The following is a 57,465-nucleotide window of genomic DNA, read 5'->3' as shown; positions in this document are numbered from 1 at the left end:
CGCCGGCGTGTCCCCGGGATGGCCCTGGCATGAGGCCCGTCGTCCGCTCCGGCGCTGCCGCCGACACAGGAGCCCTTCTCACCCTCATCGGCCCGCTCAGGTCCTGGCCCGCCGAGTTCATCACCGTCGCCACCTGGCAGGACCCGCCGTACTCACCCCTCTACAACATCGCGAGCCGAGGAGACACAGATGGCATCGGTACTGGTCACCGGAGGAACGGGATTCATCGGCAGCTGGTGTGTCCTGACCCTGCTCGATGCCGGACACACCGTTCGCACCACGGTCCGCGACCTGCGGCGTGAACGGGCCCTGCGCTCCTGGCTCCACGCGGCCGGGCCGTCCGACGACGACCGCCTCACGGTCGTACGCGCCGACCTCGAACACTCCGAGGGCTGGGACGCCGCCGTCGCCGACTGCGACTACGTCCTGCACGTCGCCTCCCCGACCCTGCGGCACACCCCGGCCAACGACGACGACCTGGTCGTCCCGGCAGGGGAGGGCGTCGTACGCGTGCTGCACGCCGCCCGTGACGCCAAAGTCCGCCGGGTGGTCCTCACGAGCGCTTTCGGCGCCATCGGGGTCGGGCATCCCCCGCGTTCGACCCCGTTCACCGAGGAGGACTGGACCGACCTCGACAGCGACATCCCGCCCTACCAGCGCTCCAAGACCCTGGCCGAGCGTGCCGCCTGGCGGTTCGTCGAGGAGGAAGGTGATGGTCTGGAGATGGCAGCGGTGCATCCCGTGGGTGTCTTCGGTCCCCTGCTCGGCCCCGACGACCCGCCGTCCCTGCGTCTGGTGCGCAGAATGCTCGAGGGACGGGTTCCGGCGTGCCCGCCCTTCGCGATGGGCTACGTGGACGTTCGCGATGTCGCCGACCTGCACGTGCGCGCGATGACCGATCCGGCAGCCGCCGGAGAACGCTTCCTTGCCGTCGCCGGACACAGCCTCCGCGTCGTCGAGATAGCCCGCATACTGCGTGACCGCCTGGGTGAGCGCGCCGCGAAGGCCCCCACCCGCGAACTGCCCCTCTGGCTCGCCCGCGCGCTGGGCGTCGTGAACCCGGAACTGCGACTGCTCAGGCACCAGCTCGGCCGCGATCTCAACGCCACTGGCGCCAAGGCCGAGCGACTCCTGGGATGGCGGGCCCGTCCGATCGAGGACACCATCGCCGAGACCGCCGAGAGTCTCCTTGCGCACGGCATCGGCCGATGACCCGGACGGCGGCCGGCTTCCATGGATGCGCAGCGCCCGGGAAGAACAGACCTGCCCACAACGGCCATTGACGTTCCCGGCCCGAGCACCGGGATCTGTTGAGCAGGTGCGTGACTCCTGACCGGACGATCGCCTTCCAGCGCACCGTGGGCAGCGCGGCGGTGAACCGGATGGTCGCCGAGAACGCGGCGAGTGGGGCGACAGTCCACCACGCGGGGGCCGGCGACCACACGTGGCACGTCGATCTCCCCAGCTGACAACCCGGCAGTATCTCCGCCCACTCATCTGTGTGAACCACTTCGGATCGGAGCAACTACCTTGCAGGAGTGAGGTACGTGGGGGAGGGGCTGTGGCCGACGGAGTCTCGGACGGTTTCCGGTACAACATCACGCACACCTATGTCACGGGCCAGGCCGGTGACAGCACGCGGACAGCGACCCTGGTCGGCACAGGGGGCAGTCTGGAGCGCTTCGCCGACCGGGTGAACGAGCGAAGCGAGCTCTGCGGGCACTGCGACGCGCGCCTGCGGGTGGTGCTGCGATCCACGGCCGGGGTCACCACGGTGACGGCGCCTTCCGTGCCGGGCGCGGCCGTGGCACGGGCGAGCAGCGCGGCGTTGTCGGGCGGCGGGCACCCAGGCCGTCGGCCAGCTTGCGCAGCGCGGCCGCGAGCGAGGGCTGAGGCAAGGGGAAGTCCGCGGGGAGCAGCCCGGCCTGGTGGGTGTGGTCCTCGCCATGGAAGTCCAGGGACCAGCCCTCCCAGCCCGGCAGCGGCCAGTGGTGGATGCCGGCGACGGTCTGCACCACCCACAGCGAGACGGTGCGCGCCGGCGGGTGCACGCCGCCGCTCGGCATGTCGGTGAGCGCGGGAGTGGGCGGCGCCTCAGCGAGCAGATCGATCACGGCGGGGCCGCCGGCGAGGTTCTCCAGGCTTCCCAGTCGCTGCCCCACGCGCGGACGCTTCCGTCGGCGAGACGCAAGGAGGCGACGGAGCAGGGATCGGTGTCCTCGCCGGCAGCGAACCGGGACGGCTCGAAGGTTTCGAACCAGCCCTGCGCACGGGTCAGGTCCCTGCCCAGGCCCAGGTGGTGGGTCAGGTCAGCCACGCCGTCGTGCGCGAAGCGCACGTCCCAGCCGGGCCAGGTCCGGGTCAGTACGGCGCGGGCGGCGCTGTGCTCGGCCCAGCCTTCGGTGAAGGCGAACCACAGCAGGACGCGGCGGTCGTGGTCGACGGGTGCGGCGCCCTCGCACCACACGTCGTCCAGCGTGCTGTGGCGCCGGATATCCGCGAAAGATACGGACAGGGCGGTGCACGGGCGGCGCGACCCCCGTCCGCTCGGCCCATGCACCGCATCGGCGGCGAGGCGAGGCGGGGCCGGCTCGCTCAGCAGGCCGGCGCCTCACCGTACTCGCATGGTCAGTAGGACCCGGTCGATCCCGTCCAGACCTGCGCGCCGCCGTCGTACCCGCCCTTCGCGAGCGACTTCACATCGATGTCGTTGACCATCTTGGTGTAGCAACTCGTCGAGCCATTGGGCACGGTGCAGGGGTACTCCTTGCCGTCGCTGGTGCGATGGACGATCGCCCAGGGCTTGGACTGGTCCTGCGGAACATAGGGCGCGCGGGAGATGCGTGCCCAGGCCGCGCGGCAGCTCGGGCTGTAGCGCAGTTCCAGATAGGCGGGACCGAGCCAGTGAGCTCCGTTGGACGGCGTGATGGCGTCGCTCTGGCAGTACGCGGCCGGGTCCTTGCCCTCGCAGGTGGATCCGTAGCACCCCGCGGCGTTCGCGGGCGTGGCGAGCGCCGTACCCGACGCGGCGAGGACCAGGACGGTCACCGAAGCGGCCCAGTTGCGAACCTTCATTGACTGACTCCTCGTCACGGTCTGTGTCGCGTGTGGCAGTTGGCCCGGCCGTCTGTGCGACGACCGTTAATGTGAGGATCTGGACGGCGTCTTGCGAAAACCTTGTGACGGAGGATTGTTGAAGCTCCTTGTGCTCGGCCCATTGGAACTGCGCCTCGAGCGGGAGGCGCTGGACCTGGGGCAGCCCCGGCGGCGAGCGGTCCTCGCCGCGCTCGCGGCGGACTGCGGGCGCCCGGTGTCCATGGAGACTCTGGTCGACCGCCTGTGGGACGGCGATCCGCCCGACGGTGCGCGTTCGGTCGTCTACTCGCACATCAGCCGCTTACGCAGGCTCCTGGAGGAAGCCGCGGCCGGTGAGGACGGCGGGGCGGCGGGGCAGCCGTCGATCCGCCTGGGCAAGGTGTCCGGCGGGTACGTCCTGGAGGCGGACGACGACGCGGTCGACCTGACGCGGTTCCGCTCCCTCGTCGCGCGCGGGCGTGGGCCGGCCTGCCCGGACGCCGAGCGAACCGGACTGCTGGAAGAGGCGCTGCGGCTGTGGAGGGGCGTTCCGCTGGAGGGTCTGTCCGGCGCCTGGGCCGAACGGATACGTACCGGCTGGGACCAGGAGCGTATCGAAGCGACACTGGCCTGGGCACGGGCCTGTCTGCGTCGGCGCAGCCCGGAGAGGGTGCCTGAACTGGTGCGGCCCCTGCTGGCCGACCATCCCCTGAACGAGCAACTGGCCGCGCTCCTGATGAGATCGCTGACGGACGTCGGCTCGGCCGCCGAGGCCCTGCACGTCTACACCGGGATCCGGGAACACCTGGCCGACGAGCTCAACCTGCAGCCCGGGCCCGAACTCCGCTCTCTGTATGAGGAGTTGTCCAGCGGCGCCGCGCTGCCACCGCGGCAACGGCCCGCCCCTCAGCAGACCGCGCCGCCCGTTCCCGCCCAACTCCCGATGAATGTCCGGCCCTTCATCGGGCGGGACGACCAGCTCGCCGACCTGACCCGGGCCCTGATGCCGGCCGACGGCGGCGAAGGGGCCACGGCGGCGGTCGTCTCCGCGGTCTCCGGCACCGCGGGAGTCGGCAAGACCGCGCTCGCCGTGCACTGGGCACACCAGTCCAGAGGGGAATTTCCCGACGGACAGTTGTACGTCGACCTCAGGGGCTACGACCCGCAGTCCCCGCTGTCCGCGGCCCAGGCCCTGGTCGGCTTCCTCACCGCCCTCGGTGTGCCCTTGCAGGAGATCCCGCTGCGTCTGGAGGACCGCGCAGCGCGCTATCGGACGGCTCTCGACGGCCGACGGCTTCTGGTGATCCTGGACAACGCCGCGTCCGCAGCGCAGGTAAGACCGCTGCTGCCGGGCAGCCCGAACTGCCGGGTGCTGATCACGAGCAGGGACTCGCTGAGCGCGCTCGTCGCCGTGCATGGCGCGCACCGCGTGGTGCTCGACGCGCTGGACCTGACCGACTCCCTCGCCCTGCTGCGCGCGCTGATCGGCGAGCGCGTCGACGCGGAGCGCGCCTGCGCCGAGGATCTGGCACAGCAGTGCGCGCGCCTGCCCCTGGCCCTGCGGGTGGCGGCGGAGCTGGTGCTGTCCCGTCCTGCCGATCCGCTCGCCGACCTGGTGGCCGAACTCCACGACCACCAGCGGCGGCTGGACCTGCTGGAGTCGGGCGACGATCCCCGGGCCGCCGTACGGGCCGTGTTCTCCTGGTCCTACGCCCGACTCGCCGACCTGCCGGCCCGGCTGTTCAGACTGCTGGGTCTGCACCCCGGGCCCGACGCCGACCTCCACGACCTGGCCGCGCTGGCCGGTGAGTCCGTGAACGCCGTACGACGGGCCCTCGACGGACTCGTCCGCGCCCACCTGGTGAACCGCATCATCGGCGGTCGGTACGGAATGCACGACCTGCTGCGGGTGTACGCGGCGGAACTGGCCGCCCTGCACGATCCGGAAACCGAGCGGGACGCCGCCCTGACCCGGCTGCTCGACCACTGCCTGGCGGCGTCCGCGGCGGCCATGGACGTCCTCTATCCCGCGGAACGCCACTTGCGTCCGGACGTCGAGCGACCCGCCAGCGGTCTGCCGCCGCTGCGGACCGCGGAGGAGGCCCGAGCCTGGCTCGCCGCCGCGCAGCCCACTCTGGTCGCGCTGTGCTCGCGCGCCGAGGAACCCGGCCCGTCCCGCCACACCGTGCGCATCGCGACCACACTGCACCGCCATTACGAACGCACCGGCCACTACACGGACGCGCTGACCGTGCACACCCATGCGCTACGGGCCGCACGGTCGGTGGGGGACCCCCGGGAGGAGGCCGATGTCCTGGCCTGCCTCGGCGCCGTCCATCGGCGGATCGGCGAGTACGACAGCGCCCAGCACCTGCACGACACCGCGCTCGCGCTGTGCCGCCGTACCGGTTACGCGGCGGGCGAGGCACGTCATCTGACGAACGTGGGAGTCCTCCTCGAACTGCGCGGCCGCTACCGCGAGGCCGCCGAGCAGCACGAGCGGGCTGTCGTGCTCTTCCGCTCGGTCGGCGATGCGCAGGGTGAGGCCGACGTGCTGAACAACCTCGGTATCGTGCTGGAGTTGGTGGAGGACTTCACCGCCGCCGTCGAACGTTACGAGTGTGCCCTGGCGTTGTACCGGTCCATGGACCACCCCCTCGGAGAGGCGAGTGCCCTCGGCAACCTCGGCATCCTGCTCGTGCGGCTGGGCGACCACACGGCGGCAGCGGGGCACCTGGAGCGTGCCCTGACCGTGTTCCGACGGCTGGGGAACACCTCGGGAACAGGGCACGCGCTGTCCAACCTCGGAAACACGCTCAGCGGCCTGGGCCGCTACGCGGAAGCGGCCGGGCATCAGCGCGAGGCCCTGGAGCTGTTCCGCCGGATCGGCGAGCGTTACGGCGAGACCGGCGCCCTCAACGGCCTGGGCGAGGCCCTCCACGGCCTCGGACGCCCCGCCGAGGCCCTCGACGCCCACGCACAGGCTCTCGAGGTGGCACGCGAGATCGAGGAGCAGGAAGAACAGGCCCGCGCCCATGTCGGTACGGCCGCCGTGCTGCGAGCCGGTGAGGACGTGGCCGGAGAAGTCACCCACCTCCGCGAAGCCCTGACGCTCTATACGGCGCTCGACTCCCCACGGGCACAGGAGGTCGCCAAGCTCCTCGGCGGCCACTGACACAGCCTCGGTGCGGCGACATGGTGTCGTCCCGGCCTGGCTGTTCACCAGGCCGGGACAACTGGCGCTTCGGCTTGTGCGTGCTGCGCGGAATCGCCCCGTGGGGTCAGTCGATCGGTTCCAGCTCGCAGGGGGACGCCTTGCCCTTGAGGAAGGTGTAGGCGGCTCCGTGCGGGGTGTTGTCGATCCGTACCGTGTCGCCACGGCGCAGGGTGTGGTGCCACGGCTCGGACTTCTGCGTGTCCTTCGGCGCGCCGGGACCGGGGTCGGCCCTGATGATCTGGTTGCCGGCCAACTCGCTCACGGGCGTCGCACAGCGCTTGCCCGAGGGCACTTGGTTGACCTGCGCGTACACGCCCGCCTTGGTCAACTCCCGAACCAGGTCGCGCTGTTGGGGTCCGCTGAGCGTGATGTCCTCCAGGGTCAGGGTGACGGTGCCGTCGGGGTGCGTGTCGACCGCGTAGGCCGGTGCGGTCCCCGATCCGGGCAGGGCCACGGCGACGGCCACCGCCGCGCCGCAGGCCGCCAGCGCCAAAGCGGCACGGCGCGGGGTCACCACGCGGCGGTGCGCGGTGGCCGCGGAGTCGGCCGTGGCCGCCCGCAGCACCACCTCACGCTTGAGTTCGTCCAACAGCCGGTCCTCGAATATGGCGTTCATGCGTTTCCCCTGAGGTACGAAAGTGTTGTGGTGTCCGAGCCGGATGTACCGTCCGGCTGCTGGGCGCGCTTGGCGGCGGCGCGCAGCGTCTTGCGGGCGCGGTGCAGCCGTACGCGTACCGCGACCGGGCCTATGCCGAGGGCCGTGGCGGCTTCTCCCGTGGTCAGCTGGTCGACGACGACGAGTTCGATGACCGCCCGCTCGCCCTCCGGGAGTCCGGCCAACGCCTCACGGTGTTCGCGCGCGGCCGCTTCGGCGTCGATGCGCTCCTCCAGCCGGCTGACGTCGTCCGGCTCCAGCAGGCGGCGCCCCGCGATGCGGCTGGTGGCCTGCGACTCGCGGGCCGCCCGCCGCCACTCGACGGACACCACGTTGCGTGCGATGCCGTAGAGCCAGGCCGTCTCGCTGCCGCGGCCCGGTCGGTAGGAGTCCGCCGAGTCGAGGACGGCCAGGAAGATGTCGCCCGTGAGGTCCGCGACCAGGTGTGGATCGGTGATGCGCCGTGCCACGAACCGGGTCACACCGTCTATGTGGCGCCGGTAGAACTCCTCGAACGCGGCAGGATCTCTCGCTGCGTGCACGCGACCGCCCTTCTTGACTCATCGAACACAGACCGGGCGGTCGTTCCGCCCGGCGGCCTACACCCATTACTTGTCGAGGGGCGGATGAGTGTTACGAGGCGGATGGGCAGACGGCCCGGAGTGGCGACCTGGTTCCTTGCGGGTCCCCTTGAGGGGGGCGAAGAAGGTGCGGTACGCGGTCTCGGCGTCCCTCAGGGACTGCGGCTGAAGGACGCGCTGGAAACCAGGGGCGGGCACGGTTGGCGTATGGGTCAGCGTGGCCCTTCGCTGCCGCCGAGCACCGCCGCCACCAGCTCCCGCCGGCTGCGGACACCGAACTTGTCGAAGGTCGCGGTGAGGTGTTCCTGGACGGTGTTGGCGGAGATGTGCAGTTCGGCGACGATCTCTCGGGTGGAACGGCCTCTGAGGATGAGGGCGGCGACACGTAGCTGAGCCGTGGTGAGGCCGTGGGCGCTGAGCAGCATGGACCCGAGTTCGACCGGAGGGACGGCCTGGATCACGATGACGATGCGGGGGCCGGCGGGGTCGGGCAGGCAGGTTGCGTGTAGGGAGAGCCATTGTCCGGAGCGACCGCGCAGGCGTACGGACGACGGCGGCGGGGACTGCCACGGTTCTGCCTGCTCGACGATGGACAAGTGGGCGGCGACCGAGTGGACGGGTATCGGCAGCTCACGCGCACTGGGCCAGAGCCGGGTGGGGAAGTCGGCGAGCCATTGCTCGGCCTCGGCGCTCCTCGACACCAGGGCGAGGCTGCTGTCGAGGACCAGAATTCCGGGCGCCGTGCTTTCGGCGGACGGAAAGGACTGGGCCGTAGCAACGGCGCCGCCGGTGAGGGCTTCGCGCAGCCCTTCGGCGAGATGCGGGACGAGGCGGTGGAGCAGGCGCAGCTCGTCGGCGCTGAATCCGGTGGGCGACTTCTCGCGGTGCAGGCACAGCACGCCCCAGCAACGGTTCCGGACGACCAGAGCGGCACGCAGTTCGTCGCCCAGCCCGAGGGGGGCCATCACGTCGCGGTAGCGCGGACTGGCAGCGCGGTGTCCGCCGGTGGCCCGGTCCAGGGAGGAGACCGGATCAGCGGCCTCGGCCAGTACGGCGAACTTGTTCACGTCCGGGCGTCCGAACTCGTTGTCGAGGAACTGAGGTGTGGCGGAGCCGAGGGGGTCCTCCGCCACCGCGGAGGTGAACAGCAGCGTCTGCGGGTCGACGGTGGCGAAGAACGCCGCGTCCACCGGCACGATCCTGCGAAGGCGGGACAGGACGCCGGCACGGAAGGCGTCCGCGTCGAGGCCGGCCCGGCACAGGGCCACGATGCCCGACACCTGGCGCTCCTGCCGCGCCGCCGCGGCCGCAGCCCCTGCCATGGCTTCCACGTCGGGGTGAGTCCCAGTTGCCGCAGGAGGCCCAGTTCGTCGAGCCTGCCCCACCGCTCGACGAGGTGTCCGTCCTGGACCCTGAAGATGTTGATTCCGCGCAAGGTCACGGTGCGGCCCTCGGCGGGGGCCGGCACTCCGAACAGCGAACCGCGCTGTGTGCCGGTCGCGGTGAAGTGCTCGACGACCAGGTCCGCTTCGGCGATCATCAGGTGGGGTTCGCTGTGCCAGTCCGGGCAGCCGTCGCGGAACAGCGTGCCGGCGATGCGCATGCCCTCACGGTCGGCGGACGCGCCGAAGGGAGGATCGTGGTTGACGAAGTCGTCGGCGAGGTAGTCGTCGACCGCGCCGAGGTCGCCCTTGGTGAACAGCGCGTCGATGAACGCGCGAACGATGTCCTTGTTCTTGCTGAGTGTGGTTTCCGAGGTGTTCATGACCTCAGTCTTCAACCGCGGAAAAGGTCGGGGTACCCCAGAAATCTGGGGTTTTGCGCCCCGGGCTCATCGGTAAGACCGCCCGCCCCGGCTTCACACCGTTTCCGTACCCGAGCCGGTCCCCCTTCCGACCTCCGGCAATACACTACAAAGTGTAAGGTCAGCCTTCGTCCCCGTACCCTTCTCCGCCTCCAAGGTGATCGGCCACCATGACCTCACAACTGTCGGCCCCGATACCCACGCGTCCCTCCGGCGCGAAACGCACACCGGGCACCGAGCCGAGCCGGCTGCGCCGCCGGGCCGCAGACGCCACCGTCTGGTACCTGCGGCTGATCGCCGTACTGAACATAGCGGCGGTGATGTCCCTGCCGTTCCGGCAGGAGGTCAACGAGCACAACAACGGCCGTATCACCCTCCATCTGCACCGGCAGCACGCCCATCACTCCGGGCAGTTCTTCACGCCGTACCTGGCCACCGCGGGCCTGGTCTCGGCGGCCCTGGCGATCTTCTTCGTGCTGGTGATGCGCCGCCGCAAGCGGGCCGCCTGGGTGGTCAATCTCGTCCTGTCCGCCCCCCTGTTCGCCCTGTACGTCCTCGCGCTCACGCAGCACGAGTACCGCGCCCACGCCTTCAACTGGCTCTCCGCCGCCCTGACCGGTCTGTTCGTCGCCGCACTGCTGATCAGCCGCCGTGAGTTCAACGCGGTGGGGGACCCCTCCAACCCGAAGCTGGCACTGGCCGTCGGCGTGGGCGGCCTGGCGGTCACCGGCGGCCTGGGCACTCTCCTCGTCCACGCGACGAACAAGCTCCCCGGCGCCACCCTCGCCGACGAGGCCGCCTACGCCCTCCTGCGCGGCGTCAGCGTCGGCCCCCTCGCCGACACGGTCACCGCGGTCCGCGCCCCCCGCTGGACCGACATCATCATCAACATCCTGCTCGCGGCGGCCTTCTGCCTGGTCCTGTACGCCCTTTTCCGTTCCCCGCGCGGCCGCCGGCTGCTCGGCCCCGAGGACGAGGATCGGCTCCACGTCCTGCTGGACAAGCACGGCGCCCGCGACTCCCTCGGCTACTTCGCCCTGCGCCGCGACAAGGCGGCGATCTTCTCCCCGACCGGCAAGGCGGCCATCACCTATCGCGTCGTCGGCGGCGTCAGCCTGGCGTCCGGTGACCCGATCGGCGATCCGGAGGCCTGGCCCGGCGCGATCGACGCGTGGCTGACCGAAGCGCGCCAACACGCCTGGACGCCCGCGGTGATGGGCGCGAGCGAGGAGGCGGGCACCATCTACGCCCGCCACGGTCTGGACGCCCTGGAGCTCGGCGACGAGGCGATCGTCGACATCGCCGACTTCACCCTCGAAGGCCGCGCCATGCGCGTCGTACGGCAGGCGCACAACCGGGTGCGCCGGGCCGGTTACACGGTCGAGATCCGCCGCCACCAGGACATCCCGGCCGAGGAGATGGCGACGCTCATCGAGGCTGCCGACCGCTGGCGCGACGGCGCCACCGAACGTGGCTTCTCCATGGCCCTCGGCCGCCTCGGCGATCCGTCGGACGGCCGCTGCGTGATGCTGGTGTGCCGGGACGCGGACGACGTCCCCCGGGCCCTGCTGAGCTTCGTCCCCTGGGGCGAGCACGGCCTCTCCCTGGACCTGATGCGCCGTGATCGCGACTGCGAGAACGGTCTGATGGAGTTCATGGTGGTCGAACTCCTCCTCAGGGGAGCCGAGTTGGGCATCAAGCGCGTCTCCCTGAACTTCGCGATGTTCCGCTCGGTCTTCGAGCGCGGCTCCCGTCTCGGCGCGGGCCCGGTGCTTCGCCTCTGGCACGCCACCCTCACGTTCTTCTCCCGCTGGTGGCAGATCGAGTCCTTGTACCGCGCGAACGCCAAGTACCGCCCCATCTGGGAACCGCGCTACCTGCTCTTCGCTCGCAGCAGTGACATCCCCCGCATCGGCCTGGCGAGCGCCCGCGCGGAGGGGTTCCTCACGCTGCCCTGGAAGAACTGAACGAACTGCCCGCCCCGTGGGCGCCGTCGTGGCGAGCGAGAAGAATCACGCCAGGTCGGGCGGTCTTGGCCAGGTCCTCGACACACGGTACGGTCGGCGGGATATCGACGACGGCAAAACGGAAGCCGGTGGGAATCCGGAACGGTCGCGCCACTGTGTGCCCCCGCCTCCCAGGAGGCGGCGGCGAGTCAGACCCGTAGCCGTCGTCCTGTGCACCACCGAGATGGGACGCGAACTCCCAGAGGAGGCCCTGCCATGGCGCAGCATGTCGCCCAGCCGACCGCCACCACCCCCGCTCTCCCCGCCAAGCTGCCGATCGGCGCGATCGTCCCGTGGGCGGTCTTCTTCGGCATCCTGATGCTGGTCCTGCTGTACTTCGTCGGCGCCGAGCAGGGCGCCACCTCCGTCGTCTCCGGCTCGGACGTCCACGAGTGGGTCCACGACGCCCGTCATCTGCTCGGCTTCCCCTGCCACTGACGCGAGGGACACCGACACCCTCATGAACTCCGCAACCGTACGGAACCTGCTCGTAAGGGGCATGCTCGCCGGCCTCGCCGCCGGCGTGCTCGCCCTGGTCGTCGCCTACTTCCTCGGTGAACCGAACGTCGACAAGGCGATCGGTTTCGAGGACGCCCACTCCCACGAGCACGAGATGGTGATCGTCTCCCGCTCCCTGCAGTCCACCGCCGGCCTGGCCACCGGCGTCCTGATCTACGGCGTCGCGTTCGGCGGCATCGCCGCCCTGGCCTACTGCTTCGCGCTCGGCCGGATGGGCCGCTTCGGTCCGCGGGCGACCGCGCTGCTGCTGTCCGGCAGCGCACTCCTCGCCGTCTACGTCGTACCGTTCCTGAAGTACCCGGCCAACCCGCCCGCCGTCGGCAACCCCGACACCATCGGCAGACGGACCGCCCTGTACTTCCTGATGATGCTGCTCAGCGTCCTGATCGCGATCGCCATGACCATCCTGGGCAAGCGCCTCGCGCCCCGCCTGGGCACCTGGTGGGCGACCATGATCGCGGTGGCCGCCTTCGCTCTCGTGATCGGGCTCGCCTACGCGTTCCTGCCCGTAGTCAACGAGGTGCCGAAGGACTTCCCGGCCACCGTGCTGTGGCGCTTCCGGCTCTCCGCGCTGGCCATCCAGCTCACGCTGTGGACCGCATTCGGCCTGCTCTTCGGCGAGTTGGCCGAACGCCTGCTCAACCCCAAGCCCGTGACGGGCGCCGCCGCGGGCCGACGGCCGGTGGCCGCGCCCAACTGACCGACCCGCCGCAGGCGCGAGGGCCCACGGAATGCACCACCCTCCGGGGGCCCTCCGTCAGCGGGATCAGGTCGACTGAAGCGGGTGCCCGAGCCGAAGGTTCCAGCGTTCGGACCGTCCGGTGATCTCGGTCGCCGTCAGGGGAGGAACGTCCGCGCGCCAGAAGGCCCGCGCAGGCGCCCCCAACACGTGCACCGCCACGGCCCGTACGACGTCGGGCTCCACCACGGCAATCGTGTGGCCGTCCGTGCGTGACGCCGTGTCCAGCCACCGCCCGATCCGCAGGCACAGGTCCCGCACCGACTCTCCGCCGTGAGGCGCGGAGTCCGGGTCGCCGAGCCACAGCGCGACCGCCTCCGGCTCGGACCGGCTCACCTCGTCGAGGGTGAGCCCCTGCCAGCGGCCCACGCGCAGGCCCGTGAGCTCGTCCGGCGACGCATCCGTACTCAGCCCGAGTGCCGTGGCGGTCTCCCGGCAGCGCACGCTGGGAGAGGTGACGACGCGAACGGCCGGGCGCGTGGTTCCGGCTGCCGTGCGGGCCCGCGCCGCGCCGTCGTCGTCGAGCGAGGTCGTACCGTCGTCGAAGCGCGCCTGGCGCATCGACGGGCCCAGAGCAGGCGAAATGAGGGTCACACGACTGGTCACGCGAGACATACGATCATGCAGAACCTGACCCGGCCAACAGCCGCATATGACCTGTAAAGGGTGAAAAAACGGTTGTTATGGGCAGACGGTGAGGATGGAGATGGGCGGCGAAGGGTTTTGACCGGTCCGGATGATCCGCGTACGGACACCGGCCCACTGGATGCCGCGTTCGCGGAGACGGTCCGCCGTACCGGCGCGTCCATCGGAGCCCTCTACCTGCTCGCCCCGGACCGGCCGCTGCTGCGTCTGGACGCGGTGTGCGGGGCGCCGGTCGAGTTCGCCGCACCCTGGGCGAAGGTCCCGCTCGCCTCTCCCGCACCGGTCGCCGAGGCCGTGCGCGAGGAGCGGATGGTGTGGGTGGCCAGCCAGGAGGAGATGGCCCGCTCCTATCCGCGCACCGCGATGGTGCTTCCCTACCCGATGTCGCTGGTCGCCGCGCCCGTCACCGGCGTGCGGCAGTGGGGGTGCCTGCTGTTGATGTGGTCGGCCGCGCGTCCGCCGCACATGACGCCTCGGGAGCGCGGCAACATCACATCCAGCTGCCGGCGTCTGGCCCGCCTGCTGGAGGAAACCGCCGAGCAGGCCGCAGGCGCCGGCACCGGAGGGCCGCGCGCGGTGCCGGTGGGAATCGGCCGTCGGTACGCGCCCCCGGAACTGGCACTGGCCGATTTCGTCGAGCGGCTGCCCGGCGGAAGCTGCGCCCTGGACCTGGAGGGCCGCTTCACCTACGTCAGTTCCGGCGCCGCCGACCTCCTGGGCCGTGAGGCGGCGCGTCTGCTGGGCACGCAGCCGTGGCAGTCCCTGCGCTGGCTCGACGATCCCTTCTACGAGGACCGCTACCGTGCCGCGGTCATCAGCCGGGAGCCCGTCTCGTTCACCGCGTGCCGTCCGCCGGAGCAGTGGCTGGAGATTCATCTGTACCCCGACGAGAGCGGCATCAGCGCCCGTATCCTGCCCAGCGACGCGCACGAGCGGGCCTCGCCCGTGTCCGGTGCGCCCGTCATGCCGGCCCGTGCGGGACAGCTGTACCAGCTCACGCATCTCGCCGCCGCGCTGACCGAGGTCGTCGGCGTCCAGGACGTCGTCGATCTGGTCGCCGACCAGATCATGCCCGCTTTCGGCGCCCAGGGGCTGGTCCTGTCCACCGCCGAGGCGGGCCGGCTGCGGATCACCGGCCACCGCGGGTATGCCGACCACACCATCGAACGACTGGACGGGCTCCCCCTCGACACCACCTTCACCCCCGCGGGTCAGGCCCTCACCACCGGAAGTCCCGCGTTCTTCGCCGACCCGGAGGAGATGCGGCGTACCCATCCCGACGCGCCGCTGGTCAGCGGGAAGCAGGCCTGGGCCTTCCTCCCGCTGATCATCTCCGGCCGACCCGTCGGCGTCTGCGTCCTGTCGTACGACCATCCCCACACCTTTCCGGCCGAGGAACGAGCCGTTCTGACTTCCCTGGCGGGTCTGATCGCCCAGGCATTCGACCGCGCCCGCCTCTACGACACCAAGCACGAGCTCGCTCACGGCCTCCAGCAGGCGCTGCTGCCCCGCAGCCTCCCCTCGATCGACGGACTGCGGGTGTCCGCCCGCTACCTGCCCGCCACCCGCGGCATGGACATCGGCGGAGACTTCTACGACCTCATCCGCCTCGACGACACCGCGGCCGCCGCTGTCATCGGCGACGTCCAGGGCCACAACGTCGCCGCCGCTGCCCTGATGGGCCAGGTGCGCACGGGCGTCCACGCCCACGCAGCGCTCGGCACGCCCCCGGACCAGGTCCTGCGACGCGCCAACGGGCTCCTGACCGACCTCGATCCCGACCTGTTCACCAGCTGCCTCTACGCCCACCTCGACTTCTCCCGCCGCCGCGTCACCCTGGCCAGCGCCGGCCACCCCCCGCCGATCCTGCGCCTCCCCGACGGCAAGACCGGGCCGCTGGAGGTCCCGCCGGGACCGCTGCTGGGCATCGATCCCGCTGCCACCTTCCCGTTGACCGAGATCCCGCTTCTCGAGGGAACGCTGCTGGCCCTCTACACCGACGGCCTCGTCGAAGCACCGGGCGTGGACCTCGACGACTCGATCGCCCGCCTCGCACACGATCTCGCCGAAGCCGACGTCGGAGATCTCGACGTGCTCATGGACACCGTGCTCAGCAGGGCCGGCACCAACGGGCAGCGCCTCGACGACGTGGCGCTTCTCGTGCTGCAGAACATCGGTCGGGAGGTGGTCCGGGAGTCGGGATCGGGCCCACCGCCTTGAGCGTTTTCGGGACCGGCGCCGTCTCCATGGTGCGGATGGCCTTGACCGCCCCCAGGCCGTGGGTGAGGTACTGGTACAGGGCGGCGGAGGCAGGGTGGGGTCGATCTCGACGTCGAAGAAGACCGCCCCGCAGGCCCCGCAGGTCGTCGAGCCGCCGCGAGACCGTCGCCGGTGACCAGCCGGTGCCGGCGGCGCTGGTGGGCGGCGACTTCCTCACTGCCCGTACGGTGCTGGGAGGGTCCCCGTACGGACGCTGCTGCGCCTCCGGCCCAGCGCTTCACGCGGACGACCTCACGGGGAGACGTCGAGCGGGCCATCGGCGTAGGCACGGGCCTGGGCGGAGGTCAGGTCACCCACGGCCACCAGGCGTCCGAGCACCTCGGCGCGGCGTGCGCGCGCGAGATGCGGATCGTGGAGCGGATCGTACAGCGATGGCGCCTGGACCAGTCCGGCCAGGAGGGCGGCCTGAGGCCAGGTGAGCCGGTTCGGGGTGGTGCCGAAGTAGCCGCGGGCGGCGGCCTCCAGTCCGTAGAAGCCGTGTCCGAAGTAGGCGATCGCGAGATACATCTGAAGGATCTCGGATTTCGGGTAGTCGTGGGCGAGCTTCAGGCTGAGCGCCACCTGCTCGACCTGGTCGGTGCGGGTCCGACCGCCGTTGGTGTACAGCATCTTCGCGAGCTGCTGTTCGAGGGTCGCGCCGCCTCCGTCCCCTCCCCGGCCCTCCAGCCACACCACGACCGCCCGCGCGACACCGACCGGATCGATGCCCGGGTTGCGCCAGAAGCGGGAGTCCTCGGTGGCGACCAAGGCCTCGGCCACCTTGGGCGGTGTCGGTACGGCCAGGGCGCTGATCCCCCGTTCGGCGTCCAGCGCGCGCACCCGCTGCTCCGCGTCGCTCACGTTGGGGGTGAGCGCCAGCAAGGCGCCCCCGCACAGGGCGCACAGCACCGCCGCCGACAGCGTCATGATGAGCCCGGCCCGCAGGCAGCGCCGCAGCCACCCGGGCACGACCCGACGGCTGACCAGCTCGGCCCCCGCCACGGCGGACACCACCACAGCGGCGGAGAGGCCAACAACCCCGGCTGCGCCGAGCCTGTAACCGAACCAACGGTCAACGAGGACGAGCAGCGCCGCCGCTCCCGCACCGGCACAGAAGGCAAGGCAACGGCGCGGCCACCGAGCGCCTCCCGCCCCCCGCGAGGGCGGAAGGGGCGTACGGCCGTGGACCGGACGGACCCGGGTGTCGTCCATGGCGCCTGTCAAGGGCGTCGTTGCTTGGTCGTGGAATTCCGTAGTGGGAGGTCTGGCGGGAGCGGAGGCTCCGCTGGATGGTGGCGGGATGAGGAGCCGGGAGATGGGGGAGGAAGTCGTCCGTCGGGTGGGGCGGGACGCTTTCTGTTTCCGGGCTGCTGCCGTTCCTGCTTGGTCCCGATCGGGATGCCGTCATCCGGCGGGCCTCAGCCCGTTGATCGCAGCGTTCGGTCCTGACCGCGTTAGAAAAGACGGGTGCGCCTGCGCGAGGTGAGGTCGTCCAGGATCTCACGCAGCCACGGGTCGCGGACGGCCGGTAGCCGGACCAAGGTGTTCTGGGAAGTTCTCCAGTCGGCCCTGAACAGGTGATGTGGATGCGGCGGTTGCGGGTCGTCGCGCAAGACCCCGTCGGGTAGGGCACCCGGCGTCCCCATGGGCAGATACGGCTGGGGGAAGGCCAACGACAGCCACATCCCGAGCGGCAACGGCACCGGGTCAGCCCGTGCGGCCGGGCCGGCCGGCGTCCAGGTTTGACCCGTCTGGGGATGTACCGGCACGAGAATGATGTCAACGCCCGTGTCGGGCGCGGCCATTCCCGGCCCCGCCAGGGCGGCGTGCCGCCCTGCCGAACCAGCGGGCAACAAGGCGTCGAGGGCGCGTTGGAACACCTCCCCGGTCAGGCCACCCGGGACGGTCACCGGCCCGCCGTGCGAGGCCACCAGCAGGTGGGCGAGCGCAAGTCCGGCTGCCGCCTCCCACTGGGGGCTCCATGACCAGAAGTGGCTCGTCCCCAGCCGCCCGCCCCACGTCGCGACCGGCTCGAACGGAGGCGTGCGTTTCCCCTGCGCCAACAGTTCCTCCCAGGCGAGTGGGGCGGTGACAACGCCGTCGACGAGGAGGCGGCGCACGGCGTTCGGGGCGAGCCACACCGCCTGCCAGAGTGAGCAGTAGTCGATCCTGGTCGCCACGGGCAGACCGCACGTCTCGCAGACCGTGTTGGGACCGTCCGCCCCGTCGAGTCCGCAGCAGCCGCTGCCGCTCTTGTCCGGGATCAGGCGGGTGCCGCGGACATCTCCGGGGGCGACGACGATCGCGCCGGCCACGCCGTCGGACAGGGCGTGGACGGGCGCATGGATGCCACGGGCCGCCACCTCGTCCGGATCGACCTCCTCCCACCTCCGCCAAGGCGGCCCCCAGGGTTGCGGATCCACCGCGAACGTGCCCGACTCCATGAGCACCGGGAGCTGGATCCCATTGCCGTACTTCTGATGGGCGTGAGTCGGTAGAGCAACCTCCGAGACCGGCACGGTCAGATGAATGCCACATCGCCCACACACGAAAACGTACAACCGTCCTCCCCATGGCAAACAGCGACATCGTCGCAGCCGGATGCGGTCTGGCCAACGTGTTTTCGCCCGTCACGAGACCGGAGCGCGACCCCAGCACTCAGGCCGGTGAGAGCGTTGGTGCGTGAGGCGGTTGCGTCTGGGGACTCACGAGGGGTACGCGGGGTGTGGGTCGGGCTGGGCCATTTCTGGGTTCGCGGGCGAGGGGAGGGCTGCGTGCGCGGTCTGGTGGCGCGGTGCGGGAACGGGGGGCTGGGCCGGTGGTGCCATGAGCGGTGGGTCAAGTGACGAGGGAGGCTCCGGCGTTGTTCGAGGGCTTTGAGAGCGGGCGAGTTGAGGTCGACGAGGCGTCGATATTCGTCCGCTACGGCGGGCAGGGGCCGCCGGTGGTGTTGTTGCACGGTCATCCCCGCACCTCCGCGACCTGGCATCGCGTCGCCCCGCTCCTGGTCCAACGTGGTTTCACCGTGGTCTGTCCCGACCTGCGCGGCTACGGCCGGTCCACCGGTCCAGCCCCTACGGCGGACCACACGGGATACTCCAAACGGGCCGTCGCCTCTGACGTCGTGGAGGTGATGCGCCGCCTGGGCCATCCTCGGTTCGCGCTCGCCGGGCACGACCGGGGAGGCAGTGTCGCGCTGCGTCTCGCGCTCGATCACCCCGGCGCCGTCGCGCGGGTGGCGCTGATCGACTGTCTGCCTTTGAGCGAGCATCTGTCGCGTATCACGGCCGAGTTCGCAACCCAGTGGTGGCATTGGTTCTTCTTCGCCCAGCCGGACATCCCGGAACGGGTGATCAACGCCGATCCGGACAGCTGGTATCGCGGCGATCCTCGGAGCATGGGACGGGAGAATTACGACGAGTGGCGCTCGGCCACGAGAAACCCCGACGTGGTGCGGGCGATGCTGGAGGACTACCGGGCCGGCCTGACCGTCGACCGGCGGCACGAGGAGGACGATCGCGCGGCCGGGACACGGATACAGTGCCCGGCGCTGATCCTCTGGTCGCTCCGGGACGACCTGGAGGACCTGTACGGCGATCCAGTGAAGATCTGGCGGCAGTGGGCCGTGGACGTACGCGGCCACGGCATCGACGCCGGCCACCACGTGGCCGAAGAGGCTCCCGAGGCGCTCGCTTCCAGCCTGGCGGAGTTCTTCGACGGACGTCGTGAGTGAGAAACCGTCGGGCCGCCAGCGCAAGGGGGTGCTCTGCAAGGCGAGTTGGCCGACTGACACTGCCCTGGTCGCCGGTCGTTTAGGCGTTGGGCGGCGTCAGCCGGACCACTCAATGATCACGACTCGATGCGGGACATGGTGGCAATGACGAGTTGCCGTGATGCCTTCCGAGCCTCAGGCGGCTTTTGCGAAAACGAGTACCTCGGTGGAGGCGATGCCCATGGGGGCCAGGAAGCTGGCTTCCAGGCTGCAGCCGAGGGTGGCGAAGAGGTCGACGCATGTCCGGCGTGGCATGGCGGCCGGGTAGGAGTCGTGGCCCGAGCCGCCCTCCGTCGCCCAGGCGTGTACCGCGGCCGGGTCCAGGCAGGTCTCCGTCATGACGTCGAAGACGATCCGGCCACCGGGCCGGGTGACACGCGCCATCTCGAAGAAGTACCGCGAAGCCCCAAGGAAAGTCACGGTGTTGAAGACCTTGTGAGCCTGCACGAGGTCGATGCTCGCGTCGGGTGTCGGGGTGAGGCTGCTCCCTGAGGTCGGTTGGGCGATCACGTCGAACGTGTCCACCAGGTAGGTGGCCCAGGGTGCTGCCGTCTCGTATATCTCGTAGCGCTGTGGTGCACACTCCTTCAGGGTCTTCTCCAAGTACCGCCCGGATCCGGGGCCGATCTCCAGCACCGTGTCCGGTTTGGCTTGGTAGACCCCGAGAGTGCGCAGTTCGTCGATGGTGGACTGGGTGGCGCCAGGCGTCCCGTTCATGACCTCGTCGATGTAGTCACCGACCGACAGACCGGCCGCTCGTGCGGCTTTCATCGTTGCCTCGAACGGGATGAAGTCGTCAACGCCGCCCAGGTTGTTGGCGCTGCGCACGATGTCGAATCCCGTGCGTCCCAGGAGCCGTTTGACGCCCGACTTCAATACGGACTTTTGTTCGTCTGCTGCCTTCATCGAACATACCCCACCAGATCGTGCCAAGTTTCGGTGCCAGCATAGGGATCACGGGCAGGGGGGCGCAGTGGGACGGGCGAATTGCTACGCGGCGGGGGATCGGTACCAGCTGCCGACGATCAGGATGTGACTCCATCACCGCGCGAGCCGCTGCTGCCGGCTAGGCCGCGCCCACCCTTCGTAGCCGTAGTCGCGGTCCTCCTGTGGAACGCCCTGGTTCCGCAACAGGTCCAGCAGTGCCGTGTTCTGAGGCAGAGTCGGCAGCAGCGTCACGTGCCACACGGAACGGGAAGCTACGCCTCGCGCGTTCGCTCGCTACCCGTCTGCCTCGTGCTCCGAATGATGGATGGCCGGCGGCCCGTCGTAGGTGATGACGACCGGTGCGTTCGCCTCCGCCCGCGCGCGTTCCGTCGCCGTCGCGATCTCGTCGTAGGTCCATTCCCGGTACAGGCGCGCCCCGTGGGCATCGGTGATGTCGATCACTACTCCTTTCCACTCCTCGGCGGGCTGTTCGGGAACGAGCCCCAGTTCGTACGTGGCGTCCTGGAGGAGGGATTCGGTGACGCGTATGCCGGTGAGTCTCTCGGTCAGGGCGAGGACCGCTGCTTTCCGGTCGACGTCCGGGGCGCTCTCGTCGTGCTCTCCGTCGGGAGTCAGGGGGAAACCGACTTCCCGTAGCAGGGGGACCAGTTCATCGGGGGTGTTGCCATCCCGCGCGGAGGGGACCTCGAACGTCGTACGCAGCCCACCGTCCTCGAACCAGTGGAAGAGATCGATGGGCTTGCCGCCGTTGGTCGAGTGGGCCACGACTCGGCCGCCCTGCGACAGCGTCTCCACGCACGCGTGCGCGATGCCCAGGCCGCCATCGAAGCCGAGGACGAGTGTCCAGTCGCCCATTTCGCCGCGAGCGGTGAAGGCGCCCGCGACGTAGGACTCGTCCCAGTAGTCGTAGTCCACGTCGGCGTGGTGGGCGTCGTCCGCCTCGAGGAGCCCGACCGTTCCCGCTCCGGTGCCGACGGGCTCCGCCTCCATCGCGCGCAGGACCTCGCGCGAGGTCCTGCCTTGTATCAATGTCAGGGTGTAGCCGCTGCCCGTCATGTGGCGGAAGAGCGGCGAGGTGCGGATCCAGGCGTAGTCGTGCGCGGTCACCAGGTTCATGTGGCGCAGTGTGCCTGATGCCTCTGACAACGACCCGGGTCAGCGGCATGACCGTTGCGGGTTCCAGGGGGCCTCACGTCCCGATCTCGAATGTGGGCGGTTTGACGTCCGCGAGGCATCGTGTGTCGGGCGCGGTCGGAGTGTCGAAGAACGAGTCGGTGATCGTTTGCGCGCACCGTGAGTCGGCGTACGTCACATGGGCGACGTAGGGGACGGTGACCGCGGTGGACCGGCTCAGCGTCCGTGCCACGTAGGCACCGTTGCTCGGCGCGGTCTGGGCGTCGAACCCGCCCGACAGCACGAGGGTCGGGATGTCGCTGCGCGTCACGTTCCGGATCGAGGGCGGCGCCGCGGGGATGTCCCAGGCCCGGCAGTCAGCGTGCAGGAAGGGCAGTTGCGGAGCGTTGGCCAGCAAGGAGCGGGGGAACGTCGGGAACGCGCGTCGTCCGGCCCGGATCACGTCGGCCTGGCTCTCGTAGGGTGTCCATTCGCTGCAGAAGACACCGTAGGCGAGCCCGTAGGAAACCCTGCCCATGGCCTGGGGGCTGAGTCTGCCGCCCGCCCACTGTTCGGCGATCCGTTGCGGGTGGCCGTGGGCCAGCTCGTCGATGGAGCGGGGCACTCCGGCCGCGACGTGGGTGGCCGAGGTCAGCCAGGTCACCAGGGCCGCGCCGTCCAGTACGACCCTCACCGGGGCAGGCCGGCCCGGGATGGTGACGGTGGTCGTGACCGGGTGTGCGTCGAGCTCGAGGACGAGGTGTTCGAAGGTGGCCTTGAGGTGCGGGTAGCGGCGGTTGCAGACGGGCTCGTCCGCGCAGGCCTTGAACAGGCCGTCGAAGCCCTCTCGGGCGGCCTTCCAGGTCACGCCTCCGCCTGCCAGGGACGGCGGCAGGACGCCGTCGATGCCGACCGACCGGATGCCCTGCGGGTGCAGGCGCATGTAGAGGAGGGCCAGGTCGGTGCCGTACGAGATGCCGAAGACGTTCCACTGTCTGATGCCCAGCGCCTTGCGCAGGTCGGCGTAGTCCGCGGAACTCTCGGTGCCGTTGTAGGCGCCGAGGTCGGCTCCGAGTCGCACCAGCCGTTCACGGCAGGCCCGCGTCGCCTCGACGTGCAGGCGCCCGGTGGACGGCGCGTTGTAGACGAGGCCGACGGCCTTGGCGTTGAACTCGTCGATGTTCGGGCAGGTGAGTGCCGGGTCGGCCGAGTAGGTGCCCCGCTGGGACATGAAGATCACGTCCCGGTCGCGGTTCAGGCCGCCGTTGAGCGCCATCGGGATCTCCGAGACCGCGTCGTCGCCGGGCCCGCCGGCGAACCACACGATCGGGTCGGACGCCGGTCTGCGTGTGGCCGCCGGCACGACAGCGACTCCGAGGGTGATCTTCCGGCCCCTGGGCCGGTTCCGGTTCTCGGGCACGGTGAGCGTTCCGCAGTGGGCCGTCTCCAGTGCGGGAATCGGTTCCGCTGTCCTCGGGCAGGGCCCGGGCACGAAGCGGGCATGGCCCACTGAGCGGACGACCGTGCCCAGCGGCGGTGTCGCGGACCCGGGGCCGGCCGAGGCAGGGGCCACGGCGAGGCCGGTGAGGAGGACGCCGGCCGTCGCCGCGGCCAGGACGGCCGGGCGCCGTCCCACAGCGCGTCGGAACGGGGAGGGAGGAAGGGACTTCATGCGGTCTCCGGTTCAGGGAGTGATGGTGAACGGTTGCGGCGCGAGTCCCGCCACACAGCCGGTTTCGGGCGTGTTCGGATGCGCCAGGAAGGAGGCCAGGACACGCTGCGCGCAGGGCGACTGGGGAACCACCCAGTGGCCGATCCCGGGAATCCGCACCACGGTCGAGCGCGACAGGGTACGGGCCGCGTACGCCCCCCAGCTCGCCCCGGTCTTCGCGTCGAACGTCCCGGAGACGACAAGCGCGGGCACCTTGCTGACGGTGGCCACCCGCTGGACGGCGGTGCGGTCCGGAACGTTCCAGACCCGGCACACCTCGTACTGGAAGGGGAGTTGCGGTGCCTGAGCCAGGACCGTGTCGGGCCATCCCGGGAAGTTCCGGCGCCCCGCCTTGAGCACGTCCCGCTGTGAGAATCCCGGCACCCACTCGCTGCACGCCACCGAGTTCGTCAGGCCGTAGGCGAACTCGCCGACGGCGGGCGTCGCGCCGGCGGCACGCGCCCGGGCGAAGCGCAGCGGATTACCGTGCGCGAGTTCGTCGAGTGCGGCGGGGACGTCGACGGCCGGCAGCGCGCCACCGTCGGCGACCAGCACGTTCACCAGCGCGCCCCCGTCGAGGACGACCTTCACCGGGCTTCCTCCGGCGGGCGGCTGGACCATCACCGTCAGGGGGTGCGCCTCCAGTCGGCGGACCTGCTCCGTCAGGGTGCGTCGGACGTCGGGGTAGCGGCTCTTGCAGCGCGGCTGGGCCGCGCAGGCACGGAAGATCGCGTCGATCCCCTCCGCCGCGCTGTCCCAGGTCCATGGCAGGCTCACGATCTGCGGAGGGGCGACCGAGTCGATCGCCATCGACCGGATCCCGGCAGGCTGCCGGCGCAGGTAGGTGAGGGCCAGATCGGTGCCGTAGGAGTACCCGTAGACGTTCCACTGTCTGATGCCCAGCGCCCTGCGCAGGTCGGCGAAGTCTGCCGCGTTCTCGGTCGTGTTGTAGGCGCTCAGCTCGACCCCGGCGGCCGTGAGACGGTCCCGGCACTGTTTCGTCGCACGCACCAGGAGCCGCCCCGTGGACGGCGCGTCATAGCGCCGCCCCACGGCTCCCGCGTAGAACCGGTCGATCTCCGGGCAGGAGAGGTTCGGCTGCGAGTGGAGTCCGCCGCGCTGGGTCATGACGATGAGATCGCGGTCCCGGTTCACCTGGGAGTCGATCAGGAAGGGAATCGCCCCGATCGCGTCGCCTCCGGGACCGCCCTCCATGAACACCACCGGGTCCTTGGCCGGCTTCGCCGACGTGGCCGGAACGATGACCACGGTCAGCCGGATGGTTCGCCCGTCGTGGTGGGCGCGGTTCTCGGGCACCTCGAGGTACCCGCACCGGCCGGGGACCGGCTCGGGAGCGGTCGGGCAGGGGCCGGGTACGAACCGCGCCGGAGTTCCTGGCGAAGGATTGTGGACGGGGACCGATGTGGCGCTGCCGGCTGCCGGGCCGACCAGTCCCAAGAGGGCCAGACCGGCTGCGGTGAGCGCCGTCCCGGTGCGCGCGCCTCTGGGGTGGCGCCTGTGAGGGCCGCGCACCCATGGTCGTCCGGTCCTACCGCCGCTCCCCCGTACGGACGGCAGGCACCCCGGATCGATGTCCGCTTCCGCCATGATTCCGTCCCTCTTAGGTCGCGCGGCCGCCCCGTCCGGGACGGCACGCGTGGTCTGGCCCGTCGGCGCGTGGCTGCGCGGGCATGCGTGGCCAGCCTGTGCGAGCAGGGAGACGTCCACCACTTGAGTGCGCCACTCGGGGGGCTCGTAGCCTCCTGGAACGCGTTCATTGTTCGTCGAGTCCGCCACAGATCTGGGGGACCTCCGACTCGGAGTGCCGCCGTCCGCACCCAGGGCTTTGGGACCAGCTCGTCGCCCGAGCGGGTGGCGACGCCGTGGACGGATGCCGCTGTGACGGGTCGCCAGTCTGCGTGCTCGGCAGCCCCTCGCGAGGGGCGTTGTGCACAGCGGCTTGATCGTCTCAGCGCCGGGGGTCGCGCGTATGACTGCAGCAGCCGCAACCAGTGGAATCTGCTCGCTCAGGCGTCCACGTTGGTGTCGCCCTGGCAGGGATTCTGTCCGCCCTCGGTGAGCAGGACATGGGTGAGGCTTGCTCGGTTCGCCACTCCCAGCTTGCGATAGACCTGGCTCAGATGGGTCTCCACGGTCCGCACACTGAGAAACAGAGTCTCCGCCACCCGGTGGTTGGTCATGCCGTTGCTGACCAGGCGCGCTATCTCCCGTTCGCGGCCCGACAAGAGCGCCCAGGGCCCCTGCGGCTCGAGTGACCGGGTCTGGTTCGTGAGGTCGTGGCGTCGGCGCGCGGCCGTGTCGGCGAGCTGTGCCGAGCCGCACTGGCCGGCCAGTACCTCGGCCCGGTCCAGCCAGTCGGCCACGTCCTGGGTGCGTCCCACGCTCAGCGCGACTTCGGCCACGTCGAGCAAGGTGCGGCAGAGTTCGATGCGTTCCTGACCGGCGGCGAATCCCTCGACGGCTTCCCGCGCGCTGTGCAGCGCGCTGTCGATGTCGCCCCGTACGACGTGGTCCCACATGCGCGCCCGGTGAGCGAAGGCCCGTCGGCCCGGCGACGGGAGCTGCCCGGCGCAGGACTCGGCCAGCTCCGCCCAGCGCGCGGTGCCGACCGGGTCGGACACGGCGGCGGCCGCTCTGGCCAGCGCGTCACACCAGCGCGGTTTGCGCCAGCCCGCCACCCGGGAGAGCTCATCGCCCCCTGCGGCGTCCAGCAGCAGCCAGCGGGCCCGTGCCGCGTTCGACGGGTCCGCGTGCAGGGCGAGTTCGGCGTGGAAGCAGCGAACGGAGATGGCCCACGCGGCCTGCGAGCCCCCCACGATCTCCAGGGCTCGGTCGGCCGACGCTTGCCAGGATTTCTGGTCCCGCGCTCCGTCCTGCCAGAAGAGCGTCTCGGCACGGACCATCGCGATGATCGCCTCCGTCACCGGGGCACCGTCACCCGCCGTGATCGCGTCGGCGCGGTCCAGTGTGGCCAATGCGGCACGCAGCCGCCCGGAACGCAACTGGGTGTTGGACAGTACCGTGAGGATGTTGGGCTCGATGTAGGCCTGACCGGTCCGCCCGCACAGCGCGGCGGCGCGCTGCAGATGGCGTTCGGCGTCATCGAGCCGTTCCAGCATCCCTTCGGTCATGCCGAGTTGGAGCATCGCGTCCAGGTTCGTCGACAGCAGGGAATCGCCGGCCGCGTCCACGAGATCGGCGGCGGCCGTGGCCTGCCCGCGTGCTCGGGGCTGGTCGCCGAGGAACAAGGACGCGAGGGCCGCCTGTGCCAGGGCGTGGCACTCACCGACCCGGTCGCCGTGGCCACGGGCCAGTGCGGCGGCCGTCTCGGCATGGTGGCGGGACGCCTCGTAGTCCCGCACCGAGTAGGCGTGGTCGGCGAGTTCGACATGCAGGGCGGCTGCGACGGCGCCGTTGTGTTCGGTCAGGGCGGCCAGGCCGGCGCGGGCCATGGCGCCGGCCTCCGTGTGCCGCCCGCGGTGGCGTTCCAGGCGGCTCGAATCGGCGAGTGCGGCCGCTTCGTGCGAGCCGGTGATGGTGGACCGCAGCGTGTCCAGCAGCGCGCGGGCGTCGGCCTCCTTGCCGCTCAGCATCCTGGCCCGGGCAAGCAGGACCTGCGCCTCGTACCAGTGCTCCCCTCCCTCGCACAGCAGGGCGACCGCGGCTTCCAGATGGTCGACGGCCGTCGACGGGGAGTCGAACAGCTCGCTGCGGGCCGCGCTGATGAGGGTGGTGGCGTGGTCCGGCCGGCTCGGGTCGGCGACCTGGATGACATGCCGGGCGCGCAGGGTGACGGGTGCGGTCCGCCGTGCCAGTTCGGTCTCGGCCCGTCTGTGCATGGCGTGACGCTGACTTGGCGGCACCCTCTCGTACACGACCTCCCGCAGGGCGCGGTGACGGATGGCCAGATGCGGCGCACGCTCGGCCGGCCGCACGAGGTCGAGGTGGGTCAGCACGTCCAGCGCTGAGAGAGTCGGCGCCATGCCGAGATCCGCCACCGCCGCCAGCAACTCCGGCAGGAACGGCCCGTCGAGAACCGCCGCGGCCCGTACGGCCGTGAGTGGCTGCTCGTCGAGCCCGGCCAACTCGCCCAGGATCGCTGTCACGGCCTGGTCATGTGCCGGCCCATGCGCGCCAAGGGCCTTGAGGTACAACGGGTTGCCCAGGGCATCGTCGTAAACGCTGTTTGCGCGCAGAGGATCGCCGAGCAGCTGTGCCGCATCGTCTCGGGAGAGCGGACCGAGCCGTACGGAGGCGAGGTGACCGGTCGCCTCCGTACGCGCCAGCAACTCGGCGCTGACCGCGGGAAGTTGGCGGGGACGGTAGCCGAGCAGGCAGAGTGACGGGGTGGTGATGGCGGACCGCATGGCCCGCTCTGCCAGAGCGACCTCTTCCTGGTGCAGAGCGTGCAGATCGTCCATGACGACCACCAGGGGCCCGTCCGGACGAGCCGTCGCGTCGACGACCGCGTCCACTGGCACAACCGGGATTCCGTCGGCTCGCGCCCGGGCCGCCGCAGCAGCAAGGAGGGTGCTCTTTCCGATGCCGGGCTCACCGGTCACCGCGACCACCCGCCCGAAACCGGCCCGCAACTCGGCGAGAGCCTTCAGGAGTTCGCCGCTCTCCGTGCTGCGCCCCACGAACGCGGACGTCTCCTCGGTCGCCCGGTCGGATGTGGACAGACCACCGTACTGCCGATCAACAGCCATGACCGCAGCGTAGTCGGGCAAACAGGCAGGTGGGGATGGCGGGTGACCAAGGCCGCATCGATGATCGACCGCCACGTGGGCACACCGGGGCCGGCCTGGCCGTCAGCCTGACATCGCGGCTGCGCACCCTTGCTACCGCAGAGGAAGACCGCCGCGACCCCGTCCGCCATGGAGACCATCTGCCGCATCCCGACCAGGCGTTGGACATCGCCACCGCCGACAGAACCGCCCGGCAGCTCGGGAGGAGCTGCCGATGGCATCGAAAGAGCCTCGGCCTGATCGGTGCGGTTGGGCCGAGGATTCCCGGAGCCGAGCTGGCCGGCAGGTCTGCTCACAACGGTCAGGTCGGGCTGTCGCGGCCCTCGTGGTGCTTTTGGCCGTCAGCTCGGTCAGCTCGATGCGCTCACCGCTCGACGCGGCTACCGTGATGCGGATTGAGCGGATTGCCCCCGCATCCGGCGGATTTCCGGGGCGGAGTGCGTCGAGGTAGTGCGCCCGTCGAAAATGCCGCACCTGCGCATGGCCGAGAGGGCCCGTATCCCGGATAGGCTCAAGCATGCGATCTCGGACAGGCGGCATGTGGTGGGGGACGACGATCGAAGCGCCGGACCCCAACGCTCTGGCGCAGTTCTATGCCGCGCTGCTCGACTGGCCCATCGGGCACACGGAGCCGGGAACCGCGATTGTGGCCGCCTCGCCGCAAGGACCGTTCTTCGTGTTCCAACAGGCGGAGGGCTATCGGGCCCCGGTGTGGCCACCGGCGGACGGCGACCAGCGCCCGATGATGCACTTCGACTTCCAGGTCGGCGACCTGGAGGCGGCGGTCGCCGAGGCCGTCGCCTTGGGCGCCACCATCGCGGAGTTCCAGCCGCAGGAAAACGTCCGGGTACTCTTCGACCCGGCCGGCCACCCTTTCTGCCTGTGCCGCGACGATGAATAGATCAGGCCGCTCAGCAATGAGCATGCGCCAGCTTCTGCCTAGCGCTGCAGCAAGACCTGGTGGGGTTTACCGACGATTCTGGTCGAACTTTCTTGCTCAAGCAGCCGGGGTGACCAAGTGACGGGCGCCGCGCAACCTGGTGTGCAGCTTGCGCTGGGTGGCACGGCCGGATGATGAACGCCACGCGCCTACGCGCCTACGCGCATGCGAGGTCGCGGGTGGACCGGGTCGGGCAGGCAGGACGCGTCCTGGCAGACGCGCGCGAGCGCCCGAGAGCACCGCGTCGTTGGATACATGGACCAGACGGCAGGCGCGCTTCGCCGCAGCCATCGCCAGGCGGACAGTACCTTTGGCGGTAACCACCCAGTCGGATCCGTCGCGCGCCGCGTCGACGAAGTGCGGGGGACCGCAGCCACGACTGGTTTGAAACGCTCGGGGTGCCGCTCGACGATGACGCCACACATCGGCATAGCCGTCCATCCAGCATCCGCCTGCGTGTCGAGCTCAGCCAGGCACCGGATCCTCGGAGACGGGCAGCGGTTGTGCAGTCTTCGGCGCCAGTGCGCGGATGGAGGGGGTGGCGACCATGGTCAGGGTCGCCAGGAGGACGAGCGCGGCGGCCGCGTACAGCGTGGCATGGAGGCCGAGGAGGAGTACGGCGGGTCCGGCGGCGAACTGGGCGAGCGGGAGCGCGAGGTAGGAACCGAGATCGTCGTAGGCGTAGACGCGGGCGAGGCGGTCCTCGGGGATCTGCTCGTTGAGGGTCGAGTACCAGGCGACGCCGGCCTGTTCGACGCCCGCGCCCGCCACGAAGTTGGCCACGACCAGCAGCCAGGTGTGCGGGGCGAGCGCGAGCAGCAGCGGGGTCGTCGCTGTCAGGCCCATCAGCGCGCAGCCGACCAGGATCGCGCGCCGGGGCCGCCATCTCAGCGACAGTACGCCGCCGGCGACCGCGCCGAGGAATCGCCCGGCGGCTCTTCGGCCCTGGCTACCCTCGCCGCCGTCGATGCAGAGGCGTGAACGTTGTCGCTTCTGGAAACCGGCAGTACGTGCCGCGCATGGCGACGGGACTGGTTCGCGTCTTCAGACTGGGGTGCGACGCCGACCCGGACGCGGACATTCAGAATGACCCGGCGCGGAACACTGGGGCGGCGGAAGTTACTGATCCGGCTTGCGAAGCGCACGTCACAGTGTCGCGTGGGAGACGGTGACCAGGTAGGTGCCGTAGAAGAGTGAGACGCCGGCCATTGCGGCGAGCAGGACCACGAGAGTGCGCGGGCGGCCGCGCGCCAGATGGAGGGCGAGCGGGAGCAGCAGGGGGAAGGCGGGCAGCAGGAACCTCGGCTTGCTCGTGTAGAAGTGGGTGCCGCCGACGGTGATCACGACGAGTGCCGCGCAGTACGCGAGCAGGGGCGCGGGCATCTTGTTCACGACGCAGAAGACAAGGAGCAGCAGTGAGCCGAGGACGGTCGCGGCGGTGACGTAGGCGACCAGGGTGTCGTGCCCGATGATCAGGTGCTTGATCATATGGGCGGTGTAGTGGCCGAAGTCGAACCGTGAGCCCCACAGGCGCTGCACCCGCCAGTAGCCGAGGGGGCTGTGGGTGCGTAGGCCCACCCAGCTGATGTAGCCGAGCCATCCGAGGGGAGCCAGGGCGGCGGCCGCCCAGGCCCGGGGAACGGTGGGCTCACCGGCGCGGCGCAGCTGCCAGAGATGAGCGACGGCTCCGATGACGACGGCGGCCGCCACGGCGATGCCGTTGGGACGGCACAAGCCGGCCAGCACCGCCAGCGTCCCCGCGGCCAGCCAGCGGCGAGTCAGTACCGCATACAGCGCCCAGGCGGCGAAGGCTGTCATGAGGGGCTCGGTGTACGCCATCGTCAGGATGATCGCGTGCGGCTGCAGCGCCCACAGTACGACGAGGATGATCCCGACGCGTCGGGTGTGCAGCAGCTCGCCCACCGCGTACACACCCCAGGCCGCGATCAGAGCGGCGCTCCACGCGATGAGCAGCGCCGCGTTGATCGGGCCGATCGGCAGCACCGTGCTCACTGCGTGGATCAGGCCCGGGAAGAGAGGGAAGAACGCGAGGTCGTTGTAGACCTTGTGGCCTCCGGGGGAGTGGATGATCATGCCGTAGCCGTACTGGGAGATGTGCCAGTACCAGTGGCCGTCCCATTCCAGGCCGAGTACGGTGCGCGGGTGCTTGCCCAGGTGCAGCGACCACAGGGCCGCGAGGATCACACCGGTGAGCCGCAGGGAGGCGAACAATGCCAGCGCCGGCAGGGCATTCCTCGGCTCCGGACGATGCCGCCACTGCCGAGACGGTTGACGGAGCCTCGGTACGAACCGCCACGTGAGCGTGTCGCTCGCCGTCGTGAGGCTGTCGCCCATTTCGACCTCCATCTCTGCCCTGCAGGAGGGAGCGATCGGAGGCAAGGTTCCACTGACGGGAAATCTCTTACTTCATGAAACATGGGGACATTCGCCGCACCTGCGGATGATGCTGGAGTTCAAGTGCGTCAAATGGCCGGATCCTGAGCTGATGGGCGCCACGGGCCAAGCGGCCCCGTCCGTCTCACACGTATCCGCGCCGCCGTGCGAAGCCCAGGGCGATCCCGCCCGGCGGGACGTTCAGCCAGAAGATGAGCAGACAGTAGGCAGCGATCTTCGTCTTTGCCGGGCGGCACGGCGCTGAGCAGAGGAGGATGGAGGGACCGATCCGACCGATTTGTCAGTGGGAGGAGAGTGCGTCATGACATCACCCTCCGATCCGTCGCTCACCGGTGCCCAGTTGGGCAAAGAACCACAGGACGACTCCGGCACCGAACGCTTCGGCGCGTTGGCGAACATGGGCTGGCAGATCCTGCTCACCACGGGCCTGGCCGCTATCGCCCTGGGGGTCGTCTTCCTCGCATGGCCGGGAGAGACGCTCCGGGTCGTCGGTGTGCTTTTCGGCGTCTATCTGTTGGTCACGGGTGTGTTCCAGTTGGCCGCCGCCTTCGGCACACACGTTCCGGGGCATCTTCGGGCCCTGCACTTCATCACGGGTGCGCTCTCCATCCTGCTGGGACTGATCTGCTTCAGGGGCGCGATGGAGTCGATTCTGCTGCTCGCCCTGTGGATCGGCTTCGGCTGGCTCCTGCGGGGCATCATGGCGACGGCCACGGCGGCCTCCGCCGCGGCCATGCCCGCGCGAGGCTGGATGCTGTTCTCCGGAATCATCGGCATGCTGGCAGGCATCGCGCTCATCGTCTCGCCGTTCGCCTCGATCGCCGTACTCACCCTGACCGCGGGCATCATGGCCATCGTGCTCGGAGTGGTCGAGGTGTTCCACGCGATCCGGATGCGCATCGAAGTCGGCCGCCTCGCTCCCGGTACCGCCGCCCAGCGGCGGCCTCTCTTCCGCTCTCAGCCGCATCCCCAGCACTGACACGCAACGGCATCCTGCGGCACACCGACCACTCCTGCGCCCACGCCGCAGTTCGCCGATGTCGTCCCCCGACCCTGAGCCCCCGGCCACAAGCAGCACTACGTACACCAATTCCCGGCACAGGAGCCCCCCGGGCCCAGGCTGCTCCAGATCAGACTGTCAGACGACGGATCGCGACCACCGCCGCGTCGTCATTGAGGTGGCCATGGACGTGCGCCAGCAGGTCGTCCTGGAGAAGGCGCAGCAGTTCGGCGGGGTCATCCTTGGCCCACTGCGTCGCGCGTTCGGTGAAGGGATAGAAATCGCCCTTGGCGTTGCGGGCTTCGATGACGCCGTCGGTGTACAGCAGCAGCAGGTCGCCGACGTCGAACGAGAACGTCTGCACGTCGTAGGCGTCAAGGCCGAAGACACCGCCGAGCCCGATCGGTAGATGGCTCGCCTCGGCCACCAGCGGGGTGAGGCGGTCGCCCCGCAGCAGCAATGGCGGCGGGTGGCCGCACGTGATCAGGTGGACTACCGGATCGTGGTCGGGGATGTCGAGCAGTATGGCGGTGGCGAAGTCCTCATCGGTGTCCTGCTCCGACGGGGACCGCCACTGGCTGGTGTCCCAGCGCAATGCGGCGTCCAGATGGACGGCGAGCCGGGGAAGGGTGGCCTGCCGATGGGCGGCCGCACGGAATGCGCCGAGCAGCAGCGCTGCGTTGTTGATCGCCGCCAGGCCGTTACCGCGCACATCACCGATCAGCAGCCGAGTACTGTCCTCGGCGGTTCGCGCGACCGCGTACAGGTCCCCGCCCAGATCGGCTTCCTCCTCGGCGGGCAGGTACAGGCCGGCGATCTGGAGCGCACCCGTCTGCGCGGGCAGTGGCCGCAAGAGCACACTCTGCGCAGCCTCGGCCACCGAGCGCACCCGATGCAACTGCCGCTCACGTCGATCCCGCACCACGCACACAGCGACACACACGACGGAGACAACGACCAGAGCAGCGATCTGGGCCTGAATGTTGGCGGTGGTCAGCACCCCCCTGAGCAGTCCGATCAGCACCTGCGCCAGCACTGCCAGGGCACCCATCAGCGCGGTCACTCGCGCACCGGCGAAAGCCACCGTGATGGCGGGCGCCGCCACGAGCAGCGGACCGAGATGGATGTCCGGCGGCGCCAACACATCCACCACGCACACGGTGAAGATCAACCCGAGTGGAATCACGACCAGCACGGGGACGTGACCCGGCCGCCAGAAACGCTTGAAATCCAGCCGCTGCCGAAAGCCCATACCTCAAGCCTTCCACCACTCGCCCATCCGGGTATGCGCCACTGCGCGAACTGTCACCGTGCCAGACCGTAACGATCGCCTCGCATTACATTTCAGCGAGCCTCATGGGTGGCGGTGGATGCTGCCGTCAGCACCTCCCGTTTCGGAACTTTCGTGCTCTGGTGGCGATGCGCAAAGCGGGCCTCGATGGAGGCGGAGACGAACGGTGAATGGGCCGGGCCTTCTGCCGGCACCGGCGCGATGGGACGGTTCCTCAGACGCTTTGAATCCAAATGTAATTTTCTACGCTGTTTGGCGCGATGGCGGACGGCGGTGCGGCTAAAGGGATGTCTCGTAACCCGATGATCATCCGGTTCGGACCGTGGTTGATCATCGATGGGTGCAGGTGTTCTCGGTCTCTCACCCGGAGTTGATTCACCCCTTCACCGGTCTGCGGCCGGCGCAATTTCACCGCCTCATGCGCCTGGTCGCCCGCCGTGGCGGTGACACCATCGCCGATGGCGGGCCGGGCCGCCCGTGGGCACTGAATTTCCCCGATCGGGTCCTGCTGGTGGTTGTGTACTGGCGTACCAACCTGACCATGCGGCAGATCGGCCCGCTTTTCGGGGTGTCGCACTCCGCTGCCCACCGGGTCATCGACACCCTCGGACCACTGCTCGCGCTGGCACCAGTGCGCCACCGACCGAAAGAGCAGGTTGCGATTGTCGACGGCACGCTGATCCCGACCCGGGATCACCGCCTCGCGGCACCGAGCAAGAACTACCGGTATTCGGCGAACCTGCAAGTCGCGATCGACGCGAACGCCCGCCTGGTCATCGCCCTGGGCGACCCGCAACCCGGCAACCGCAACGACACCATCGTCTACCGCACCAGCGGTATTGACCAGCAGCTGGCCGGCCGCGACGTGATGGCCGACGGTGCCTACCGCGGCAACCCCGAGGTGATCATCCCATACCGCAAACCCCGCGACGGCAGCGAACTCCCCGCCTGGAAACAGGACTACAACGCCGGGCACCGCCACGTGCGCGCCCGCGTCGAACACTGCTTGGCCCGGCTCAAGACCTACAAAATCCTGCGCGACTACCGCCGCGCCGGCCGCACCCTCAAGGTCACCGCAGCAGGGATCGCCCATCTGCACAACATCGCTCTGGCCGGGTCGACATAGCTGAAGCAGACAGGGTGTGGTCACCACGTAACCAGCCGCTGATTTCTACGCGCCCTGGCGCAAGCGCTGTGCGCCGCAGCGAAAGACCGCGCGCGTCCCGACCGCGATCGTTGACCGGGCACGGGTAGGCGCGGATGTCGCAAGGAGTGATTGGCTCGTGATCGAGAAGATTCTGTCGGGCAAGGTGGCGCTGGTGACCGGGGGCAGCCGGGGGATCGGCGCGGCGACGGCCCGGCGGCTGGCTACGCTGGGCGCGGACGTGGTCATCACCTATGTCGCGCAGGCGGAGAAGGCGAAGACGGTAGTCGAGGATCTGCGGTCGCAGGGCGTGCGCGCCGAGGGCATCCAGGCCGACCAGGCCGACCGCGCCCAGGTGACGGCCATGGTGGACGCGGTCGCTGAGAAGTTCGGCCGGATCGACATCCTGGTCAACAGCGCCGGTGTCTTCTGGCCCGGGGAGATCACCGACGCCGTACGCGATCAGCAGCTCGCGATCAACCTGACCGGTGTCGCCGACACGACCTACCGGGCCGTGCGGCACATGCGCGAGGGCAGCCGGATCGTGAACCTGTCGTCCGGCCTTGCCAGCAAGACCTTCGCGGCCGGCATGTCCGACTACGCGGCGACCAAGGCCGCGGTCACGGCATACACCCGCGGGTGGGCCCAGGATTTCGCCGCGCGCGGGATCAACGTGAACGTGATCGAGTGCGGCATCATCGACACCGACATGGCCATGCCGAAGGCTTCCGAGGGCGGCCAGTTCATGCTTCAGGCGGTCATCCCGATGCACCGGTACGCCGAGGCCGACGAGGTCGCCGGTGCGGTGGCGTTCCTGGCCGGGCCGGACGCCGCGTACATCACCGGCAGCACCCTTCGTGTCGACGGCGGCGCCCTCGCCTGAGGCCTGGCTCAGGACTCACCGCGGCCGTCGCCGCGGGTCTCGCGGGGCGTGACGCCGAACTCGCGGCGGTAGGCGGTGGCGAACGACGCGTGGCTGGCGAACCCGGACGCGTGCGCGACCTGCGCGATCGACCGGGTGGCCCAGGTTGAACTGGCCAACCGGGTCCGGGCCAGCCGCAGCCGCTCCGAGCGGATCAGGTCGCGGGAGGTGGTGCCGGCAGCCTGTAGCACGTCTTGCAGATATCGCGGCGACCAACCCAGGACCCGGGCGATGCCGGTGATGGAGAGGTCGGGGTCGGCAGCGTGACGGCGGACGTACTGCCTCACCTGCGCCTCGACCTCTCTTCGCTGGGCGGCCGGCGCCGAGTCGCTGGCACCTTCAGCGGCCAGGCAGAGCAGGTCGAGCAACTGGTCGCATGCGATGTCGAAGGTTGCCTCGGAAAAGTGTTCCCGCTCCTGTTGGAGGGTGAGCACCGTCTGCCGGATCAGCCGGCCGAGCCCCACGGTGCCGTCGAAGACTTGCGGATCCCGGGCCGCGGCGGGATTACGGCGGTAGATCTCCTCACCAGGGACGATCAGCGCGACCGACTGAAAATCCTCGCCGTGGGTGAAGGTCAACGGGCGGTCCACGTCGCACAGCGCGAGAGTGCCCGGCCGGATCTCGCCCGCGGCCGTGGCCTGCTCCACCTGGGCGCTCCCGGCGGTCGGCACCAGTAGCTCGAACGCTCCGCGCGGGTCTGTCCGGATGTGCTGCCGCTCCCGCACGAACTCCTCGCGGACGTTACCGCAGAGCGCGATGCCGTACGACCGTGACCGCTGCCACTCCAGCCGACCCGCCCACGGGCCGGCATCCGTAAGGGTGACCCGGCTCTCGCCGTGCAAGTCGATGAACGCTTCCCGCCAGGCTCTGGGCGTCGGGATCAGACCACGCTCGTTCCAGCGATACATCCCTGTACGGTATCCAACTCCGACGATGCCGATCCCGTCGAGACGGGTGAGGAGCGCCGGGCTGTACAGGGCTACAACGCCGGGCACCGCGAAATCCGCGCCCGCGTCGAACACTGCCTGTCCTGGCTCAAAACCTACAAAAACCCTGCGCGACTACGGCCGTCCATCTGCACAACATCGCTCCGGCCCACTGAACCCCCGAAACGGCGACAGGAAACGCCGACATCGAGTTACGAGACATCGCTTAGGTGGTGTGCAGCGGCTCCTTGAAGGACTTGCGGAATACCGGCCCGGCCAGGGGAATGATCGAAGACTTCACCTTTGACGTGAACGAGGTGGGGTGCCGTTCAAGTCTGACGTCGATGCGGGTGCCGTCGTCTGTGGGCGTCATGTGAAACTGCCATCCGCCCGAGCCGAAAGGTACCGAGTCATGCGTGGTGACGGTGACCGTATTCTTCGAGGGGTCCCATTCGTAGCGTGCGCGTTCCCACGACTTGTTGTTTCCCTCGGTCACCTCGGCCCACATATCTCCCCGCTCGTGGACCTGGAAGTGCTCGGCATCGATGGAGGGCCACTCCTCGACACGGGAGGGGCTGAAGTTCGTCAACACCGACATGACCTCGGCTGGGCTCATCGAGGAGTTCACGTGGAAGTGTAGGGATGGCATGATCTGCTCCCTGGTTCGAGAAGGCCGTCTCTGGCGGCGGCCTTCGGTACGTATCTCGTCGGCCGCCTGGCTCGAACCGCCAACGCTGTACGCTCCACCTCTCAGATTGCACCTCCGCGCGAGGTCACGCACCAGCAGGTTCCTGGCGCATTGCTGTGCGATCAATACGGCGCCCCTGTGGGACGGGGGACAGCCGTGAGGCCACGGTCACAGAACTTGGGCGCCATCCGCTCTGCGTCGATCGAAGTCGAGCCGAACCGCCGCGGAACCTTCACCCACAGCGGCGGCGACCCGCTTCAAACTTCTCCTGCGCACGTCGCCCACGCAGAGCGCGCCGGGTGTGCTTGTTTCATACGGGAGCGGTAGGCGATGGGTCGTCGACGGGAAGGTGACGTCATGTCCGGTCAGCAGGAAGCCGTCGGAATCCATCACCATCCGACCGCGGCCCTCGCGATGGTCTTCAAGCTCATCGAGTCGGCCCAGGCCCGCCGGCGCGCGATCACGGGAGCCCGTCCCGTTGCCATGGTCCGCTCCGGCGCCAGGTTCGAGAACCGCGTCTTGGCTGAACGGACAGACGGTTCACCTCGCATGCTGTCCCGGTCAGGAGCAAGGAGAACACGATGGACGCGCAAGCGGACCGAAATACTGAGCCCGCACTGGACCGACCACGCACACCCAGAGGTGACTGGTCCCACCGACGTTCAACACGCCGTCACGCAGACCCACGCCAGGCGGCCAAGACTCCGTTTCCACATCGACACGATCCTCGGCACCGACGATTTGCTGTCCGCAGTCGGCGGCGTCGGCCATGAAAGTCGCCCACGCCTCGTGACCCACTCGACGAGGGCATGCGGGAGGTTGAGACTTCGGACACCACCCCAACGGCACAGGGCTTTGTACGTTGCGGCCCTCACCCCAGCCTCACAAGCGGCACCCGACCAGTGGCCACGCCGAAAACGCTCGCTGTTGTCCGTCGCGGCTCGGCTCAGTGTCCTTGTAGACGGTGATTCGACACCTCGACCGCGGACATGACGATGTCTCGCCAATGCTTGCCTGGGGGATGGGAGTTGGGCCGGTTCTCCGTCACAGTGAACCTACTCGGTCGAGGGGGGGAATCGTGGCGGAGGACGAAGTACCGAAGACGGAGCCCGGTCTGTTCGACCTGGATGCCGTAGTGGTCGGGCAGCCGAAGCGCTCGCGGTGGCGCAGATACCTGGGTCCCGCCCTGGCCGTGTCGACCCCGGAGGGAGCCACGCTGGCCTCGCTCACCTGCACCGACGACACGCACTACGTCCTCACCCACACGTCCGGCGAGGTCATCGTCCGCATCGAGCACTCCGGGCCGGCCGAGTTCCGTTTCACTGACGCCGCGCATCGGGAGGTCGGCAACGCGGGCGCCCCCGGACTCTTCAAGTCCCTCCAGCTCGGGCTCCGGACGGACCAGGGGCGCCACCTCTTCCTCACCCGGCCCGGGCTGCCGTTCACCCAATGGCATCTCACCGAGACCGCCCCGGAAGGAGTGCCCACCCAGGGGATTCTCGGGCGGGTCACGGTGAGCACCATCGACTCGTGGATCGGGTTGCAGCAGTACGTCGTCGACATGGACCCCCGCCTGGAGGCGGGCGATCGGCGGACCGTCGTCGCCGCCGTCATCTGTCTGCACCTGCTGCGCCGGCCTCCGGGTGACAGCGCCGCGCCCGCGTGACGGGAGTGTGGCTGCGGCGCCTGGGGACTGCGGACGCGGCGGCGACCCTTTGCGAGGCATTCGCAGTGGCTCCCGCGTAAGTCGCTCCCAGGGCGGCCATGGCGATGGCTGAGGCACGACGTCGATGTCCTCGACTTTCCCGGCGCCGACCGTCTGCGGGCCGCGGGCGATGTCGCGTCCCCGAGTCCCTCGGTCGTCAGCGCCGCGCGCACGGCGGTTCGCGCGGCGGCGACGGACAGTGAGACGGTGGTGCCCCTCACGTCCCCGCGGGGCCACCGCAACCGGCGGCGCGTCCTGGGCTCCGCCGCGGCGGTCGCAGCCATCGCGGTGGGTGCCGCCGTCTACCCGACCGTCGGTGTCGGAAGCAGTCCGCCGGCAGCCGAGGTCGGCGCGGCGGGCTTCCTGCACCGCATGGCGGGCACCGCGGGCGCCGGGTCAGTCCCCAACTCGCCGTATTGGAAGGTCGAGACGCGTACGTCGGTGACCTCTTCGGTACCAGGCGGGGTGCCCTCGACCAAGACCGAGACCGACACGGAGTGGCTCAGCCGGAACCGTTTTCTCCGCACATCCACCGGTGGCGAGGTCATGGAGTTCACAGGGCTGGCCAACGGCTGGGCCCTCTCACCCGACCGGCGCGTGCGGTTCACGGCCGGTTATCACGTCGCCCAGCAGGGTCGGCACGAGCTGACGTCATGGAACGTTGGCGGCATGGTCCCGGGCCGCGAAGAAGTGATCACCTGGGACCAGCTGAAGACACTTCCGACCGAGCCGAAGGCTCTCAGGGCGAGGCTCCTTGGCGGCGACGGCGACGGCGCCGGCGGCGCACCGAAGGCCGACAAGCAACTCTTCAACGGTATCGACGCCTTGCTGGCCAACGCACCCGCCGACCCCCGGCTGCGTGCCGCGCTCTTCGAGGTCCTCGCCGACATCCCGCACGTACGGCTGGTCGGGCGCGTCAAGGACGGCGCGGGACGCAGCGGCACCGCTGTCGAACTCAGGATGGGGCGCGGAAGCAGCCGGCTGATCATCGATCCCGAGACCTCCAAGCTTCTGGAGGCCAGGACGGTCGTCCAAGCAAACCCACAGAGCGACCCCGCTGTCATTCGCACCACGTACCTCTCCGCCGGACCGTCCGAGAACGCTCCCCAGGCGGGTCGCGGAAGTGGGGTCTGAAGGGCGGCCTGGCGAGCCGAAGTTGTGCGTTCATGGCGCCGAGCCCCAGCCACCGCGGTGGCCTCGGCAGGGCGGCTGGGCCTCGGGCGCTCGATCAGTGGTTGATCGCGGTGAGGTCAGTGCCTGCAACTGCTCGGCGGTGTCGTCGAGGGGCTGGATGCTGCGCTTGGCGTGGCACATGGCCACCATGCCCTCGCCGGCGGCGACGAGTCGCGAGCTGTGCCGCCTGTCGCGGCTCGGCGCCGTGCTCACGCAGAGAGTCGGCTCGCGCTGCGCAGGTGGGCCTTGACGGTCTCGGGCCGCACTGAAAGACGCTCGCCGGCTTCGGCATCGCTGCACCCGACATCCGCACAGCTCCCAGTTTCGGGCGCTGCACCGGTCCCGGGGCATCACGGATCGACCTCGTCACTCACCGCGAGCTGCAACAGGAGGCGCCTGGCCTCGTCCCGGAATGCACCCCTCGTGCGACCGCCCAGGGTGCCGGCCTTGCGGATGGCGCCCTGGAGCACAATGCGGACTGCTCTGGAACACCGCCACGGGTAGTGGGCCATCCGAGTGGCACAGGCGAGAAGGCCTCGTGGCACCGCCACAAACTCGCTCTGTGCACCACCACAAACTCGCTCTCTGCACCACCAGAAACTCGCTCTGTGCGGCCCCGCCCACCCCGCCCACGCCGTTCGCATCACCTTCGATCACGGCCTGGTGCGCCCCGGCGGTTGATTCCAAAACAGCTTTAGCCGGATTCATGCGGACCGTACAAAAGGGTATAAGCCGGTCCAGTTGCAGAGCTTATCCAGGTGAGGGATGGTGAAGTAGGCAGCGCAGCCGCCTCCCGGAGGTGCGCGGAACGCACTCATGGTGAATTCACCAAGATGAGCGCTGCGTTGGGATAACCCGTCAAAGAACCCGCCCTCAATTCGCCGCCGTCTGCGATGCGGAGAGAAGTGGGGGTGGGCGCCTGTCCACGGGCCCATCAGGGCGCTGGGCCGCAGCCCCATTAGACGAGCACCGGAGTGGTCATCCGGGTGTGAGCGGGCTGCCAGAAATCCCGTCCCTCAGAAAAAAGATGAGGTATGAGCGATGGCGAATGACAACCACTACACGGTCGAGGTGGACGCGATCGCCGACTTCGGTGCGCCCCCCGAAGACAGCAGGTCGCGCAAGTCGGTGAACGTGGTGCACCGTCCCGGTGTCGTCGAGAGCGAGCTTGCCCACGAGTGGCCGAGCCCCGCTGCGAGCACTTCGCGCGGACCCGAAGTGCGGCCCGTGCGGGAGCAGCCGTAGAACGTGTCAGGACAGGAGAACAATCATGCTGAAATTCATCAGCCAATACCCGCAGCCTCTTTCGGTCTCGATCATGTGGTACACGCCCAACTGCCCTGACGGCGGGGACTGGACGAAGAAGGGGTGGTGGAACCTGGCACCCGGAGAAAGCAAGGTTGTTCACGCCGCCGACCTCGACGACGTCAACCGCTACTGGTGCTACTTCGCCCAGGCCGCGGACGGCGCCTTTTGGGCCGGGGACATCGCTCGGATGGTGCCGCCGGAGAAGTTCGAGTGGTGCGAATGGACCAGCAGCACCGACGCGACCCAGATCGGCTACCGCCTCCAGGACGTAGGAGACGCCGACGACTTCACCATCACGCTGACTCCCTGACGAGACGGCGTACGTCAACCAGTCAATTCCCGTATCTGGGAGCGCTTTTCACCGGAAGTGCTCCGCATTCGCAGCCACTCACCTCTCTCAGGGAGCTGCCATGACAGTGCAACCGCAGCAAGCGACAGTGCCGACGGTTCTGGTCTACGAGGACGACCCCGGTTTTCCCCCGCAGGTCAACATGCCCGTACCGCACCCCGTCCCCCAGCTGGACACACAGCCCTTCCCGACGGCCATCGCGGAAGCCGCGCCGCACCCGAACGGTGCCGGGCCCGGCACCGAGGCATTCCGCTACTGGGTGGCGGCCGACTCGCTCAGCAGGGCCAGCAAGACCTGGGGTCCGCTGGTTCCGACCGGAACGCAGTGGCACCCGCAGGTCGGACGGGCTCTCACGGCGCACCTCAACGCGGGAGACGACCTCAACGCCTTCTACGACCGTAGAGGCCTGTGGTTCTTCCGCCGTACGGTCGCGGGCGTCACCGTCGCCGCGTGCGAGAGCAACGAGGTCGTCCAGCACGAGGAGGGGCATGCGGTCCTCGACGCCCTGCGTCCCCAGCTGTTCAACACGGCGAGCGCGGAGACGGCCGCCCTGCACGAGGCGTTCGGTGACATCAGCGCCCTGCTGAGCTCGCTGGCGCTGGAATCGCTGCGGATCGCCGTACTGGCCGAGACCCAGGGCGACTTGGAACTGTCCTCGCGGGTGTCGCGGATGGCCGAGCAACTGGGCTGGGCCATCCGTCAGGGCCACCCGAACGCGGTGGACTCGGACTGCCTGCGCAACCTGTCCAACAACTTCTTCTACCGCGACCCGGTCCTGCTGTCGCCGAACGAGCCCGCGAGCATCCTTTCCAGCGAGCCGCACTCGTTCTCCCGGGTGTTCAGCGGCGCGTTCCTGAAGATCGTCGCCGGGATCTTCCGCCAGCAGGACCTCCAGGACCAGGCCGGCCTGGCCAGGGCGGCCGAGATCGCCGGGCAACTGCTGGTGGACGCCGTCGTGTCCGCCCCCGTGGTGTCCGCCTACTACGCCCAGGTAGCGGGTCACATGATCGCCGCGGACCAGCGTCGCTACGGCGGCACGTACGGCTCGTCCCTGCGCTCGGCGTTCATCCGTCACGGCATCCTCTCCCTCGAGGCCGCCGCCTCCGTCACCGAGCCGGAAGTGGCACGCCGAGGCGCTGGAATTACCGAGGCGACGCCCGGTGGTGGCGACGACGAGGGACTGACGGCCGTCACCGTCCACGGAGCGACGTACGGCGTCACACAGCCGCTCACGCTCTCCGCCCCGGCGCAGGAGCGACGCTTCGGCATCGCCGGCTCCGATCCCGCCGGCGGCTCGGTGCGGCCCTCTGACCCCGAGCACGTCGCCACGTCCTACCTCGAGGACCTCTTCCGCCGCGGCCGGGTCCACGTGCCCGAGGAACACCGCACCGACACCGCGTTCACCGACCTGAGCTCCTCCCGGCTCAAGACCCACGAGATCACGCGGAGCGCCACCGGCGAGGGCCTTGCCCTGGTCCGGCGGTGCTTCGACTGAGGAGTCAGCGGAAGCGGAGACGACGGACGGTCAGCCGTCCGTCGTCCTCGCGCTTGATCACATGCGTCGTCCTCGGCGTCGGCTCCTGACCCTCGAAGACCGCCTCGCCGCGCGCCAGCAGATCGCTGATGAATTTCTCGGCCGCCCTGCGCTCGGCTTCGCCGCTGTGCTGATTCTCGCTGCCACTGTTCTGGCTTTCATCACGATTTGTGCCCATAGTATGCACTTTATTCCTTTGTTCGTACGATGCCTGCCGGAGACTGGGGATGCGCACTCCGAGTGCGAGATGTCAGTGCGGTGTACGGCATCGGTGCTGGAGGCGCAGGACGACATGGCGGCCATCGGCGAGGCCGGTGACGGCGCCGAGGCCGTGCGCCTGACTCGCGAACTGCAGCCCGACGTGGTCCTGATGGACGTACGGATGCCCGGTGTGGACGGCATCGAGGCCACCGGACGGATCGTGACGCAGTGCCCCGAGGCGAAGGTGCTGATCCTGACCACCTTCGACCTCGACGAGTACGCCTTCGCCGGGCTGCGGGCCGGAGCCTCCGGGTTCCTGCTGAAGAACGCGCTGCCCGAGGAACTCCTGGCCGCGATACGCTGCGTTGCCGCCGGGGACGCGGTGGTCGCACCCCGGATCACCCGGCTCCTGCTGGAGAACTTCGCCCACCAGCTTCCCGCTGGGTCCGGCAGCGAGGTGCGCGAGGACCACCGATTGGACCGCATCACCGCCCGTGAACGCGAAGTCCTCACCCAGGTGGGCCTGGGACTGTCCAACTCGGAGATCGCGGAGGTACTCCACCTGGCCGAGGCGACGGTCAAGACGCACATCAGCCGCATCCTGTTCAAGCTGCGACTGCGCGACCGTGTGCAGGCTGTGATCCTTGCGTACGAGACCCGGCTCGTCGAGCCCGGGTGACTGGCCCCCCTCAACCGCAGCATGCTGACGTGCTCGGTCGGCCAGCGACCAGAACCAGCCGGCCGGCTCGCGGGCGACCGCGCGTGCAGATGCGCATACCACCCCAACGAGCTTCAGCACGGGAAGCAACACGTTGATGATCTGCTGGCGTGACCTACAAGTGCGATGCCGGGCGGGCCTGCGTATACGACACCTCAGGGGGTGTCTGGAACATGGACGGCTGTGGAGACAACTGGATCTACGGCCGTTTCAACTATGCAGCCCCTCTCCAGCTTTAAGAAAGGGGGGCTGCCGGTTGGGTCCAATGGCTCCTTTAGACCAGATCCGCGTAATGGCGATCCGATGCATGGCCGCGTTGAGCTGACGCTTGCCCGTCCGGCAGAGTCGATGGCAACCAGGCCAGCGCGATGGTCGACGAGCAGGCGGATCTCCCGGGCGGCACCGTCCAGGCGGGCGGCGGCCACGTCCGGCTCGCGCAAGGCTGCCCGTGCGATAGGGAGTGCGTCGAGCGTCCACGTCCATCTCGGTGAAGGTGCCGCCCCGGTTCTCGATCTCCCTGCGCGAGATCTCCTCCAGGCCGTGCAGCATCATCTCGGTGCGCGGCCGGTGGTGGTGTTCCACGAACGCGACGCCGAGTGCCATGCCGTCCCTCGGTCAGGATTCGAAACGGTAGCCCATGCCGGGCTCGGTGATCAGATAGCGGGGGTGGGCGGCGTCCCTCTCCAGTTTGCGGCGCAGCTGGGCCATGTAGACGCGCAGGTAGTTGGTCTTGTTGCTCTGGGAGACCCCCCAGACCTCCTGCAGGAGGTGCTTCTGCGTGATCAGCCGGCCCGGGTTGGTGACCAGGATCTCCAGCAGGTGCCATTCGGTCGGGGTCAGCCGCACGTCCCGTCCGTCCCGTACGACCTTCTTCGCGAGCAGGTCGATGCTGAAGTCCTCGGTCTCGACGAGTGTCGTCTCCTGTACGAGCGGAGTGTCCTCGGTGCGGCGGACGGCGGCCCGCAGCCGAGCGAGGAGCTCGTTCATGTTGAACGGCTTGGTGATGTAGTCGTCCGCGCCGGCGTCGAGTGCGGCGACCTTCTCCTCGGATCCCTGCCGCGCGGACAGGACCAGGACCGGCACCCGGGTCCAGCCGCGCAGGGCCTTGATGACGTCGATGCCGTCCATGTCGGGCAGGCCGAGGTCGAGCATCACCACGTCGGGCTGACGGGCGGCGGCCAGCCGCAGGGCCGTGGCCCCGTCGGGCGCGGAGTCGACGCCGTACTTGCGCGCTTGCAGGTTGATCACGAGGGCCCGCACGAGCTGCGGGTCGTCCTCCACCACCAACACCCTGGTCATGGGTGCGTGCCTTTCCTGTCGTGCGCCGGGCCGGGCGGCACCGGACGCGAGGCAACCGGCGCCACGTCAACGGGAGTTGACGGCTCAAGGATGACTCCCGGCCGCCAACTCCCGCGCATGTCACCCAATCCCATCAAGGCTTTGCCAGAAGATCCTTGAGCGCGATGTTGAGTTCGAGGACGTTCACGCGGGGCTCCCCGATGAAGCCGAGCGTGCGTCCCTCGGTGTGGTCCTTGACCAGCTTCTCGACCTGGGCGACCGACAGGCCGTTCTTCTCGGCGACCCGGTGGACCTGGATCTGCGCGTACTGCGGGGAGATGTCCGGGTCGAGGCCGGAGCCGGAGGAGGTGACCGCGTCGGCGGGCACCGCGGACGCCTTGACCCTGTAGCCGGGCACCGAGTTGTCCTTGACGACGGCCGCCTTCGCCGTCTTCACCTGCTGGATCAGGACCTTGCTGTCGGCGGAGAGGTTGGTCGCGCCGGACAGCAGCAGCTTGTACCGGGTGTTCAGGCTGTTGCTGCCGAGCCCGTTGGCCGGGCGGCCCTGGAACCACTTCAGGTCGGGGTCCGGGGTCTGCTGGCCCTTCTTCAGCGGCAGGTTGTACGACTGCCCGATCAGCGAGGAGCCGACGACCTTGCCGTCCGCCTTGACCTCGGAACCGTTCGCCTTGTCGTGGAACAGCGCCTGGGCCACACCCGTGACGACGAGCGGATAGATGACGCCCGTCACCAGGGTCAGCACGAGGAGGGCCCGCAGGGCCGCCCCCAGCAACCGAGCGGTGTTCGATACGGAGTTGTTCATGGCGGTCAGCCGATCCCGGGGATGAGGGAGATGAGCAGGTCGATGATCTTGATGCCGATGAAGGGCGCGATCAGTCCGCCGATGCCGTAGATCGTCAGGTTGCGCCGCAGCATCTTGTCGGCGCTCACCGGCCGGTACTGCACGCCCTTCAGGGACAGCGGCACCAGCGCGATGATGATCAGCGCGTTGAAGATGACCGCGGACAGGATCGCGGAGTCGGGCGAGGAAAGGCCCATGATGTTGAGCTTGTCCAGGCCCGGGTAGACGGTCGCGAACAGCGCCGGGATGATCGCGAAGTATTTCGCGACGTCGTTGGCGATGGAGAACGTCGTCAACGCTCCTCGGGTGATGAGGAGTTGCTTGCCGATCTCGACGATCTCGATGAGCTTGGTCGGATTGGAGTCGAGGTCGACCATGTTGCCGGCCTCCTTGGCGGCCGACGTACCCGTGTTCATCGCCACGCCGACGTCCGCCTGGGCGAGGGCCGGGGCGTCGTTCGTGCCGTCACCGGTCATCGCGACGAGCTTGCCGCCCGCCTGCTCCCGCTTGATCAGGGCCATCTTGTCCTCGGGCGTGGCCTCGGCGAGGAAGTCGTCGACGCCCGCCTCCTCGGCGATGGCCTTGGCGGTCAGCGGGTTGTCGCCGGTGATCATGACGGTTTTGATGCCCATGCGGCGCAGCTCGTCGAACCGCTCGCGCATGCCCTCCTTGACGACGTCCTTCAGGTGGATGACGCCCAGCACGCGGGCGCCCTGATCGTCCTTGACGGCGACCAGCAGCGGCGTACCGCCCGCCTGCGAGATGGCGTTGGAGAGCGTGTCCGCGTCCTCGGCCACTGTGCCGCCTTCCTCCTTCACCCAGGCGATGACCGAACCGGTCGCGCCCTTGCGGATCTTGCGCCCGCCGACGTCCACACCCGACATGCGGGTCTGGGCGGTGAAGGCGATCCACTCGGCCCCGGCGAGCTCCCCCTGGTGCCGCTCGCGCAGCCCGTACCGCTCCTTGGCGAGTACGACGATGGAGCGGCCCTCGGGCGTCTCGTCCGCGAGCGACGACAGCTGGGCGGCGTCGGCGACCTCGGCCTCGGTGGTGCCCTGGACCGGCACGAACTCGGACGCCTGTCGGTTGCCGAGGGTGATGGTGCCGGTCTTGTCGAGCAGCAGGGTCGAGACGTCACCGGCGGCCTCGACCGCCCTGCCGGACATGGCGAGGACGTTGCGCTGGACCAGGCGGTCCATGCCCGCGATGCCGATGGCGGAGAGCAGCGCGCCGATGGTGGTCGGGATGAGGCAGACCAGGAGCGCCACCAGCACGACCATCGTCAGGTGGGTGCCCGCGTAGTCCGCGAACGGCGGCAGGGTCGCCACCGCGAGCAGGAAGACGATGGTCAGCGAGGCGAGCAGGATGTTCAGCGCGATCTCGTTGGGCGTCTTCTGCCGCGAGGCACCCTCCACCAGATTGATCATCCGGTCGATGAAGGTCTCGCCCGGCTTCGTCGTGATCTTGATGACGATCCGGTCGGACAGGACCTTCGTGCCGCCGGTGACGGCGCTGCGGTCACCGCCCGACTCACGGATGACGGGTGCCGACTCGCCGGTGATCGCCGACTCGTCTACCGAGGCCACACCCTCGATGACGTCACCGTCACCCGGGATGATGTCGCCGGCCTCGCAGACCACGAGGTCGCCGATGGTCAGGGCGGTGCCCGGGACCTGTTCCTCGGACGTGCCGTCCTTGAGCAGCCGGCGCGCGACCGTGTCGGTCTTGGCCTTGCGCAGGGTGTCGGCCTGCGCCTTGCCGCGGCCCTCGGCGACGGCCTCCGCCAGGTTGGCGAAGACGACGGTCAGCCACAGCCAGGCGCTGATCGCCCAGCCGAACCAGTCGCCGGGGTCCTTGAAGGAGAAGACGGTGGTCAGGACGGACCCGATCCACACCACGAACATCACGGGTGACTTGACCATCACCCGCGGGTCGAGCTTGCGGCAGGCGTCCGGCAGCGACTTCAGCAGTTGCTTGGGGTCGAAGAGGCCCGCGCCGACACGTCCCTCGGCGGGCTTGTGCCCGGTGGGTACGTCGCTGTGCGGCGCCCGGGTCGGGGTGGCTGTGGACATGGAGTCCTCTGACTTCTCGGTACGGGTGGTCATGACGCCAGCCCCTCGGCCAGCGGGCCCAGCGCCAGCGCCGGGAAGTAGGTCAGACCGGTGATGATCAGGATCGCGCCGACCAGCAGGCCGGTGAACAGCGGCTTCTCGGTACGCAGCGTGCCGGCGGTCGCCGGGATCGGCTTCTGCTCGGCGAGCGAGCCGGCCAGCGCCAGGACGAACACCATCGGCAGGAAGCGGCCGAAGAGCATGGCCAGACCGGTCATGGTGTTGTACCAGTCGGTGTTGGCATTCAGGCCGGCGAAGGCCGAGCCGTTGTTGTTGGAGGCCGAGGTGAAGGCGTACAGCACCTCGGAGAAGCCGTGCGCCCCGGAGTTGAGCATCGAGTGCGGCGGCGTCGACAGCGCCATGGATGCAGCGGTGAAGACGAGTGCGAGCGCCGGGGTGATCAGGATGTAGCAGGCGGCCAGCTTGATCTCACGCGCGCCGATCTTCTTGCCCAGGTACTCCGGCGTACGGCCGACCATCAGACCGGCGATGAACACCGCGATCACGGCCATGATCAGGATGCCGTAGAGGCCGGAGCCGGTACCGCCGGGCGCGATCTCGCCCAGCATCATGCTGAGCAGCGCGATCCCGCCGCCGAGGCCGGTGAAGGAGGAGTGGAAGGAGTCCACGGCACCGGTGGACGTCAGGGTCGTGGACACCGCGAAGATGGAGGAGGAGCCGACGCCGAAGCGGACCTCCTTGCCCTCGTACGCCCCGCCCGCCAGTTGCAGGGCCGGACCGTGGTGGGCGAACTCGGTCCACATCATCAGCGCGACGAAGCCCAGCCAGATGGTGCCCATCGTGGCGAGGATCGCGTAGCCCTGCTTGACCGAGCCGACCATCACGCCGAAGGTGCGGGTCAGCGCGAACGGGATCACCAACAGCAGGAAGATCTCGAAGAGGTTGGTGAAGGGCGTCGGGTTCTCGAAGGGATGCGCCGAGTTGGCGTTGAAGTAGCCACCGCCGTTGGTGCCGAACTCCTTGATGGCCTCCTGCGAGGCCACCGCGCCACCGTTCCACTGCTGCGAGCCGCCCATGAACTGGCCGACCTCGTGGATGCCGGAGAAGTTCTGGATCGCACCGCACGCCACCAGCACGATCGCGGCGATCGCGGCGCCCGGCACCAGGATCCGGATCGTGCCGCGCACCAGGTCGGCCCAGAAGTTGCCCAGCTCACCGGTACGGGAGCGGGCGAAGCCACGCACCAGCGCCACGGCGACGGCGATGCCGACGGCCGCGGAGACGAAGTTCTGCACGGCGAGACCGGCGGTCTGCACGACGTGCCCCATGGTCTGCTCGCCGTAGTACGACTGCCAGTTGGTGTTGGTCACGAAGGACGCGGCGGTGTTGAACGACTGCGCCGGGTTGACCGAGGAGAAGTGCAGCGAGCCGGGCAGAACGCCCTGGAGCCGCTGCAGCAGGTAGAGGAAGCCGACACTGACCGCCGAGAAGGCGAGAACACCGCGCAGGTACGCGGGCCAGCGCATCTGAGTGTCGGGGTTGGCACCGATGCCCTTGTAGATCCACTTCTCGACCCGCCAGTGCTTGTCGGAGGAGTAGACCTTGGCCATGTAGTTGCCGAGCGGGATGTAGGCGAGCGCCAGCGCTCCTATGAGGGCGAGCAGCTGGAGGACGCCGGCGAGGACGGGACCCATGTCGTGGCTCAGAACCTCTCCGGGAAGATCAGGGCGAGGACGAGATAACCCAGCAGGGCGACGGCCACGATCAGGCCGACGATGTTCTCGGCGGTCACAGCTTGGTCACCCCCTTGGCGACGAGGGCCACCAGCGCGAAGGACGCGATCACGGTGACGACGAAGGCCAGATCGGCCATCGCGAGCTCCTGGAGTGAGGTTCGATGAAAGGCGGACGGTTAGAGGAAACCGCCTCTGCGGCCGCATCCGACCACCCGTTGACGGCTCTCTTACGCCGACCCTTACGGCTTTGACGGGACTCATACGGCCCGCTCCCGTATCGGTGGGTAGGCAGTCGTGACCAGCGGTGACGCGGCTCACAGCATCCGGAACCGCAGCCGGTAGTGCCGCTTAGGCTCCGCCTCCGGGATGAGCACGGTGACCCCGGTCGCCAGCTACGGTCGCGACCACCTCGTGGACGTACGCGGCCAGGGCCGGGGCCCGGTCCTCGGGGTCGGGACAGCAGGCGGTGACCGCGCGGACCTCGTCGCCGAGGGTCCGAGCGGCCGAACCCGACGGGATCTTGACGGCCTGTCCCACGGACGGATTCCCCCCTGCCATGACCCGGCAACGGGCCCGGTGGGCAGGTCATGAAGAACCGTCCGTATTCCGTCAGAGCCGCGTCAAGGCACATGGAGAGCGGTTCTCGGATCACTAGCGTCGGTGTCATGGGACGCCGTGACGACGCATGCGGAGGACCGCTCGACGCGCACGCCCACGGACCGGACGGCGCCGGGGAGGCCACGAACGACCGTGAGTGGACACAGCAGTTGTGGAGTTCCGCCCGCTGCGCGGGTGTACTGCTCGCTCTGCTGCTCCTGGTCGACTGGGGATCGGACCGGCTCGCCCCGTGGCGCACCGCGCTGTGGCTGGCCCTCGCCGGGCTGCTCTTCGTGGTGCTGTATCCCGCGCGGGTGTCGGCCGGCGGGAACTGGCTGGCCTCGCGCCGGCTGGTGCGTGAGCGCCGGGTCCGGACGGACCTGCTGGTGTCGGTCCGGTGGTTGGACGGCATCTCGCAGCGGCTCCTTCTGCGGGACGCTCTGGGCGGTCGCGTCGAGATCGATCCCGAGGTCCTGGTGCGCAACCCGCAGTTGTGGTTGCGCCTGGACGAGGGCGCGCGAAAGGCCGCCGCCGACGGGCTGCTGCTGTGCGGTGCGACCGCCTTGCTGGGCATCTCCCGGCGCGTGGACCGGGAGACCGCACGCGCCGTGTTCAAGGCGTCGGGCCTGGAGTGAGTTCCGTGTCGGTTCAGCCGGCAGGCCCCGAGGTGTCCAGGGCGGCCCCCGTCCGGTCGGCCAGGGGGCGCCGCGACCGCGCAGTTCGATCTCGCCCTGGAGCCGGCCCGCCGTGTCCACGTCCCCAGGAGCGCCTGCCCACCATCACGCCGCCGTCGTTGTGCCGCCAGGCTGCGTGCCCGGGCCGGCCAGTTGGGACACGATCAGACCGACGACCAAGGAGCAGGACCGCCGTGCCGACCTCCCTGGACGCGGTGATGTCGTATCACAGAGCGGCTCCGCCCGGGGCGAACCAGGTCGCCGCCGACAGCGCGGCCACCACGCCCGCCGTACGACTGCCCAGCGCGGCCACCTCAACGACCGCCGCGACGAGGACGAGAGCGGCGTAGGTGTGCGACAGGTGCGTGCGGAAGGTGACGAGGCGAGGGCCACCTGGACGGGGGCGGTGAAACCGGCCGCCAGGGCGTCACGCATCTCCCGCGTTCTGCTCGGTCGGTACGGCGTTCAGGGGCTGTGGGGCGAACGGCAGCGACACGACCATCGTGAGGCCGCCGCCGGGCGTGTCCTCGGGGGTGAGGCTGCCGTTCATGGCCTCGGTCAGACCGCGGGCGAGGGCCAGTCCGAGGCCGAGGCCGGTGGTGTTGTCGGTGTCGCCGAGGCGCTGGAACGGCTCGAAGAGATGGTCGCGGTCCTCTGCGGGCAGACCGGGTCCCCGGTCCACGACCCGCAGCTCCACCCGGCCGGCCAGGGCACTGGCGGTCATCAGCACCTTCTTCCCCGACGGTGTGTGGCGGGCGGCGTTGCCGACGAGGTTGGCGATCACCCGCTCCAGCAGCGGTGGGTCGGCCAGCACCGCCGGGATCTCTTCCAGGTCCGCCACGTCCACGTCGCAGACGTCCGCGAGGGCCATCGGGAGGACCTCCTCCAGGGAGGTGGCCCGCAGGTTCAGCGTAAGGGCGCCTGCTTCCAGGCGGCTGAGGTCGAGGAGGTTCTCCACCAGGCGGTTGAGCTTGGCCATGGACTCGTCGGCGGTGGCGAGGAGTTCGTCCCGGTCCTCCGCAGAGAACTCGACGTCACGGCTGCGCAGCGAGGCCACGGCGGCCCAGCCGACGGCCAGCGGGGTGCGCAGGTCGTGGCCGACAGCCCGTAGCAGGGCCGTACGCAACCGGTCGGCGGCCTTGACCGGCTCCACCTCGGCGGCGGCCTCGGCGAGCCGGGCCCGCTCGACCGCCGAGCCGGCATGTGCGGCGAACGCGGCCAGCACCCGCCGCTCGGACGACGACAGCGTGCGGCCCCGCAGTGCGAGCCAGGCACCGGGACCGGCGGGAACGGCCGTCGCGCCCGTCTCCTCGGGCGGCTCGTCGACCAGCTCCGCGGACTCCATGCCGAACGTCTCCCGGGTCCGCTCCAGCAGCGCCGGGATGGTCGCTTCGCCCCGCACGATGCTGCCGGCCAGGGACGACATGGTCTCCGCCTCGGCCGTCGCACGGGCCGAGCGGCGCGACAGGCGCAGGGACCGGTCCACGACGGCGGCGACTATGGCGGCCACCACCGCGAACACCGCCAGGGCCAGCAGTGCGTTCGGGTCATCGAGCGTGAAGGCTCCGATGGGCGGGACGAACCAGTAGTTGAGCAGCAGGGACGCCGTCACGGAGGCGATCACCGCCGAGGCGACCCCGCCGATGCAGGCCACGCCCACCACGGCGAGCAGGAACAGCAGGGCCTCGCTCGTCAGGTTCAGCGTTCCGCGCATCTGGGCGAGGAGGAGGGTGAGCAGCACCGGCAGCACCAGCCCGGCCACCGGTCCGGCGATCAGCCGGGCCGTGGACAGAGTGCGCCGTCGCGACGGCAGGAGGGTGCCGCGACCGGCTCGCTCATGGGTGACGCGGTGGACGTCGATGTCGCCGGACAGTTCGGTGACGGTCTCCCCCGTGCCGGGCCCGGTCAGGAACCGGGCCAGCCGGCCGCGGCGGCTCGTGCCCAGCACGAGCTGGGTGGCGTTCTCGGCGCGCGCGAACTCCACCAGCGTGGAGGCCACGTCGTCGCCGAGCACCGAGTGGTAGCTGCCCCCCAGGGCCTCGACGAGTCTGCGCTGACGGGCGAGTGAGGCGTGCGAGACGCCTGCCGCGAGGCCGTCGCTGCGGGTGACGTGCACAGCCAGCAGATCTCCTCCCGCCGACCGGTCGGCGATCCTGGCCGCCCGGCGGATCAGGGTGTCGCCCTCCGGGCCGCCGGTCAGGGCGACGACCACCCGCTCGCGTGTCTCCCACACCCCGCCGATGCCGTGCTGCGAGCGGTACTCCTGCAGCGCCTCGTCGACCCGGTCCGCGACCCACAGCAGCGCCAGCTGCCGCAGCGCGGTGAGGTTTCCGGGCCGGAAGTAGTTGGCGAGGGCGGCGTCGACCTTCTCGGGCGCGTAGATGTTGCCGTGCGCCATCCGGCGGCGCAGCCCCTCGGGCGGCATGTCCACCAGTTCGACCTGGTGGGCTCGGCGTACGACCTCATCGGGCAGGGTCTCGTGCTGCGGCACTCCGGTGATCTTCTCGACCACGTCGTTGAGGGATTCCAGGTGCTGGATGTTCAGCGCGGTGATCACGTCGATGCCGGCGTCGAGGAGTGCCTCGATGTCCTGCCAGCGTTTGGCGTTGCGGCCGTCGCCGGGCACGTTGGTGTGTGCGAACTCGTCGACGATCGCCACCTGCGGACGCCGGTCGAGCAGCGCGGCCAGGTCCATCTCCTCGAAGCGTCCGCCGCGGTAGGCGCAGGACGCCCTCGGGATGCTCTGCAGGCCGTCGAGCATCGCCTCGGTGTGCGGGCGCCCGTGGCACTCCGCGAACCCCACCACCACGTCCGCCCCACGGGCGGCACGGCGGCGTCCCTCGTCGAGCATGCGGTAGGTCTTGCCGACTCCCGGGGCAGCCCCGAGGTAGACCTTCAGTCGTCCGGGCCGTCCGTCACTCATCGCCGCCGACGCACTCCGCTCACTGATCAACTCCCCTGTCCCCCGGGATCCCTCCTCCCAAGGAAGCCTCTTTGCGGGCCGGCCGGCGCGGCCGTTAGCGCTTCTTTGGCGCCGGGCCCGGAGACCTTGACACTGTCTTGACGTGACCTGGACCGATAGGGTGAGGGCAGGTGTGCCGGGAAGTCTGGTCGGCCGGGAGCCATGGCGGTTTCCCGAAGAGCCCCAGGGGGACGGCATGCGCGGCGTCGGTACGGTTCTCGCCCTCGTGGTCCTGGCCACGGTGGTCGCCACTTTCGCCCGCCGCTGGCGCATCCCCGCGCCCTCCCTGCTGGTCGTCGCCGGTCTCGCGGTGGCACTGTTGCCGGGCACCCCGCAGATCGAGATCAGCCCAGAGGTCATCGGCCTGGTCGTGCTGCCGCCCCTGCTGTACGCCTCCGCCGAGGAGATGCCCTGGCGCGAGCTGCGTGCGGTGTGGAAGCCGGTCGGGATCCTCGCCATCGGGCTGGTGCTGGCCTCGGCCGCCGCCGTGAGCGCGGTCGCGGTGTGGGTGACGCCGCTGTCCTGGCAGATGGCGTTCGTGTTGGGCGCGGTTCTGGCCAGCACGGATCCGGTGGCGGTCACCGCGCTCGGGCGGCGCCTGTCGCTGCCGCCGAAGGTGCAGGTGCTCGTCCAGGCGGAGAGCCTCTTCAACGACGCGACCTCCCTTGTGCTGGTGCGGGTGGCGGCCGGCATCGCCGTGGCCTCCGCGGCCGCCGACTGGGGCGCGGCAGGCGGCCAGTTCCTGCTGCTCGCGGGCGGCGGCACCCTGATCGGCGGCGCGGTGGCCGGGGTGATCACCCTGATCCGGCGGCGCACCGAGGACCCGGTGCTGGAGACGGTGATCGCCCTGGTCACCCCGTACGCCGCCTACCTGCTCGCGGAGGTCGCGCACACCTCCGGCGTGACCTCGTGCGTGGTCGCCGGGGTCGTCCTCGGCGGCCGGGGCGACCGGCTCACCAACGCCCGTATCCGGCTCCAACTGCACGCGGTGTACGGCACGGTGGTCTTCCTGCTGGAGAGTGTGGTGTTCTCTCTCATCGGCCTGGCGTTGCCGGCGGAGGTGCGGGCCCTGGCCGACGGCGACCATGCCTGGCCCCTGTACGCCCTCGCCGTCGCCGGCACGCTCGTCGCCGTACGGCTGCTGTGGATCGCCCCGCTGTCGGCGGTCGTCCAACGCAAAGGTGCCGTCGGCCGGATGAACTGGCGGATCCCGGTGGTGCTGACCTGGGCAGGCACCCGGGGCGTGATGCCACTGGCCGCCGCCCTGTCCATCCCGGAGATCGCAAAAGACGGCACCCCGCTCGCCGACCGGCCGCTCGTCCTCGTCCTGACCACCTCGGTCGTGGTCGTCACCCTCGTCGTGCAGGGCTTCACCCTCGCCCCGGTCGTCCGCCGCTCCGGCATCGCCCTGGAGCCCGCCCACACCGAGCGCGAGGAGGTCGAGGCCCGCTCCCACCTCGCCCACGCCGGCCTGGCCCGGCTGGAGGAGCTCGCGGAGCTGGAGGCCGTACCGGACATCGTCCTCGACCGGCTGCGCCGGGGTCTGAACGCCCGTCTCGACGACGCGCGCGAGCGCCTGACGGAGCAGAACGGCACCGTGGCCGCGACCGAGTCCGCCGATCTGGTCTACCGCCAGCTGCGCCGTGACCTGATCGCCGTCGAGACGGTGGAACTGCAGCGGCTGTACGACACCCACCGCATCAGCGACACCACCCGCCGTCGGCTGCAGCGCTCCCTCGACCTGGAGGAGGCCCGGCTGGCGGACGCCTAGCGGAACTCGGCCAGCCTGGCCCGCAGTCCGAGAGCGGTGAGGGCGATGGTCAGCAGCGACAGACCGCATTCCCAAGGGAGTTCGGTCCTCACAGCCGAGCGTCCGGCCTGCACAGACGCCGCGAAGTGCTGCCGGTTGATGTCCGTCACCTTGTCCAGCGTCGCCATCCAGGCCCCGAAGTGCGCGTTGGAGGTGCCCGGCTCCCAGCCCATGCAGAACTCGACCGCCTCGTTCTCCTTCCCCGCGGCCAGCAGGGCCCGTATCTTCCGGTCGTCGCGCTGGTAGACGGCGTACGTCCGCACCGTCCGCTCGGCTGCGGCCCGCTCGCCGGGGAAGGTGATGTTGTCCAGCTCCCTCCGGAACTCGCCGGTGAACCGCAGGTCGTGGTGATCGGACTCGTACGCCTGCCAGGTAGTGGCGAGGTCGGCGTCATACGACGAGAGAGTCGCGCCCTTCAGGCCGTACAGCTGCTGCGACTTGGCGAGGAACGACTGTGCGTACTGGTCGCGGCGCTGCGGGTCGAGGAGGTAGCGACTCTCGTCGGCGTTGGCGTCGTAGGCGATCGCCTGGGCCCGGGAAAGGGCCACGACGGAGTCGAAGGCGTCCCGTCGGGCGCCCCGCAGGTTCGCCTCGGAGGAGGCCGGCATCTGGGCGCCGAGGATCACCGTGAGCAGCGCGCACGCCGTGGCGGCGAGGAGGGGCGGGTTCAGGACGCGCCGGAATCTGCGGATCAGGTACCCCTGCAGGGCCCCGAGGGCGACCAGCAGGAGCAGACCGAGGGCGACGACGGCGAGGAGTTGGCCGGAGAGGGTGGAGCGAGCCGCCGTGTACTCCGCGTCGAAGGCCCTGTCGTTCGAGGACACCAGCCTGCGGGAGTCGGGCAGCAGCCTGCTCTGCAGCAGGTCGGTGGCCCTGCGGTAGTCCACGAGGGCCGCCGGCCTGCCGCCCGCACGCCCGTCGTTCTCCAAGGCGCGTCCGATGAGCTCCTGGTACTCGGCGAAGTCGTCGGTCAGGTTCTCGACCGTCTGCTCGTCGGACCTGTCCCCCTGCGCGGCGACGGCCAGGTCCCGCAGGTCGTGCCCGATCTCGCGCCGCGCGTCGCCGTAGACGCCGAGCGCCTTCTCGTACGGCGTCCGCAGGCGGCCCTTGCCCGCATCGCCGTTGGACAGCAGGATGTTGGCGGCCTGGGCGTCCATGTCGTTCAGGGCGAGGTCGAGGTCGGCGGCGCTGATCGTGCGCGGCGCGTCGCGACCGGCCACGCCGTCCCACATACCGTTCGCGGCCAGGCCGGCGACGGTCAGCAGCACCGCCAGGGCGGTCGCGGGCAGGACCGTGGCCGCGCGCAGCAGGCGCAGCCGTGCGGGCACGGTGGCCCAGAAGCGGCGGC

51 protein-coding genes, 2 pseudogenes and 1 riboswitch (1 of these 54 only partly in view) are annotated in these 57,465 nt (G+C 69.7%); of the genes and pseudogenes, 22 read left to right on the top strand and 31 right to left on the bottom strand.

Translation table 11 applies throughout. The annotated features are described in order from the left end of the window. From ABZ453_RS33475 to ABZ453_RS33465, 3 genes are all read left to right on the top strand, one after another. Positions 1-33 carry the 3' portion of an aldo/keto reductase gene (locus ABZ453_RS33475; RefSeq protein WP_359020861.1) on the top strand. It extends 1,017 nt beyond the left edge of the window, so 33 of the gene's 1,050 nt are visible here — the last part of the coding sequence; the start codon falls outside the window, past its left edge; its stop codon occupies positions 31-33. A 156-nt stretch (positions 34-189) separates the two neighbouring features. Continuing rightward, entirely contained in the window at positions 190-1,212 is a 1,023-nt protein-coding gene (locus ABZ453_RS33470) for an aldehyde reductase (protein ID WP_359020859.1), read from the top strand. A gap of 110 nt (positions 1,213-1,322) precedes the next feature. Beyond that, positions 1,323-1,469: a hypothetical protein gene (locus ABZ453_RS33465; RefSeq protein WP_359020858.1), complete on the top strand. Its 147-nt coding sequence runs from the start codon at positions 1,323-1,325 to the stop codon at positions 1,467-1,469. A gap of 297 nt (positions 1,470-1,766) precedes the next feature. Here the strand turns inward: ABZ453_RS33465 and ABZ453_RS33460 are convergent, their stop codons facing one another. The 3 genes from ABZ453_RS33460 to ABZ453_RS33450 all read right to left on the bottom strand — a co-directional run bounded on the left by ABZ453_RS33460 (position 1,767) and on the right by ABZ453_RS33450 (position 3,075). Next, positions 1,767-2,162, bottom strand: a complete 396-nt coding sequence (locus ABZ453_RS33460; RefSeq protein ID WP_359020856.1) for a hypothetical protein — start codon at positions 2,160-2,162, stop codon at positions 1,767-1,769. After that, positions 2,111-2,467 carry a hypothetical protein gene (locus tag ABZ453_RS33455; protein WP_359020854.1) on the bottom strand — a complete coding sequence of 119 codons (357 nt, stop codon included), beginning with the start codon at positions 2,465-2,467 and terminating at the stop codon, positions 2,111-2,113. Before ABZ453_RS33455 ends, ABZ453_RS33460 begins: the two co-directional genes overlap by 52 nt. A 161-nt stretch (positions 2,468-2,628) precedes the next feature. After that, positions 2,629-3,075 (bottom strand): DUF2690 domain-containing protein, encoded by a 447-nt coding sequence (locus ABZ453_RS33450; RefSeq protein ID WP_359020853.1) that lies wholly within the window; start codon positions 3,073-3,075, stop codon positions 2,629-2,631. Positions 3,076-3,193: 118 nt separating this feature from the next. On the opposite strand from ABZ453_RS33450, the gene ABZ453_RS33445 reads away from it, so the two are divergent. Beyond that, positions 3,194-6,250, top strand: a complete 3,057-nt coding sequence (locus tag ABZ453_RS33445) for a tetratricopeptide repeat protein (RefSeq protein WP_359020851.1) — start codon at positions 3,194-3,196, stop codon at positions 6,248-6,250. Positions 6,251-6,356: 106 nt separating this feature from the next. Here ABZ453_RS33445 and ABZ453_RS33440 read toward each other — a convergent pair whose 3' ends face one another. From ABZ453_RS33440 to ABZ453_RS33425, 4 genes and pseudogenes are all read right to left on the bottom strand, one after another. Beyond that, positions 6,357-6,908 carry a hypothetical protein gene (locus ABZ453_RS33440; RefSeq protein WP_359020849.1) on the bottom strand — a complete coding sequence of 184 codons (552 nt, stop codon included), beginning with the start codon at positions 6,906-6,908 and terminating at the stop codon, positions 6,357-6,359. Further along, positions 6,905-7,489: an RNA polymerase sigma factor gene (locus ABZ453_RS33435; RefSeq protein WP_359020847.1), complete on the bottom strand. Its 585-nt coding sequence runs from the start codon at positions 7,487-7,489 to the stop codon at positions 6,905-6,907. The genes ABZ453_RS33440 and ABZ453_RS33435 overlap by 4 nt, the downstream gene beginning before the upstream one ends. Positions 7,490-7,740: 251 nt before the next feature. Beyond that, on the bottom strand, positions 7,741-8,718 hold the full coding sequence (locus ABZ453_RS33430; protein ID WP_359020845.1) for a LuxR C-terminal-related transcriptional regulator: 978 nt from the start codon (positions 8,716-8,718) through the stop codon (positions 7,741-7,743). Between the two features lie 167 nt (positions 8,719-8,885). After that, a pseudogene (locus ABZ453_RS33425) lies at positions 8,886-9,293 on the bottom strand (ester cyclase); the annotation flags it as partial. A gap of 209 nt (positions 9,294-9,502) precedes the next feature. Here ABZ453_RS33425 and ABZ453_RS33420 point away from each other — a divergent pair. From ABZ453_RS33420 to ABZ453_RS33410, 3 genes are all read left to right on the top strand, one after another. Beyond that, the gene (locus ABZ453_RS33420; protein ID WP_359020843.1) at positions 9,503-11,299 is read left to right on the top strand and encodes a phosphatidylglycerol lysyltransferase domain-containing protein; all 1,797 of its coding nucleotides are present in this window, start codon (positions 9,503-9,505) and stop codon (positions 11,297-11,299) included. Between the two features lie 74 nt (positions 11,300-11,373). Beyond that, positions 11,374-11,518, top strand: a riboswitch (cobalamin riboswitch). A gap of 36 nt (positions 11,519-11,554) precedes the next feature. After that, a complete protein-coding gene (locus ABZ453_RS33415; protein ID WP_016432160.1) occupies positions 11,555-11,776 on the top strand; it encodes a CbtB-domain containing protein in 222 nt (73 codons plus the stop codon). Between the two features lie 22 nt (positions 11,777-11,798). Further along, a complete protein-coding gene (locus tag ABZ453_RS33410; RefSeq protein WP_359020841.1) occupies positions 11,799-12,557 on the top strand; it encodes a CbtA family protein in 759 nt (252 codons plus the stop codon). A 66-nt stretch (positions 12,558-12,623) separates the two neighbouring features. Here the strand turns inward: ABZ453_RS33410 and ABZ453_RS33405 are convergent, their stop codons facing one another. Next, positions 12,624-13,202 (bottom strand): histidine phosphatase family protein, encoded by a 579-nt coding sequence (locus tag ABZ453_RS33405; RefSeq protein WP_359020839.1) that lies wholly within the window; start codon positions 13,200-13,202, stop codon positions 12,624-12,626. Positions 13,203-13,319: 117 nt separating this feature from the next. Here ABZ453_RS33405 and ABZ453_RS33400 point away from each other — a divergent pair, with 117 nt between their 5' ends. Continuing rightward, on the top strand, positions 13,320-15,461 hold the full coding sequence (locus ABZ453_RS33400) for a SpoIIE family protein phosphatase (RefSeq protein WP_359020838.1): 2,142 nt from the start codon (positions 13,320-13,322) through the stop codon (positions 15,459-15,461). 291 nt (positions 15,462-15,752) lie between these two features. Here the strand turns inward: ABZ453_RS33400 and ABZ453_RS33395 are convergent, their stop codons facing one another. Further along, a complete protein-coding gene (locus ABZ453_RS33395; RefSeq protein ID WP_359020836.1) occupies positions 15,753-16,502 on the bottom strand; it encodes a biosynthetic peptidoglycan transglycosylase in 750 nt (249 codons plus the stop codon). A 452-nt stretch (positions 16,503-16,954) separates the two neighbouring features. After that, complete coding sequence (locus ABZ453_RS33390) at positions 16,955-18,061, bottom strand: hypothetical protein (RefSeq protein ID WP_359020834.1); 1,107 nt, start codon at positions 18,059-18,061, stop codon at positions 16,955-16,957. 302 nt (positions 18,062-18,363) lie between these two features. On the opposite strand from ABZ453_RS33390, the gene ABZ453_RS33385 reads away from it, so the two are divergent. Further along, positions 18,364-19,233 carry an alpha/beta hydrolase gene (locus ABZ453_RS33385; protein ID WP_359020832.1) on the top strand — a complete coding sequence of 290 codons (870 nt, stop codon included), beginning with the start codon at positions 18,364-18,366 and terminating at the stop codon, positions 19,231-19,233. A 174-nt stretch (positions 19,234-19,407) separates the two neighbouring features. Here the strand turns inward: ABZ453_RS33385 and ABZ453_RS33380 are convergent, their stop codons facing one another. The 6 genes from ABZ453_RS33380 to ABZ453_RS33355 all read right to left on the bottom strand — a co-directional run bounded on the left by ABZ453_RS33380 (position 19,408) and on the right by ABZ453_RS33355 (position 27,774). Further along, positions 19,408-20,178 carry a methyltransferase domain-containing protein gene (locus ABZ453_RS33380; protein ID WP_359020830.1) on the bottom strand — a complete coding sequence of 257 codons (771 nt, stop codon included), beginning with the start codon at positions 20,176-20,178 and terminating at the stop codon, positions 19,408-19,410. Positions 20,179-20,313: 135 nt separating this feature from the next. Beyond that, on the bottom strand, positions 20,314-20,460 hold the full coding sequence (locus ABZ453_RS33375) for a hypothetical protein (protein ID WP_359020828.1): 147 nt from the start codon (positions 20,458-20,460) through the stop codon (positions 20,314-20,316). A 33-nt stretch (positions 20,461-20,493) separates the two neighbouring features. Next, positions 20,494-21,336 carry a DUF6461 domain-containing protein gene (locus ABZ453_RS33370; protein WP_359020826.1) on the bottom strand — a complete coding sequence of 281 codons (843 nt, stop codon included), beginning with the start codon at positions 21,334-21,336 and terminating at the stop codon, positions 20,494-20,496. 73 nt (positions 21,337-21,409) lie between these two features. Further along, positions 21,410-23,005, bottom strand: a complete 1,596-nt coding sequence (locus tag ABZ453_RS33365; protein ID WP_359020824.1) for an alpha/beta fold hydrolase — start codon at positions 23,003-23,005, stop codon at positions 21,410-21,412. A 12-nt stretch (positions 23,006-23,017) separates the two neighbouring features. Then, entirely contained in the window at positions 23,018-24,361 is a 1,344-nt protein-coding gene (locus ABZ453_RS33360) for an alpha/beta hydrolase (RefSeq protein WP_359020822.1), read from the bottom strand. Between the two features lie 710 nt (positions 24,362-25,071). Then, positions 25,072-27,774 carry a LuxR C-terminal-related transcriptional regulator gene (locus ABZ453_RS33355; protein WP_359020820.1) on the bottom strand — a complete coding sequence of 901 codons (2,703 nt, stop codon included), beginning with the start codon at positions 27,772-27,774 and terminating at the stop codon, positions 25,072-25,074. Between the two features lie 577 nt (positions 27,775-28,351). On the opposite strand from ABZ453_RS33355, the gene ABZ453_RS33350 reads away from it, so the two are divergent. Continuing rightward, positions 28,352-28,714, top strand: coding sequence for a VOC family protein (locus ABZ453_RS33350; protein ID WP_359020818.1), 363 nt, complete (start codon positions 28,352-28,354; stop codon positions 28,712-28,714). A gap of 504 nt (positions 28,715-29,218) precedes the next feature. On the opposite strand, the gene ABZ453_RS33345 is transcribed toward ABZ453_RS33350, so the two are convergent. Both ABZ453_RS33345 and ABZ453_RS33340 read right to left on the bottom strand, forming a co-directional pair. Next, positions 29,219-29,722, bottom strand: a complete 504-nt coding sequence (locus tag ABZ453_RS33345; protein WP_359020939.1) for an MFS transporter — start codon at positions 29,720-29,722, stop codon at positions 29,219-29,221. Positions 29,723-29,899: 177 nt separating this feature from the next. Continuing rightward, on the bottom strand, positions 29,900-31,108 hold the full coding sequence (locus tag ABZ453_RS33340) for a hypothetical protein (protein ID WP_359020816.1): 1,209 nt from the start codon (positions 31,106-31,108) through the stop codon (positions 29,900-29,902). Between the two features lie 361 nt (positions 31,109-31,469). Here ABZ453_RS33340 and ABZ453_RS33335 point away from each other — a divergent pair, with 361 nt between their 5' ends. Then, a complete protein-coding gene (locus tag ABZ453_RS33335) occupies positions 31,470-32,147 on the top strand; it encodes an HdeD family acid-resistance protein (protein ID WP_359020814.1) in 678 nt (225 codons plus the stop codon). Positions 32,148-32,298: 151 nt separating this feature from the next. On the opposite strand, the gene ABZ453_RS33330 is transcribed toward ABZ453_RS33335, so the two are convergent. Beyond that, a complete protein-coding gene (locus ABZ453_RS33330) occupies positions 32,299-33,420 on the bottom strand; it encodes a PP2C family protein-serine/threonine phosphatase (protein WP_359020812.1) in 1,122 nt (373 codons plus the stop codon). A gap of 379 nt (positions 33,421-33,799) precedes the next feature. Here ABZ453_RS33330 and ABZ453_RS33325 point away from each other — a divergent pair, with 379 nt between their 5' ends. Next, complete coding sequence (locus ABZ453_RS33325) at positions 33,800-34,585, top strand: transposase family protein (RefSeq protein WP_359020810.1); 786 nt, start codon at positions 33,800-33,802, stop codon at positions 34,583-34,585. Positions 34,586-34,742: 157 nt separating this feature from the next. Continuing rightward, positions 34,743-35,486 (top strand): SDR family oxidoreductase, encoded by a 744-nt coding sequence (locus ABZ453_RS33320; protein ID WP_359020808.1) that lies wholly within the window; start codon positions 34,743-34,745, stop codon positions 35,484-35,486. 8 nt (positions 35,487-35,494) lie between these two features. Here the strand turns inward: ABZ453_RS33320 and ABZ453_RS33315 are convergent, their stop codons facing one another. Next, on the bottom strand, positions 35,495-36,547 hold the full coding sequence (locus ABZ453_RS33315; protein WP_359020806.1) for an AraC family transcriptional regulator: 1,053 nt from the start codon (positions 36,545-36,547) through the stop codon (positions 35,495-35,497). A 130-nt stretch (positions 36,548-36,677) separates the two neighbouring features. After that, a complete protein-coding gene (locus ABZ453_RS33310; RefSeq protein ID WP_359020804.1) occupies positions 36,678-37,100 on the bottom strand; it encodes a hypothetical protein in 423 nt (140 codons plus the stop codon). A 1,117-nt stretch (positions 37,101-38,217) separates the two neighbouring features. Here ABZ453_RS33310 and ABZ453_RS33305 point away from each other — a divergent pair. The 5 genes from ABZ453_RS33305 to ABZ453_RS33285 all read left to right on the top strand — a co-directional run bounded on the left by ABZ453_RS33305 (position 38,218) and on the right by ABZ453_RS33285 (position 43,169). Then, the gene (locus ABZ453_RS33305; RefSeq protein ID WP_359020802.1) at positions 38,218-38,805 is read left to right on the top strand and encodes a hypothetical protein; all 588 of its coding nucleotides are present in this window, start codon (positions 38,218-38,220) and stop codon (positions 38,803-38,805) included. A gap of 27 nt (positions 38,806-38,832) precedes the next feature. Beyond that, positions 38,833-39,978 carry a CU044_5270 family protein gene (locus tag ABZ453_RS33300; protein ID WP_359020937.1) on the top strand — a complete coding sequence of 382 codons (1,146 nt, stop codon included), beginning with the start codon at positions 38,833-38,835 and terminating at the stop codon, positions 39,976-39,978. Between the two features lie 1,080 nt (positions 39,979-41,058). Further along, positions 41,059-41,262, top strand: coding sequence for a hypothetical protein (locus tag ABZ453_RS33295; RefSeq protein ID WP_359020800.1), 204 nt, complete (start codon positions 41,059-41,061; stop codon positions 41,260-41,262). A gap of 25 nt (positions 41,263-41,287) precedes the next feature. Continuing rightward, positions 41,288-41,635, top strand: coding sequence for a DUF1036 domain-containing protein (locus ABZ453_RS33290; RefSeq protein ID WP_359020798.1), 348 nt, complete (start codon positions 41,288-41,290; stop codon positions 41,633-41,635). Positions 41,636-41,735: 100 nt separating this feature from the next. Beyond that, positions 41,736-43,169 (top strand): hypothetical protein, encoded by a 1,434-nt coding sequence (locus tag ABZ453_RS33285; protein WP_359020796.1) that lies wholly within the window; start codon positions 41,736-41,738, stop codon positions 43,167-43,169. Positions 43,170-43,173: 4 nt separating this feature from the next. Here the strand turns inward: ABZ453_RS33285 and ABZ453_RS33280 are convergent, their stop codons facing one another. Next, positions 43,174-43,386 (bottom strand): hypothetical protein, encoded by a 213-nt coding sequence (locus ABZ453_RS33280; RefSeq protein WP_359020794.1) that lies wholly within the window; start codon positions 43,384-43,386, stop codon positions 43,174-43,176. Positions 43,387-43,455: 69 nt separating this feature from the next. On the opposite strand from ABZ453_RS33280, the gene ABZ453_RS33275 reads away from it, so the two are divergent. Beyond that, on the top strand, positions 43,456-44,088 hold the full coding sequence (locus tag ABZ453_RS33275; protein WP_359020792.1) for a response regulator transcription factor: 633 nt from the start codon (positions 43,456-43,458) through the stop codon (positions 44,086-44,088). A 507-nt stretch (positions 44,089-44,595) separates the two neighbouring features. On the opposite strand, the pseudogene ABZ453_RS33270 reads toward ABZ453_RS33275, so the two are convergent. From ABZ453_RS33270 to ABZ453_RS33240, 7 genes and pseudogenes are all read right to left on the bottom strand, one after another. Then, a pseudogene (locus ABZ453_RS33270) lies at positions 44,596-44,724 on the bottom strand (hypothetical protein); the annotation flags it as partial. An 18-nt stretch (positions 44,725-44,742) separates the two neighbouring features. Further along, positions 44,743-45,426, bottom strand: a complete 684-nt coding sequence (locus tag ABZ453_RS33265) for a response regulator (protein WP_359020790.1) — start codon at positions 45,424-45,426, stop codon at positions 44,743-44,745. A gap of 133 nt (positions 45,427-45,559) precedes the next feature. Next, positions 45,560-46,228 carry a potassium-transporting ATPase subunit C gene (locus ABZ453_RS33260; RefSeq protein ID WP_359020788.1) on the bottom strand — a complete coding sequence of 223 codons (669 nt, stop codon included), beginning with the start codon at positions 46,226-46,228 and terminating at the stop codon, positions 45,560-45,562. A gap of 5 nt (positions 46,229-46,233) precedes the next feature. Further along, complete coding sequence (gene kdpB, locus ABZ453_RS33255; protein ID WP_359020786.1) at positions 46,234-48,372, bottom strand: potassium-transporting ATPase subunit KdpB; 2,139 nt, start codon at positions 48,370-48,372, stop codon at positions 46,234-46,236. Next, positions 48,369-50,033 (bottom strand): potassium-transporting ATPase subunit KdpA, encoded by a 1,665-nt coding sequence (kdpA, locus tag ABZ453_RS33250; RefSeq protein WP_359020784.1) that lies wholly within the window; start codon positions 50,031-50,033, stop codon positions 48,369-48,371. The genes kdpB and kdpA overlap by 4 nt, the downstream gene beginning before the upstream one ends. A gap of 8 nt (positions 50,034-50,041) precedes the next feature. Next, positions 50,042-50,131 carry a K(+)-transporting ATPase subunit F gene (kdpF, locus tag ABZ453_RS33245; protein WP_037659531.1) on the bottom strand — a complete coding sequence of 30 codons (90 nt, stop codon included), beginning with the start codon at positions 50,129-50,131 and terminating at the stop codon, positions 50,042-50,044. Between the two features lie 291 nt (positions 50,132-50,422). After that, positions 50,423-50,611: a hypothetical protein gene (locus tag ABZ453_RS33240; protein WP_359020782.1), complete on the bottom strand. Its 189-nt coding sequence runs from the start codon at positions 50,609-50,611 to the stop codon at positions 50,423-50,425. A 128-nt stretch (positions 50,612-50,739) separates the two neighbouring features. Here ABZ453_RS33240 and ABZ453_RS33235 point away from each other — a divergent pair, with 128 nt between their 5' ends. Both ABZ453_RS33235 and ABZ453_RS33230 read left to right on the top strand, forming a co-directional pair. Then, positions 50,740-51,306: a hypothetical protein gene (locus ABZ453_RS33235; RefSeq protein ID WP_359020780.1), complete on the top strand. Its 567-nt coding sequence runs from the start codon at positions 50,740-50,742 to the stop codon at positions 51,304-51,306. A 233-nt stretch (positions 51,307-51,539) separates the two neighbouring features. Beyond that, positions 51,540-51,695, top strand: a complete 156-nt coding sequence (locus tag ABZ453_RS33230) for a hypothetical protein (RefSeq protein WP_359020778.1) — start codon at positions 51,540-51,542, stop codon at positions 51,693-51,695. A 77-nt stretch (positions 51,696-51,772) separates the two neighbouring features. Here ABZ453_RS33230 and ABZ453_RS33225 read toward each other — a convergent pair whose 3' ends face one another. Further along, positions 51,773-54,268, bottom strand: coding sequence for an ATP-binding protein (locus tag ABZ453_RS33225; protein ID WP_359020776.1), 2,496 nt, complete (start codon positions 54,266-54,268; stop codon positions 51,773-51,775). 235 nt (positions 54,269-54,503) lie between these two features. Here ABZ453_RS33225 and ABZ453_RS33220 point away from each other — a divergent pair, with 235 nt between their 5' ends. Continuing rightward, on the top strand, positions 54,504-56,078 hold the full coding sequence (locus ABZ453_RS33220) for a Na+/H+ antiporter (protein ID WP_359020774.1): 1,575 nt from the start codon (positions 54,504-54,506) through the stop codon (positions 56,076-56,078). Here ABZ453_RS33220 and ABZ453_RS33215 read toward each other — a convergent pair. Continuing rightward, on the bottom strand, positions 56,075-57,465 hold a 1,391-nt coding region (locus tag ABZ453_RS33215; RefSeq protein ID WP_359020772.1), incomplete at its 5' end, for a hypothetical protein. The two genes, ABZ453_RS33220 and ABZ453_RS33215, sit on opposite strands and share 4 nt — an antisense overlap.

It is taken from the genome of Streptomyces sp. NPDC005799 (assembly GCF_040630525.1).
GTDB lineage: Bacteria > Actinomycetota > Actinomycetes > Streptomycetales > Streptomycetaceae > Streptomyces > Streptomyces griseorubiginosus_B.
This window is presented reverse-complemented; position numbering and strand designations above follow the sequence as displayed.

Bases quoted from the DNA above. Each gene is read 5' to 3' on its own strand.
- ABZ453_RS33280 (WP_359020794.1), bottom strand. From the start codon at position 43,386: ATGGGCACAAATCGTGATGAAAGCCAGAACAGTGGCAGCGAGAATCAG.
- ABZ453_RS33420 (WP_359020843.1), top strand. From the start codon at position 9,503: ATGACCTCACAACTGTCGGCCCCGATACCCACGCGTCCCTCCGGCGCG.
- ABZ453_RS33260 (WP_359020788.1), bottom strand. From the start codon at position 46,228: ATGAACAACTCCGTATCGAACACCGCTCGGTTGCTGGGGGCGGCCCTG.
- ABZ453_RS33220 (WP_359020774.1), top strand. From the start codon at position 54,504: ATGCGCGGCGTCGGTACGGTTCTCGCCCTCGTGGTCCTGGCCACGGTG.
- kdpB (WP_359020786.1), bottom strand. From the start codon at position 48,372: ATGACCACCCGTACCGAGAAGTCAGAGGACTCCATGTCCACAGCCACC.
- ABZ453_RS33415 (WP_016432160.1), top strand. From the start codon at position 11,555: ATGGCGCAGCATGTCGCCCAGCCGACCGCCACCACCCCCGCTCTCCCC.
- ABZ453_RS33470 (WP_359020859.1), top strand. From the start codon at position 190: ATGGCATCGGTACTGGTCACCGGAGGAACGGGATTCATCGGCAGCTGG.
- ABZ453_RS33350 (WP_359020818.1), top strand. From the start codon at position 28,352: ATGTGGTGGGGGACGACGATCGAAGCGCCGGACCCCAACGCTCTGGCG.
- ABZ453_RS33225 (WP_359020776.1), bottom strand. From the start codon at position 54,268: ATGAGTGACGGACGGCCCGGACGACTGAAGGTCTACCTCGGGGCTGCC.
- ABZ453_RS33340 (WP_359020816.1), bottom strand. From the start codon at position 31,108: ATGGGCGACAGCCTCACGACGGCGAGCGACACGCTCACGTGGCGGTTC.
- ABZ453_RS33335 (WP_359020814.1), top strand. From the start codon at position 31,470: ATGACATCACCCTCCGATCCGTCGCTCACCGGTGCCCAGTTGGGCAAA.
- ABZ453_RS33235 (WP_359020780.1), top strand. From the start codon at position 50,740: ATGGGACGCCGTGACGACGCATGCGGAGGACCGCTCGACGCGCACGCC.
- ABZ453_RS33330 (WP_359020812.1), bottom strand. From the start codon at position 33,420: ATGGGCTTTCGGCAGCGGCTGGATTTCAAGCGTTTCTGGCGGCCGGGT.
- ABZ453_RS33380 (WP_359020830.1), bottom strand. From the start codon at position 20,178: ATGAAGGCAGCAGACGAACAAAAGTCCGTATTGAAGTCGGGCGTCAAA.
- ABZ453_RS33275 (WP_359020792.1), top strand. From the start codon at position 43,456: ATGTCAGTGCGGTGTACGGCATCGGTGCTGGAGGCGCAGGACGACATG.
- ABZ453_RS33365 (WP_359020824.1), bottom strand. From the start codon at position 23,005: ATGAAGTCCCTTCCTCCCTCCCCGTTCCGACGCGCTGTGGGACGGCGC.
- ABZ453_RS33295 (WP_359020800.1), top strand. From the start codon at position 41,059: ATGGCGAATGACAACCACTACACGGTCGAGGTGGACGCGATCGCCGAC.
- ABZ453_RS33355 (WP_359020820.1), bottom strand. From the start codon at position 27,774: ATGGCTGTTGATCGGCAGTACGGTGGTCTGTCCACATCCGACCGGGCG.
- kdpA (WP_359020784.1), bottom strand. From the start codon at position 50,033: ATGGGTCCCGTCCTCGCCGGCGTCCTCCAGCTGCTCGCCCTCATAGGA.
- ABZ453_RS33440 (WP_359020849.1), bottom strand. From the start codon at position 6,908: ATGAACGCCATATTCGAGGACCGGCTGTTGGACGAACTCAAGCGTGAG.
- ABZ453_RS33290 (WP_359020798.1), top strand. From the start codon at position 41,288: ATGCTGAAATTCATCAGCCAATACCCGCAGCCTCTTTCGGTCTCGATC.
- ABZ453_RS33265 (WP_359020790.1), bottom strand. From the start codon at position 45,426: ATGACCAGGGTGTTGGTGGTGGAGGACGACCCGCAGCTCGTGCGGGCC.
- ABZ453_RS33310 (WP_359020804.1), bottom strand. From the start codon at position 37,100: ATGCCATCCCTACACTTCCACGTGAACTCCTCGATGAGCCCAGCCGAG.
- ABZ453_RS33450 (WP_359020853.1), bottom strand. From the start codon at position 3,075: ATGAAGGTTCGCAACTGGGCCGCTTCGGTGACCGTCCTGGTCCTCGCC.
- ABZ453_RS33370 (WP_359020826.1), bottom strand. From the start codon at position 21,336: ATGAACCTGGTGACCGCGCACGACTACGCCTGGATCCGCACCTCGCCG.
- ABZ453_RS33410 (WP_359020841.1), top strand. From the start codon at position 11,799: ATGAACTCCGCAACCGTACGGAACCTGCTCGTAAGGGGCATGCTCGCC.
- ABZ453_RS33285 (WP_359020796.1), top strand. From the start codon at position 41,736: ATGACAGTGCAACCGCAGCAAGCGACAGTGCCGACGGTTCTGGTCTAC.